At 54.4% G+C, this 57671-nt stretch carries 52 protein-coding genes, 2 tRNA genes and 1 other RNA gene (2 of these 55 cut by a window edge); 26 read left to right on the top strand and 29 right to left on the bottom strand.

What is annotated here, in order from left to right:
• Positions 1-423, bottom strand: partial view of a CopD family protein gene (locus tag RW65_RS18480; RefSeq protein WP_039058273.1) — the 5' portion only. It extends 3 nt beyond the left edge of the window; 423 of the gene's 426 nt are visible here — the first part of the coding sequence; its start codon is at positions 421-423; its stop codon lies beyond the left edge, outside the window.
• A 743-nt stretch (positions 424-1166) separates the two neighbouring features.
• On the opposite strand from RW65_RS18480, the gene dtpA reads away from it, so the two are divergent.
• Together dtpA and gstA are read left to right on the top strand one after the other, a co-directional pair.
• Entirely contained in the window at positions 1167-2669 is a 1503-nt protein-coding gene (gene dtpA / locus RW65_RS18475; protein ID WP_039058272.1) for a dipeptide/tripeptide permease DtpA, read from the top strand.
• Between the two features lie 107 nt (positions 2670-2776).
• A complete protein-coding gene (gene gstA, locus RW65_RS18470) occupies positions 2777-3382 on the top strand; it encodes a glutathione transferase GstA (RefSeq protein WP_039058271.1) in 606 nt (201 codons plus the stop codon).
• 63 nt (positions 3383-3445) lie between these two features.
• On the opposite strand, the gene pdxY is transcribed toward gstA, so the two are convergent.
• From pdxY to anmK, 5 genes are all read right to left on the bottom strand, one after another.
• Entirely contained in the window at positions 3446-4306 is an 861-nt protein-coding gene (gene pdxY / locus RW65_RS18465; RefSeq protein ID WP_039058270.1) for a pyridoxal kinase PdxY, read from the bottom strand.
• A 72-nt stretch (positions 4307-4378) separates the two neighbouring features.
• Complete coding sequence (tyrS, locus tag RW65_RS18460; RefSeq protein WP_039058269.1) at positions 4379-5653, bottom strand: tyrosine--tRNA ligase; 1275 nt, start codon at positions 5651-5653, stop codon at positions 4379-4381.
• A gap of 143 nt (positions 5654-5796) precedes the next feature.
• Positions 5797-6453: a pyridoxamine 5'-phosphate oxidase gene (gene pdxH, locus RW65_RS18455; protein ID WP_039058268.1), complete on the bottom strand. Its 657-nt coding sequence runs from the start codon at positions 6451-6453 to the stop codon at positions 5797-5799.
• Between the two features lie 56 nt (positions 6454-6509).
• Positions 6510-6830: a C-type lysozyme inhibitor gene (gene mliC, locus RW65_RS18450; protein WP_039058267.1), complete on the bottom strand. Its 321-nt coding sequence runs from the start codon at positions 6828-6830 to the stop codon at positions 6510-6512.
• A gap of 92 nt (positions 6831-6922) precedes the next feature.
• Positions 6923-8047, bottom strand: coding sequence for an anhydro-N-acetylmuramic acid kinase (gene anmK / locus RW65_RS18445; RefSeq protein ID WP_039058266.1), 1125 nt, complete (start codon positions 8045-8047; stop codon positions 6923-6925).
• A 283-nt stretch (positions 8048-8330) separates the two neighbouring features.
• Between anmK and slyB the strand changes: the two genes are divergently transcribed.
• Positions 8331-8798: an outer membrane lipoprotein SlyB gene (slyB, locus tag RW65_RS18440; protein ID WP_039058264.1), complete on the top strand. Its 468-nt coding sequence runs from the start codon at positions 8331-8333 to the stop codon at positions 8796-8798.
• Between the two features lie 95 nt (positions 8799-8893).
• Here the strand turns inward: slyB and slyA are convergent, their stop codons facing one another.
• Complete coding sequence (gene slyA, locus RW65_RS18435; protein WP_039058263.1) at positions 8894-9334, bottom strand: transcriptional regulator SlyA; 441 nt, start codon at positions 9332-9334, stop codon at positions 8894-8896.
• A 191-nt stretch (positions 9335-9525) separates the two neighbouring features.
• Between slyA and RW65_RS18430 the strand changes: the two genes are divergently transcribed.
• The 3 genes from RW65_RS18430 to RW65_RS18420 are packed head-to-tail and all read left to right on the top strand — an operon-like array spanning position 9526 to position 12628.
• Positions 9526-9762, top strand: a complete 237-nt coding sequence (locus RW65_RS18430; RefSeq protein ID WP_039058262.1) for a DUF1656 domain-containing protein — start codon at positions 9526-9528, stop codon at positions 9760-9762.
• A 2-nt stretch (positions 9763-9764) separates the two neighbouring features.
• Entirely contained in the window at positions 9765-10625 is an 861-nt protein-coding gene (locus tag RW65_RS18425; RefSeq protein ID WP_039058261.1) for an efflux RND transporter periplasmic adaptor subunit, read from the top strand.
• Positions 10625-12628, top strand: a complete 2004-nt coding sequence (locus tag RW65_RS18420; RefSeq protein ID WP_039058260.1) for an FUSC family protein — start codon at positions 10625-10627, stop codon at positions 12626-12628. The genes RW65_RS18425 and RW65_RS18420 overlap by 1 nt, the downstream gene beginning before the upstream one ends.
• Here RW65_RS18420 and sodC read toward each other — a convergent pair.
• From sodC to RW65_RS18405, 3 genes are all read right to left on the bottom strand, one after another.
• Positions 12621-13142, bottom strand: coding sequence for a superoxide dismutase [Cu-Zn] SodC (sodC, locus tag RW65_RS18415; RefSeq protein WP_039058259.1), 522 nt, complete (start codon positions 13140-13142; stop codon positions 12621-12623). The genes RW65_RS18420 and sodC overlap by 8 nt on opposite strands.
• Positions 13143-13218: 76 nt before the next feature.
• Positions 13219-14115: an aldo/keto reductase gene (locus tag RW65_RS18410; protein ID WP_039058258.1), complete on the bottom strand. Its 897-nt coding sequence runs from the start codon at positions 14113-14115 to the stop codon at positions 13219-13221.
• A gap of 49 nt (positions 14116-14164) precedes the next feature.
• Complete coding sequence (locus RW65_RS18405) at positions 14165-14404, bottom strand: DUF1289 domain-containing protein (RefSeq protein ID WP_039058257.1); 240 nt, start codon at positions 14402-14404, stop codon at positions 14165-14167.
• A gap of 120 nt (positions 14405-14524) precedes the next feature.
• On the opposite strand from RW65_RS18405, the gene RW65_RS18400 reads away from it, so the two are divergent.
• From RW65_RS18400 to rnt, 4 genes are all read left to right on the top strand, one after another.
• Positions 14525-15121: a TetR/AcrR family transcriptional regulator gene (locus RW65_RS18400; RefSeq protein WP_039058256.1), complete on the top strand. Its 597-nt coding sequence runs from the start codon at positions 14525-14527 to the stop codon at positions 15119-15121.
• 56 nt (positions 15122-15177) lie between these two features.
• Positions 15178-16272, top strand: coding sequence for an alkene reductase (locus RW65_RS18395; protein ID WP_039058255.1), 1095 nt, complete (start codon positions 15178-15180; stop codon positions 16270-16272).
• A 93-nt stretch (positions 16273-16365) separates the two neighbouring features.
• Positions 16366-16773 carry a lactoylglutathione lyase gene (gene gloA / locus RW65_RS18390; RefSeq protein WP_039058254.1) on the top strand — a complete coding sequence of 136 codons (408 nt, stop codon included), beginning with the start codon at positions 16366-16368 and terminating at the stop codon, positions 16771-16773.
• Positions 16774-16864: 91 nt separating this feature from the next.
• On the top strand, positions 16865-17518 hold the full coding sequence (gene rnt / locus RW65_RS18385) for a ribonuclease T (protein ID WP_039058253.1): 654 nt from the start codon (positions 16865-16867) through the stop codon (positions 17516-17518).
• 38 nt (positions 17519-17556) lie between these two features.
• On the opposite strand, the gene RW65_RS18380 is transcribed toward rnt, so the two are convergent.
• Positions 17557-17901, bottom strand: a complete 345-nt coding sequence (locus RW65_RS18380) for a Grx4 family monothiol glutaredoxin (protein WP_039058252.1) — start codon at positions 17899-17901, stop codon at positions 17557-17559.
• Positions 17902-18240: 339 nt separating this feature from the next.
• Here RW65_RS18380 and RW65_RS18375 point away from each other — a divergent pair, with 339 nt between their 5' ends.
• The gene (locus tag RW65_RS18375; RefSeq protein WP_039058251.1) at positions 18241-19071 is read left to right on the top strand and encodes a C40 family peptidase; all 831 of its coding nucleotides are present in this window, start codon (positions 18241-18243) and stop codon (positions 19069-19071) included.
• A gap of 125 nt (positions 19072-19196) precedes the next feature.
• Positions 19197-19778 carry a superoxide dismutase [Fe] gene (gene sodB / locus RW65_RS18370; RefSeq protein ID WP_039058250.1) on the top strand — a complete coding sequence of 194 codons (582 nt, stop codon included), beginning with the start codon at positions 19197-19199 and terminating at the stop codon, positions 19776-19778.
• Between the two features lie 57 nt (positions 19779-19835).
• Here the strand turns inward: sodB and RW65_RS18365 are convergent, their stop codons facing one another.
• Positions 19836-21005 (bottom strand): MFS transporter, encoded by a 1170-nt coding sequence (locus RW65_RS18365; protein ID WP_039058249.1) that lies wholly within the window; start codon positions 21003-21005, stop codon positions 19836-19838.
• 168 nt (positions 21006-21173) lie between these two features.
• Positions 21174-21263 (bottom strand): cytochrome bd-I oxidase subunit CydH, encoded by a 90-nt coding sequence (cydH, locus tag RW65_RS22780; RefSeq protein WP_156124031.1) that lies wholly within the window; start codon positions 21261-21263, stop codon positions 21174-21176.
• A 298-nt stretch (positions 21264-21561) separates the two neighbouring features.
• Between cydH and purR the strand changes: the two genes are divergently transcribed.
• The gene (gene purR / locus RW65_RS18360; RefSeq protein ID WP_039058248.1) at positions 21562-22587 is read left to right on the top strand and encodes an HTH-type transcriptional repressor PurR; all 1026 of its coding nucleotides are present in this window, start codon (positions 21562-21564) and stop codon (positions 22585-22587) included.
• 18 nt (positions 22588-22605) lie between these two features.
• Here the strand turns inward: purR and punR are convergent, their stop codons facing one another.
• The gene (gene punR / locus RW65_RS18355; RefSeq protein ID WP_039058247.1) at positions 22606-23517 is read right to left on the bottom strand and encodes a DNA-binding transcriptional activator PunR; all 912 of its coding nucleotides are present in this window, start codon (positions 23515-23517) and stop codon (positions 22606-22608) included.
• Positions 23518-23628: 111 nt separating this feature from the next.
• Between punR and punC the strand changes: the two genes are divergently transcribed.
• Together punC and cfa are read left to right on the top strand one after the other, a co-directional pair.
• Positions 23629-24828: a purine nucleoside transporter PunC gene (gene punC, locus RW65_RS18350; protein WP_039058246.1), complete on the top strand. Its 1200-nt coding sequence runs from the start codon at positions 23629-23631 to the stop codon at positions 24826-24828.
• Positions 24829-25124: 296 nt separating this feature from the next.
• On the top strand, positions 25125-26273 hold the full coding sequence (cfa, locus tag RW65_RS18345; RefSeq protein ID WP_039058245.1) for a cyclopropane fatty acyl phospholipid synthase: 1149 nt from the start codon (positions 25125-25127) through the stop codon (positions 26271-26273).
• A gap of 33 nt (positions 26274-26306) precedes the next feature.
• Here the strand turns inward: cfa and RW65_RS18340 are convergent, their stop codons facing one another.
• Entirely contained in the window at positions 26307-26945 is a 639-nt protein-coding gene (locus RW65_RS18340) for a riboflavin synthase (protein ID WP_039058244.1), read from the bottom strand.
• A gap of 310 nt (positions 26946-27255) precedes the next feature.
• Here RW65_RS18340 and mdtK point away from each other — a divergent pair, with 310 nt between their 5' ends.
• The 3 genes from mdtK (at position 27256) to RW65_RS18325 (ending at position 29144) form a co-directional block, all read left to right on the top strand.
• The gene (mdtK, locus tag RW65_RS18335; protein ID WP_039058243.1) at positions 27256-28629 is read left to right on the top strand and encodes an MdtK family multidrug efflux MATE transporter; all 1374 of its coding nucleotides are present in this window, start codon (positions 27256-27258) and stop codon (positions 28627-28629) included.
• A 349-nt stretch (positions 28630-28978) separates the two neighbouring features.
• Positions 28979-29055, top strand: a tRNA-Val gene (locus RW65_RS18330).
• Positions 29056-29067: 12 nt separating this feature from the next.
• Positions 29068-29144: transfer RNA gene (locus RW65_RS18325), tRNA-Val, on the top strand.
• A 164-nt stretch (positions 29145-29308) separates the two neighbouring features.
• Here the strand turns inward: RW65_RS18325 and RW65_RS18320 are convergent.
• Both RW65_RS18320 and RW65_RS18315 read right to left on the bottom strand, forming a co-directional pair.
• The gene (locus RW65_RS18320) at positions 29309-35839 is read right to left on the bottom strand and encodes an AIDA repeat-containing protein (protein ID WP_039058242.1); all 6531 of its coding nucleotides are present in this window, start codon (positions 35837-35839) and stop codon (positions 29309-29311) included.
• A 31-nt stretch (positions 35840-35870) separates the two neighbouring features.
• The gene (locus RW65_RS18315; protein WP_039058241.1) at positions 35871-37127 is read right to left on the bottom strand and encodes an autotransporter strand-loop-strand O-heptosyltransferase; all 1257 of its coding nucleotides are present in this window, start codon (positions 37125-37127) and stop codon (positions 35871-35873) included.
• 787 nt (positions 37128-37914) lie between these two features.
• Between RW65_RS18315 and ynhH the strand changes: the two genes are divergently transcribed.
• From ynhH to RW65_RS18305, 3 genes are all read left to right on the top strand, one after another.
• Positions 37915-38109, top strand: coding sequence for a protein YnhH (ynhH, locus tag RW65_RS23405; protein WP_502685566.1), 195 nt, complete (start codon positions 37915-37917; stop codon positions 38107-38109).
• A 14-nt stretch (positions 38110-38123) separates the two neighbouring features.
• Positions 38124-39536 carry a pyruvate kinase PykF gene (pykF, locus tag RW65_RS18310; protein ID WP_039058240.1) on the top strand — a complete coding sequence of 471 codons (1413 nt, stop codon included), beginning with the start codon at positions 38124-38126 and terminating at the stop codon, positions 39534-39536.
• A gap of 312 nt (positions 39537-39848) precedes the next feature.
• Positions 39849-40085: a major outer membrane lipoprotein gene (locus RW65_RS18305; RefSeq protein ID WP_007374746.1), complete on the top strand. Its 237-nt coding sequence runs from the start codon at positions 39849-39851 to the stop codon at positions 40083-40085.
• Positions 40086-40155: 70 nt separating this feature from the next.
• On the opposite strand, the gene ldtE is transcribed toward RW65_RS18305, so the two are convergent.
• The 7 genes from ldtE to sufA form a co-directional block, all read right to left on the bottom strand.
• Positions 40156-41172: a L,D-transpeptidase LdtE gene (gene ldtE / locus RW65_RS18300; protein ID WP_039058239.1), complete on the bottom strand. Its 1017-nt coding sequence runs from the start codon at positions 41170-41172 to the stop codon at positions 40156-40158.
• A 101-nt stretch (positions 41173-41273) separates the two neighbouring features.
• Entirely contained in the window at positions 41274-41690 is a 417-nt protein-coding gene (gene sufE / locus RW65_RS18295; protein WP_039058238.1) for a cysteine desulfuration protein SufE, read from the bottom strand.
• Positions 41691-41704: 14 nt separating this feature from the next.
• Entirely contained in the window at positions 41705-42925 is a 1221-nt protein-coding gene (gene sufS / locus RW65_RS18290; protein WP_039058237.1) for a cysteine desulfurase SufS, read from the bottom strand.
• Entirely contained in the window at positions 42922-44193 is a 1272-nt protein-coding gene (gene sufD / locus RW65_RS18285) for a Fe-S cluster assembly protein SufD (protein ID WP_039058236.1), read from the bottom strand. Before sufD ends, sufS begins: the two co-directional genes overlap by 4 nt.
• Positions 44168-44914: a Fe-S cluster assembly ATPase SufC gene (gene sufC, locus RW65_RS18280; RefSeq protein ID WP_039058235.1), complete on the bottom strand. Its 747-nt coding sequence runs from the start codon at positions 44912-44914 to the stop codon at positions 44168-44170. Before sufC ends, sufD begins: the two co-directional genes overlap by 26 nt.
• Before the next feature lie 17 nt (positions 44915-44931).
• Entirely contained in the window at positions 44932-46419 is a 1488-nt protein-coding gene (sufB, locus tag RW65_RS18275; protein ID WP_039058234.1) for a Fe-S cluster assembly protein SufB, read from the bottom strand.
• Positions 46420-46427: 8 nt separating this feature from the next.
• Positions 46428-46784: a Fe-S cluster assembly scaffold SufA gene (gene sufA, locus RW65_RS18270; RefSeq protein ID WP_039058233.1), complete on the bottom strand. Its 357-nt coding sequence runs from the start codon at positions 46782-46784 to the stop codon at positions 46428-46430.
• A gap of 494 nt (positions 46785-47278) precedes the next feature.
• Between sufA and RW65_RS23185 the strand changes: the two genes are divergently transcribed.
• The 3 genes from RW65_RS23185 (at position 47279) to RW65_RS18255 (ending at position 49738) form a co-directional block, all read left to right on the top strand.
• On the top strand, positions 47279-47422 hold the full coding sequence (locus RW65_RS23185; RefSeq protein WP_156124030.1) for an Ecr family regulatory small membrane protein: 144 nt from the start codon (positions 47279-47281) through the stop codon (positions 47420-47422).
• 162 nt (positions 47423-47584) lie between these two features.
• Positions 47585-48376, top strand: coding sequence for an alpha/beta fold hydrolase (locus RW65_RS18260; protein WP_039058231.1), 792 nt, complete (start codon positions 47585-47587; stop codon positions 48374-48376).
• 663 nt (positions 48377-49039) lie between these two features.
• The gene (locus tag RW65_RS18255; protein WP_052250343.1) at positions 49040-49738 is read left to right on the top strand and encodes an EAL domain-containing protein; all 699 of its coding nucleotides are present in this window, start codon (positions 49040-49042) and stop codon (positions 49736-49738) included.
• A gap of 52 nt (positions 49739-49790) precedes the next feature.
• Here the strand turns inward: RW65_RS18255 and RW65_RS18250 are convergent, their stop codons facing one another.
• The 4 genes from RW65_RS18250 to ydiJ form a co-directional block, all read right to left on the bottom strand.
• A complete protein-coding gene (locus RW65_RS18250) occupies positions 49791-50141 on the bottom strand; it encodes a hypothetical protein (RefSeq protein ID WP_231564410.1) in 351 nt (116 codons plus the stop codon).
• Positions 50142-50205: 64 nt separating this feature from the next.
• Positions 50206-51123 carry a kdo(2)-lipid IV(A) palmitoleoyltransferase gene (gene lpxP / locus RW65_RS18245; protein WP_039058228.1) on the bottom strand — a complete coding sequence of 306 codons (918 nt, stop codon included), beginning with the start codon at positions 51121-51123 and terminating at the stop codon, positions 50206-50208.
• Positions 51124-51330: 207 nt separating this feature from the next.
• Positions 51331-51741, bottom strand: coding sequence for a 1,4-dihydroxy-2-naphthoyl-CoA hydrolase (gene menI / locus RW65_RS18240; RefSeq protein ID WP_039058227.1), 411 nt, complete (start codon positions 51739-51741; stop codon positions 51331-51333).
• On the bottom strand, positions 51738-54794 hold the full coding sequence (gene ydiJ, locus RW65_RS18235) for a D-2-hydroxyglutarate dehydrogenase YdiJ (RefSeq protein ID WP_039058226.1): 3057 nt from the start codon (positions 54792-54794) through the stop codon (positions 51738-51740). Before ydiJ ends, menI begins: the two co-directional genes overlap by 4 nt.
• Before the next feature lie 206 nt (positions 54795-55000).
• Between ydiJ and ydiK the strand changes: the two genes are divergently transcribed.
• Positions 55001-56107 (top strand): AI-2E family transporter YdiK, encoded by a 1107-nt coding sequence (gene ydiK / locus RW65_RS18230; protein ID WP_039058225.1) that lies wholly within the window; start codon positions 55001-55003, stop codon positions 56105-56107.
• Positions 56108-56296: 189 nt separating this feature from the next.
• An RNA gene (gene rprA / locus RW65_RS22240) (antisense sRNA RprA) lies at positions 56297-56404 on the top strand.
• Positions 56405-56567: 163 nt separating this feature from the next.
• Here rprA and RW65_RS18225 read toward each other — a convergent pair.
• Positions 56568-57671: the end of a glycoside hydrolase family 3 N-terminal domain-containing protein gene (locus tag RW65_RS18225; protein WP_039058224.1), read on the bottom strand. The gene runs 1269 nt beyond the window's last position; the window shows 1104 of its 2373 coding nt (coding positions 1270-2373); its start codon lies beyond the right edge, outside the window; it ends in the stop codon at positions 56568-56570.

Here is a 57671-nt window from a genome sequence, read left to right as displayed (position 1 = left end):
GAACGGGCGCATTACCGCCAGCAAAATAATCAGTAACACGGCGATAATCGTGATAACGACCGCGTTGCCAATCGCACCGCTGCCTTTGATCGCTTCACCCGCGGCGATGCGCCGTAAGGTGGCAGAGAGAAAACCGTGCAGACCGGAAAGCAGCAGCACGACGACAATTTTCAATATCAGCCACAGGTGCGGCATTTGACCGTGAGCAATGACCATCACCGCGCCGGCGATCCACAGCAGCAGCATTGCCGGGGTAGTAAATTTGCGGCTCCAGCCACGAACATCGCCCGCCAGTCGGTTGCTAACGCTCTTATCTGTCTGTACCGCACACCAGCCCGCCACCACTGCCATAACCAACATACCGCCTATCCAGACAATGGCCGCCGCGATATGTAACGCATTGAGCCAGGGATGAAAGTTCATATTACGACTCCAGATAAAAAAACACAGCGGCAAGTCTGACAGCGGATCGGCCGCCTGTCATGAACAATGCGCGGCATATATCTTAACCGGCGCTTTTTACGGCGTATCGTTGCCGCTGTGGTGATGAAAAATGATAAGAACACGCTGATTTCCAAGGTTAACAGTAAGTGATAACGCTCACATCTCTGCAAATTGCCTGAATCGTCGAAGGATCGCGCGCCACAGGTAAAAATGAGCAAATAATCGTCGGCTTATGCGTATTTATTAAGAGCATTCCTTTTTTTAGAAGAAAAAAATCCAACCAAATGTTAAAAGGTCCTGGAATGCTAACGCAATGTTAAAATTATGATTTCTACGCGCCCTAAAGAACTCACTGGACAAAGTTTAGCCGCCGCGAGCAATAGATATCACCATGTTTATCTCGCAAAGCAGCCCGATCAACTGCTTTATAGACAAAACAGTAGAACATATTTCTTAATGGCCAATTCCACCCCTGCCAGGCAGTGGAAAAATCCACTTTTATTTTAATAGTGAAATTTAACTCTGAATAACAATTACAATGACCGAGCATTGTAATGCGCCGGATCTATGTAACAGAATATGTCAAAGCACTTGCCTGTAAACGCCGGATAGTGAACATTAACCGCCGTTTTCCCCTCCCAATATAACTATAAGCGCGATGAACTCTGGTTATTGCGCGCTGAACACCCCCGTTAATATGGGATGTAAAAAAAGAGGTATATGTGTCGACTGCAAACAAACCAACCGAAAGCGTCAGCCTGAACGCTTTTAAACAACCGAAAGCGTTTTATCTGATCTTCTCCATCGAGTTATGGGAACGTTTTGGTTATTACGGCCTGCAAGGGATTATGGCTGTCTACCTGGTGAAACAGCTGGGTATGTCGGAATCGGATTCTATCACCCTGTTCTCCTCTTTCAGCGCTCTGGTTTATGGTCTGGTCGCCATCGGTGGCTGGCTGGGCGATAAAGTCCTGGGCACCAAACGCGTGATTATGCTGGGGGCGATTGTGCTGGCGATCGGCTATGCGCTGGTGGCCTGTTCCGGGCATGATGCTGGGGTGGTTTACATGGGAATGGCGGCGATTGCCGTCGGTAATGGCCTGTTTAAAGCCAACCCGTCCTCGCTGCTCTCGACCTGCTATGCAAAAGATGACCCGCGTCTGGATGGTGCATTTACCATGTACTACATGTCCGTCAACGTCGGTTCGTTCTTCTCGATGCTGGCGACGCCCTGGCTGGCGGCGAAGTTCGGCTGGAGCACCGCCTTTGGTCTGAGCGTGGTCGGTTTGCTTATCACTATCGTGAACTTTGCATTCTGCAAACGCTGGGTGAAAAACCACGGTTCCAAACCCGATTTCGCCCCTGTGCGCATGAACTATCTGCTGGCGACTATCGTCGGTATCGTTGCGCTGGTCGCTATCGCTACCTGGCTGCTGCACAACCAGGGCATTGCCCGTATGGTACTGGGTGTGGTGGCAATTTGTATTATCGTTATCTTCGCTAAAGAGACCTTCGCCATGAAAGGCGCGGCGCGGCGTAAAATGATCGTTGCCTTCATTTTGATGGTGCAGGCGATTGTCTTCTTCGTGCTGTATAGCCAGATGCCGACCTCGCTGAACTTCTTCGCCATTCGTAACGTTGAGCACACCCTGTTCGGTATCGCCTTTGAGCCTGAACAGTATCAGGCGCTGAACCCGTTCTGGATTATTATTGGTAGCCCGATTCTGGCGGCCATCTATAACAAAATGGGCGATACGCTGCCGATGCCGCATAAATTTGCTATCGGTATGGTGCTGTGCTCCGGTGCGTTCCTGGTGCTGCCGCTGGGGACGAAATTCGCCTCCGACGCGGGTATCGTTTCCGTAAGCTGGCTTATCGCGAGCTACGGCCTGCAAAGTATCGGTGAGCTGATGATCTCCGGCCTTGGCCTGGCGATGGTTGCACAGCTGGTTCCGCAGCGTCTGATGGGCTTTATTATGGGTAGCTGGTTCCTGACCACGGCGGGCGCGAATATTATCGCTGGCTATGTCGCAAACCGGATGGCTATTCCAGAAAATGTCACCGATCCGCTGATGTCCCTTAATATCTACGGCAGCGTCTTCCTGCAAATTGGTATCACTACGGCGGTGATCGCTGTGCTGATGATCCTTGCCGCACCGAAGCTGAACCGTATGACCCAGGGTGACGAATCCGCAGACGAAGCATCCAAAACCGCTACGGCATAATGGCCGAGGGGAATACGAAACAGAGAGCCGCTAACCGACGTTAGCGGCTTTTTTTTTATGCCAACGCGTACTAACCTAGACTGGAAATCAGCTAAAAGGACACAACAATGAAACTGTTTTACAAACCTTCCGCTTGCTCACTCGCCTCCCATATCGCTCTACGAGAAACGGGCAACGATGTGGATCTGGTCAGCGTTGATCTGATGCATAAACGCCTGGAAAACGGCGAGGACTTTTTCGCCATTAACCCAAAAGGGCAAGTTCCGGCGCTGCAGCTGGATGACAACACGCTGCTCACCGAAGGCGTGGCGATTATGCAGTACGTCGCTGACAGCGCGCCACAGAGCCAGTTGTTAGCGCCTGTGGGCACCTTGCCGCGTTATAAGACGCTGGAGTGGCTAAATTTTATCGCTACCGAACTGCATAAAGGTTTCACGCCGCTGTTCCGCCCGGATACGCCGGAAGACTTTAAACCGACCGCTCGTGCGCTGCTGGAGAAAAAACTGCAGTACGTCAATGAATCGCTGGGTAAATCCGAGTGGATCAGCGGCGCGAACTTTACCATTGCTGATGGCTATCTCTTTACCGTGCTGCGCTGGGCGCGCGCGGTGAAATTGAATCTGGAAGGCCTGACAAATATCGATGCTTATATGGCGCGCGTAGCAGCACGTCCTGCGGTCGCAGCGGCGATGGCAGCTGAAGGTATTCAGTAATAGCAAATGGCCCGTTAGCGGTGCGTTAACGGGCGCAGACAGAGGCGGGTTTTCCCGCCTTTTTTATAACAGCGTTGCGCTAAAGAGGTGTTCGGGATGGGCAATTTTGTCCTGCGCCGCAACCACCTGTAGCTCATACTCCTGCCTGCTCTGCGTCGCCAGCATAATTTCATACACCGCCGCCGTTACGTGCTCCAGCGCATTGCACACGCTCGCGCCCTGCAACAGTTTCACCAGCAGCAGCCCGCTGGTGACATCGCCAACGCCGACGGGCTGACGTGCGCCAAAATCCACCAGCGGACGGCTGATATGCCAGGCTTCATCCGGCGTCACCAGTAACATTTCAAAGCGTTCAGCGCTAAGCCCCGCGCGCGCCAGATGTTTGACCAGCACGATTTGCGGTCCCAGGTCGATCAGTTCGCGTGCCGCCGCAACCGCTTCCTGCACATTATTGACTGCGTGTTCGCACAACATCTCCAGCTCAAGCAGATTGGGGGCAATCATATCGCTGGCGGGCAAGGCGTGGCGCAGATGAAATTCGGCTACGCCCGGCGCGACAATACAGCCTTTCTCAGGATGGCCCATCACCGGATCGCAAAAGTATTTTGCCTGCGGATTAGCGCTTTTAACCTGGCGGACGATATCCAGAATATGCTCGCCCTGCTCCGCCGAACCCAGATAACCGCTCAGTACCGCGTCACACTGTTGCAGTTTGCCGATAGCGGCAATGCCCTGCACAATCTCCGTCAGATGCGACGGCGGCATCACGCTCCCGGTCCACTGACCATACTGCGTATGGTTAGAAAACTGCACCGTATTCAGCGGCCAGACGTTGGCACCCAGGCGGCGCATCGGAAATTCGGCGGCACTGTTCCCCGCATGGCCAAAAACCACATGCGATTGAATGGCGAGGATATTCTTCATTATTGAAAGCCTTGCAAGAATGGGCAATAAAGCGAAGGGAGCGATTTCTCGCTCCCTTCGGCAGGTCGGTGATTACTTCCAGCAGATCAGGCAGTAATTTTTCTTACCGCGACGCAGCAGCGTATAGCGACCAAACAGGCGATCGCCGTCGGTGAAGAAATATTCCGCGTCGGACTGTTTTTCGCCATTGATGGTGACGGCGTTAGAGGCGATAGTTTTGCGTGCCTGGCCGCGAGACGGCTGGAGCTCAGAGTCCACCAGCGCCTGCATCAGATCGGCACCTTTTTCCATCTCGACCATCGGCACGCCATCCTGTGCTAGCTGTTCGAAATCCGCTTCGCTCAGGCTGCTCAGCGTTCCGTTGAACAGGCTTTCGGTAATACGTTTCGCGGCGGTGAGCCCCTCTTCGCCATGCACAAGGCGCGTTACCTGCTCAGCCAGCACATATTGTGCGCGCGGCGCTTTACCGCTGTTCTTATCTTCTTCTTCCAGCGCGTTTATTTCCGCGATGTCCATAAAGGTGAAGAATTTCAGGAAGCGATAAACATCCGCGTCCGCGGTATTGATCCAGAATTGATAGAATTTATACGGACTGGTTTTCTTCGGATCCAGCCACACCGCGCCGCCTTCGGTTTTGCCGAATTTGGTGCCGTCAGCTTTGGTGATCAGCGGCACCGTCAGGCCAAAGACCTGATTCTGATGCAGACGGCGGGTCAGATCGATGCCGGAGGTGATGTTGCCCCACTGGTCAGAACCGCCGATTTGCAGCGCCACGCCGTGCAGTTTATTCAGACAGGCGAAGTCATAACCCTGCAGCAGGTTGTAGGAAAACTCGGTGAACGAGATCCCGACATCGTCACGGTTCAAACGCTGTTTGACCGCTTCTTTGTTAATCATCTGGTTAACGGAGAAGTGTTTACCGATATCGCGCAGGAAGGTCAGCACATTCATATTGCCAAACCAGTCGTAGTTGTTGGCGGCGATAGCGGAATTATCGCCACAGTCGAAATCGAGGAACGGCGCTACCTGTTTGCGGATTTTATCCACCCACTCCTGCACGGTATCTTCGGTATTCAGTTTACGCTCGACGGCTTTAAAGCTCGGGTCACCAATCAGCCCGGTTGCACCGCCGACCAGCGCCACGGGCTTATGGCCAGCCTGCTGGAAGCGTTTCAGGCATAACAAAGGAACCAGATGCCCCAAATGCAAGCTGTCAGCGGTGGGATCGAAGCCGCAATAGAGCGCGATCGGGCCTTGCGCCAGTCGCTCTGCTAACGCTTCCTCATCCGTCACCTGGGCCACCAGGCCCCGCTCTTGCAATTGTTTAATCAAGTTACTGCTAGCCATCAAAATCTCCATGTATAAAACAAACTGCACCTTTGCCGGTACACGACTTTTCGCCAGATGCGAAAGGATACTTCATGGGGGGCAGATAGAATAAAGCGCCGGCACACGGAGTGCCAGCGCTTAAGGTAACATTTTTTAAGGGATTAGGGCGCGAGGCGGTCAATTTTCCACGCGGCGTTCTCACGCTGGTATAAAAAACGATCGTGCAGACGGTTTGCGCCGCCCTGCCAGAACTCCATCTGTTCAATCGTGACGCGAAAACCGCCCCAAAAACTGGGCAGCGGGATCTCGCCCTGCTGGAACTTCTGTTTTAGTTCGAGGAATTTGCTTTCCAGCACGCCGCGCGCGGAGATGCGGCTGGATTGCTTCGATACCCAGGCACCGATTTGGCTGTCCCGCGGACGGCTGTGAAAATATTTCATTACTTCCAGCGTCGACAACCGTTCCGCCTTACCGGTGACCATCACCTGGCGCTCGATCATATGCCAGGGGAACAACAGGCTCACGGCGGGATTGTGTTCGATATGGTGCGCTTTACGGCTGCCGAGGTTGGTATAAAACACCATCCCTTTCTCGTCGTAATGTTTTAGCAGCACGATGCGCTGATAAGGCTGACCGCTCTCATCCACCGTCGCCACTACCATTGCGGTCGGATCGATAAGTTGGGCTTCACAGGCCTGACCGAGCCAGCGTTCAAACAGGGCCAGCGGTTCGGCGGGGAGATCGCCGCGACGCAGGCCGCCTTTGGTGTATTCACGGCGCAGATGCGCGATTTGCTGCAGTTGATCGTTATCAGACATGGCGTTAGCGAAAGTAAGAATCAGGTAGGGCTATTATGCGCGCCCCAATGAAAATCTCAACGCTGCGGGATTAACTGACAGTTATTCAGCACGATGCGATCGCGTTTGTAGACCGTGGCGCTATCGCCTTTCGACCAGAAAACATACACGCCATCGGTATAACGCGTACCGGATGCAGAAAGCCCCTGCTGGAGGGTGATCAGCTTGTCATCCCAGACAAAACTCGCCTGCGAACGGCTGTGGTTAATTTTAACGCTAAGGGGTTTTTCATCACACTGATAGACCAGCGTATCGGTGTGCATGCGCTCGACAAACTGGTTGTAGTAGCTGCATCCGGCGAGCAGCGCAGGCAGACAAGCGATGAGGATTTTTTTCATAACGTATTCCCAAAACGGTGCTGGTCACGGAGGGCGAAACGCCCTCCCTAATCCTCGCCAGTCTAACCTGGGACCACGAAAGTAAAATGCGGTTAACTCTGATTCTGCCGTGGGTTAGCGGGATAAATCGCCCCCAGTACCGATGGCGCAGAAGCCCCGGTCACCGACGGCATATTACCCGGTAATCCGGCCAGAGTGCGCCAGGCCAGCCAGGCAAACGCCAGCGCTTCCATATCATCGCCGCTGATACCCGCCTCATCGGTAGTCGTTACCTCCGTGCCCGGCAGCAGCCCCGCCAGACGCGCCATCACCAGCGGATTGCGGCTTCCGCCGCCGCACACCAACAGACGCTCGCAGCCGCCGCTGAGCAGTACCTGCTCGGAGATAGTCACCGCCGTCAATTCCGCAAGGGTAGCCTGCACATCGCAGGCCGCTATGCCCGGGAAATGGGCAAGATGGCGTTCCAGCCAGCCGTAATTAAAATATTCCCGACCGGTGCTTTTCGGCGCAGGCGTGGAAAAGTAGCTGTCGTTCAACATGTTTTGCAGCAACGGCAGCAGCACTTTGCCTTCGCTCGCCCACTGGGCGTCTTTATCGTAAGGCTTGCCTTTTTGTCGCCAAATCCACGCATCCATCAGCATATTGCCCGGGCCGGTATCATAGCCTCTGACGGGCTGGCCGGGGATGAGCAATGAGAGATTGGCAATCCCGCCGATATTCAGCACCATGCGGCGCTCTACCGGGTGCGCCAGTAGCGCGTGGTGAAACGCTGGCACCAACGGTGCGCCCTGGCCGCCAAGGGCGATATCGCGGCGGCGGAAATCGCCGACCACCGTCACGCCGGTGCGCGCGGCGATTTGGTTGTTATCGCCAATCTGCAGGGTATGCGGCGCAATCCCGGTCGGTTCATGCCAGACGGTTTGTCCGTGGCAGCCAATCGCGACGATATCCTGTGGATGCAGGTGCTCTTTATCCATCAACGCCAGCACCGCATCGGCAAACAGCTTGCCCAGCTGCGTATCCAGCCGCCCCAGTTGCGAAAGTGTAAGCTGCTGCCCCTGGCAGATGCCCAGGATCGCCTCTTTTAACGGCAGCGGGATGGGAAACGTCAGGCTCGCTTGCTGTGCGACCATGGTTTCATCAATTGCCGCCAGCACCACATCGACACCATCCAGACTCGTTCCTGACATTACTCCAATGTAGCGACCCGATTTCATATGCCTCCCTTTCGTGCGTGACAGAAGTGCACCACTCCACCACAAAGCGCCGGTTTACGCCATCGACAGCAAACACTTTTTAACAATCCACTCAATTTACGTTAAGTGAAATTGTGATGACCAACGTTTATAATCGCTTCGTTTAAAATCAGTTAAACCTGCTTTTATTAGTATTTTCACCCATATTTAGCAGAAGACATGACCTGGCGTGATTAAAATGCCATATAATTTGACCATGACGGATGTCCGCAAGGGCGTTTCATGGTGAACAGGAGATTCATAAATGATGTTACGTGCACTGGCAGTTTCGCTGATTGGTTTGTCGTTGGTGGGCTGCGTAAATAATGACTCGCTTTCCGGTGATGTCTATTCTGCTTCCGAAGCTAAACAGGTGCAGAATGTCACTTACGGCACCGTGGTTAACGTACGTCCGGTACAGATCCAGGGCGGCGATGAGAGCAATGTCATTGGGGCTCTTGGCGGTGCCGTACTGGGTGGTTTCCTCGGCAATACCGTTGGCGGCGGTACCGGGCGCTCTCTGGCGACGGCCGCAGGCGCGGTTGCCGGTGGCGTAGCGGGGCAATCCGTACAGGGTTCAATGAACAAGTCGCAGGGTGTTGAGCTGGAAATTCGTAAAGACGACGGCAATACCATTATGGTGGTGCAGAAACAGGGCGCTACCCGTTTCGCCGCTGGCCAGCGCGTCGTAATGGCCAGCAACGGCCGTCAGATTACCGTTTCCCCGCGCTAATCGCTGATGCAGGTGGCCGCTATGCTGGCCGCCCTCTTTCTTCGCTCACGTAGCGTGCAGAGATAAAAAAGCCTTGCAGATGCAAGGCTTTTTTTTCAGTCTCGCGACTGTAGCTCATTGATATTGTGTTCCAGTCGGGCAATCATTTTAATCAACTGATCGAGTTCTTCCGCAGAGATACCGGCAAGGATTTCCCCCCGGGTTTTACGAATCACCGTCTCCATCTCTTCAATGATTGGGTCCGCTTTTTCTGTCAATTTGATCCGCTTCGCCCGGCGGTCGCTGGCACAGGTCTGGCGAGAAATAAGGCCCTTCTCTTCCAGCTGATCCAGCGTACGCACCAACGAGGGCTGCTCTATGCCGATCGCTTTTGCCAGTTGAATTTGCGACTGATCGGGCGGCAGCTGATGAATATTATGCAGCGTTACCCAGTGAGTCTGCGTTAATTCCAGAGGTTTCAGGCGATGGTCAATTAAAGCGCGCCACACGCGCACTAAGCGTGCCAGATCAGAACCTAATGGCGATTCCAATTTCATCTCCTTATTATTAGCTTGCTAAGTTGTTATACTCATTTTAAAATAGTTTGCAGTATTTGTAATAGTAAAACAAATGTAATACGGTTTACGCCGGGCCTTATACTGAGATTCCACCTGCCTTAGCACCGTTGGCTGTTGTCTAATAATAAGCACCAATTTGGCGATCCGTTAGGCTGCAAAGGATGCAAAGTGTGACATTGAACCCAAGTTTTTCTCACTTACCCCTGCAAGATCTGATTTTCGGTGCATCGGTGTACTTCCCTCCGGTATTCAAAGTGGTCTTGCTGGGCTTTCTTTTTTGGCTTATTGCCCATCGCCTGCTGCGCGAATGGATCTACGCGGGCGATATCTGGCATCCCATCCTTTTAGATCTATCCTTGTTCGTTATTGCATTAAGTTTTGCCCTTGGCTTGTTAATTGTGTGGTAATTATGCGTTTGAAATCCCTGAAATACTTTTCCACTCTCCTCGTTCTGGCGGTGGCGATTGTCGCCGGCTGGTGGATGTGGAATTTTTATATGCAGTCGCCCTGGACGCGCGACGGCAAAATCCGCGCTGAACAAGTGAATATCACACCGCAGGTTTCCGGCAGCATTACGCAACTGCACGTCAACGATAACCAGTTTGTTAAAGCAGGCGATGTGCTGTTTCAGATTGACGAGACGCCCTACCGTATTGCCGTGCTGAACGCCGAAGCGCAGTTGGCCCGCACGCAAACGGAGCTGGCGAAAGCCAATAACGAAGCCAACCGCCGTCGTCATCTGGCGAAAAATTACATCTCCGCTGAAGATCTCGATACCGCCAATATCAGTGTCAAAGCCGCACAGGCGAGCGTCGCGGCGGCGCAGGCGCAGCTGGCTCAGGCACAATGGCAACTGACGCAAACGCGCGTAGTCGCCCCGGTGGATGGCTGGATAACAAATCTCTCAACGCGCAGCGGCAACTACGCAACGGCCGGGCAGCCCGTCTTTGCGCTGGTCGACAGCCATTCGTTTTATGTCGTGGGCTATTTTGAAGAGACCAAACTGCGTCATATTCATGAAGGTGCAGCGGCGCAAATTGTGCTCTACAGCAGCAACGTGACGTTACAGGGTCACGTTTCCAGTATCGGCCGCGCTATTTACGATCAGAGCGTAGAGACCGATAGCGGTCTGGTTGCGGACATTAAACCAAATGTGCCGTGGGTGCGCCTGGCGCAGCGGGTGCCGGTGCGTATTCAATTTGATAATCTGCCGCAGGGGCTCACGCTAGTCTCCGGCACTACATGCACCGTAGCGATTGGCGGCCAGTAATGAAGCCGTACTGGCAATATCTGCCGTGGGTGAAAGCCACGCCGGGGCAATGGCGCTATGCGCTGCGCAACGGTATTGCGATGTGCCTCGCCCTGACGGTTGCCTATTACCTGCAGCTTGATGCGCCTTACTGGGCGATGACCTCCGCCGCAGTGGTGAGTTTTCCCACCGTGGGCGGGGTTATCAGTAAAAGCCTTGGCCGCATTGCCGGGAGTTTGTTAGGTGCCAGCGCGGCGCTGATCATTGCCGGACAAACACTCAACGATCCGTGGCTGTTTCTGTTTGCTATGGCGGGCTGGATAGGTTTTTGTACCTGGGCCAGCGCGCAGTTTATGAATAATGTTGCCTACGCGTTTCAACTGGCCGGTTATACCGCGGCTATTATCGCTTTCGCGATGGTTGATATCACCAACATCACCGAACTGTGGGACATCGCTCAGGCACGCGTATGTGAAGTGATACTCGGGATTTTATGCAGCGGGATGATGATGATGATCCTGCCCGGCACCGCCGATGGCCCGACGCTGTTATCGGCATTAAAGAAGATGCATGCGCGCCTGCTGGAACATGCGAATCTGCTGTGGCAGCCAGAGAATACCGATGCCATTCGTACCGCCCATGAGAGCGTTATCGGCCAGATCCTCACCACCAATTTATTGCGTATTCAGGCCTTCTGGAGCCACTACCGCTTCCGTCGGCAAAACAACCTGCTGACCTGGCTGCTGCACCAGCAGTTGCGTATCACCAGCGTCATCTCCAGCCTGCGCAGAATGCTGCTTAACTGGCCCGACGCGCCGCAAAATTTACGCCCGATACTGGAGCAGTTGCTCGCTACATTGGCGCATCCACGCGCGGATGCGCTGACGATAGCGCGTATCATTGCTCCGCTGGTACCCACGGAGAGTGATGATTACCGCCATCACGCCTTTTGGCAACGGTTACGCTACTTTTGCCGCGTATATCTGACCAGTAGCCGCTGGCTGGCCCGCGTCGAAAATGCCTCGCCCCTAAACCATTTCACCCCGCCGCGAAGCCCCGGATTAATGCGCTATAGCGATCACGCCGAAGCGCTATGGAGCGGTATTCGTACCTTTTGTGCCATCAGCCTGGTCGGCGCGTGGAGTATTAATACGCAGTGGGAATCGGGTTCGGCGGCGCTGACGCTTTCGGCGATCAGCTGCGTGCTCTATTCCGTTTCGCCCGCACCGTTTAACTCGCTGGCGCTGCTGCTTAAGACCTTAATATTGCTGTCGCTGTTCAGCTTTGGGGTGAAATTTGGCCTGATGGTGCAAATCAGCGAGCTGACGCTGTTTCTGCTGTTCCTGTTCCCGCTGTTAACCACCCTGCAGTTACTGAAGTTGCAGATGCCAAAACTGGCCGGGCTGTGGGGGCAGTTGATTGTCTTTATGGGTTCATTTATCGCCGTGACTAATCCGCCGGTTTATAACTTTGCCGATTTCTTAAACGGTAACCTCGCAAAAATCCTCGGTGTCGCGCTGGCGTGGCTCTCTTTCGCCGTGCTGCGTCCGGGCTCGGATGCGCGTAAAAGCCGCCGGCATATTCGCACCCTGCGACGCAGTTTTATCGATCAGCTCAGCCGTGTACCGCAGCTAAGCGAACATGAATTTGAATCGCTGGTGTATCACCTGGTAAGCCTGCTCAGTAATAGTCAGGATGCGCAGGCAAGGCGCTGGCTGCTGCGCTGGGGCGTGGTGCTTCTGAATTGCTCACATGTTGTCTGGCAGCTGCGCGAATGGGAAATCCGCGCCGATCCCCTCGTTAAAGTGCGCGAGATCTGCCTGGGTTTACTGCGGGATGTAATGAGTGAACGGGGTGTTTCGCAAGCACGGCTTTCCGCGACCCTTGCCGAGCTTGAACACATTAGCGCGGCGCTGGGTAAACATCATCAGCCCGCCGCCCGTGAGCTGGCATCGATTATCTGGCGCCTGTACTGCGCGCTATCGCAGCTGGAACACGCGCCAGCAACCGAAACCGTTACTTAATCACTCCGCAGGCATAACGTGCACCGCCGCCGCCCAGCGGTTTGGGCTGATCGGACATATTATCGCCGCCGACATGCACCATCAGCGCTTTGTCTTTCACCTCGGTAAGTTTTTTCAGACGCGGAGCGACGACCGGATCCGTGGCTTTACCGTCATTATTCACCACCAGCACCGGCAGATCGCCTAAATGCCCGGCCCCTTCAGGCCCTTCATGCTTACCAGCGTGGTGCGGATCGAGATGGCCGCCTGCCGCTTCAGCCGCAGAAGGTTTACCCTCTTTCATCGCCGGTTCGCAGCTGCCTTTTGCATGAACATGAAAGCCGTGCTCACCGGGAGGCAGGGCTTTCAGATCCGGCGCAAATTCGAGCCCTTTGTCGGTTTCGCTAATTTTAACGCTACCAATAGACTGACCCACGCCCTGCGCAGTCACCAGATTCATCTCAACTTCTTCACTCGCGGCCTGCGCTCCAGCGCTCACCAACAGCGCCAGCATTGCCAGACTAAAACGCTTCATATGACCTCCTTGATGAGTTTCACCGCTTAAGTGTAAACCAGGGCGACAGATTTCACCGGGAGGTCATGCCAGCGGGTTAGGGTACGTCGTAACCGAGCGCCGCTTTGCGGATGCGGAACCACTGCTGGCGCGTCATCGCGAGCTGCTCCGCGCCCAGTGCTGAACGTACGCGTTCAATTTTACCCGATCCGATAATCGGTAACGGCGCAGACGGCAGACGCATTACCCAGGCGTACACCACTTGCTCAATATTTTGCGCATTAAGTTCCTGCGCAACCAGCGCCAGTTCATCACGTAACGGCTGGAATGCGGCATCGTTAAACAGACGCCCGCCGCCGAGACACGACCACGCCATTGGGCGAATGCGCAGTTGCTGGAGCTGATCCAATGTCCCATCCAGCAGTAGTGGTTGATGCACAGGGGAGATCTCCACCTGATTCGTCGCCAGCGTAAACGGCAGACGCGATTGCAGCAGGGCGAACTGCGCCGGGGTAAAATTGGAGACGCCGAAGTGGCGCACTTTGCCGCTCTGGTGCAGATGCAGGAAAGCTTCCGCGACCTCATCGGCATCCATCAGCGGATCCGGACGGTGGATCAGCAACAGATCGAGGTTGTCGGTGGCCAGGTTCAGCAGCGACTGTTCGGCGCTGCGAATAATATGATCGCTATCGGTGATGTAATGACCAAGGGCATGTTCTGGTTTTGCGGTGGTGGCAATCCCACATTTGCTCACGATTTCCATGCGGTCACGCAGATGAGGCGCGAGTTTCAGCGCCTCGCCAAACGCCGCTTCGCACTGGTAGCCGCCATAAATATCCGCATGATCAACGGTGGTCACACCGAGATCGAGATGGGATTCAATAAAGCTGACCAGCTGTTGCGCGGACATATTCCAGTCCATTAACCGCCAGTAACCCATCACAAAACGGGAGAACTCCGGGCCCTGCGGGGCGAGAGCAATACGCTGAACCATAATGATTTCCTCGAAAGAATTTGGCCTTCGAGTATACGCATTTTCGCGTTCAAAACAGTGAGGGTTGCTGAGGTTCTTCCGGCGGGGAGACTTTATTTGCGCGTATTTTACGCAGGAAACGCTGCCGACAAAGGCGCAGGACTTCCTGCTTTTGCCCATCGCTCATGGTTTGCCAGTTAAACCGCTCATCGCGGCTGCGCATACAGCCCCGGCAAAAGCCCCGTTCATCGGACTGACAAATACCGCGGCACGGGCTCTGGACGGGAAAAAACTCCAGTTGTTCTGGCACAGTCGACTCCGTAAATACAGGCAGGTTCTTTAATTGAAGACTGCCTGCCCTAAACCCGCAAGGCGATTAGCGCATTATTAGCCACTTGCATGCGACCGATCGGTCTAGTAGAGTGGCGCAATGAACAGAAACACCGAACACGACACGCGCGAACACTTACTCGCCACCGGCGAGCAGCTGTGCATGCACAGAGGCTTTACCGGGATGGGCCTGAGCGAACTACTGAAAACGGCGGAAGTGCCAAAAGGCTCTTTTTACCACTATTTTCGCTCAAAAGAGGCGTTCGGCGTGGCGTTACTTGAGCGTCACTATGCGGCTTATCACCAGCGGCTCGCCAGCCATTTCACCGGCGGGCCGGGAAATTACCGTGATAAGCTGCTGGCCTATTATCAGCAGACGCTTAACCAGTTTTGCCAGCTGGGGATCATTAGCGGTTGCCTGACGGTAAAGCTGTCGGCTGAAGTGTGCGATCTGTCAGAAGATATGCGCGCGGCGATGGACAAAGGCGCGCGCGGCGTTATCGCCCTGCTCGCCGATGCCCTTGAAAAGGGGCGCAACGATAGCAGCCTGACCTTTCAGGGCGAAGCCCTGACGCAGGCGCAAGTGCTCTACTCTCTGTGGTTAGGGGCTAATTTGCAGGCCAAGATTTCCCGCAGTGCCCTACCGCTGGAAAGCGCGCTGGCGCATGCTAAAAATATCATTATCACGCCTGTCTGATATCAGGCGATTTTATTTCACTTATTACTAGTCGACCGGTCTATTCAGGAGTTGTTATGTCCAGTAAATTATTTACCCCGCTGAAAGTGGGCGCAATTACCGTGCCGAACCGCGTTTTTATGGCGCCACTGACGCGCCTGCGCAGCATTGAACCCGGTGATATTCCGACGCCGTTAATGGCGGAATATTATCGTCAGCGTGCCAGCTCCGGCCTGATTATCAGCGAAGCGACGCAAATTTCCGCACAGGCGAAAGGCTATGCTGGCGCACCGGGCCTGCACAGCGCGGAACAAATTGCCGCATGGCAGAAAATCACCGCTGCCGTACATGCCGATGATGGCCGTATCGCCGTCCAGCTGTGGCACACTGGCCGTATCTCTCACAGCAGCCTGCAGCCAGGCGGCGCGGCACCCGTTGCGCCTTCGGCCATCAATGCCGGTACGCGGACTTCTTTGCGTGATGCTAATGGCAACGCCACCCGTGAAGATACCAGCACGCCGCGCGCGCTGGAGCTGGAAGAAATACCGGGTATCGTGAATGATTTCCGCCAGGCGGTTGCTAACGCGCGCGAAGCGGGTTTTGACATGGTTGAACTGCACTCTGCCCACGGTTATCTCCTGCATCAGTTCCTTTCACCGTCCGCAAACCAGCGTACGGATCGGTACGGCGGCAGTGTGGAAAACCGCGCGCGCCTGGTGCTGGAAGTTATTGATGCTGTCAGCAAAGAGTGGGCTGCCGATCGTATTGGTATTCGCGTCTCGCCGATCGGTTCTTTCCAGAACACCGACAATGGCCCGAACGAAGAAGCCGATGCGCTCTATCTGATTGAAGAACTCGGTAAACGTGGTATTGCCTATCTGCATATGTCCGAGCCGGACTGGGCGGGCGGTGAGCCGTACACCGAGGCGTTCCGTGAAAAAGTGCGCGCACGCTTCCCCGGCGCGATTATCGGCGCGGGTGCCTATACGCCGGAAAAAGCAGACGATCTTATCGAAAAAGGGTTGATTGATGCGGTGGCCTTTGGTCGTGCCTACATCGCTAACCCTGATCTGGTGAAGCGCCTGCAGTTAAAAGCAGAACTGAATCCGCAGCGCCCGGAAAGCTTTTATGGCGGCGGCGCGGAAGGCTATACCGACTATCCTGCGCTCTAATCCTCTGATTGTTCATTGATAGCGGCGCGTCTGCGCCGCTATACTCAAACCGTGTTTCTATCGGAATGTTAAACATTTATAAACGAGGACTTTATGCGCTTACTTCACACTATGCTGCGCGTCGGCAACCTGCAACGCTCCATCGAATTTTACACTAACGTGCTGGGCATGAAGCTGCTGCGTACCAGCGAAAACCCGGAATACAAATATTCACTGGCTTTCGTCGGTTACGGCGCGGAAAGCGATGAAGCGGTGATCGAGCTGACTTACAACTGGGGTGTGGAAAGCTACGATCTGGGTAACGCCTACGGCCATATCGCCCTGAGCGTGGAAAACGCCGCAGAAGCTTGCGAGGCTATTCGCAACAACGGCGGCAACGTCACCCGTGAAGCGGGTCCGGTTAAAGGCGGCACCACGGTTATCGCCTTCGTAGAAGATCCGGACGGTTACAAAATCGAACTGATTGAAGAGAAAGACGCCGGCAACGGCCTGGGTAATTAATCCCGCTCCGGGCGCTTTGCGCCCGCTGTTTTACATCCCTTCGCAAAATTTGCCATAATGCGCTGCCATTTCCCCCTACCAAGAGATCCTGATGTCCGATAATGCTCAACAGACTGGTCTGTGCGCCCGTTTTCGTGGTTTTTATCCTGTGGTTATTGATGTTGAAACCGCGGGGTTTAATGCTAAAACCGATGCACTGCTGGAGGTCGCCGCCATTACCCTGAAAATGGACGAGCAAGGCTGGCTGATGCCCGATAGCACCCTCCATTTTCACGTTGAGCCTTTCGAAGGCGCGAATCTGCAACCTGAAGCGCTGGCCTTTAACGGTATCGATCCGAGTAATCCGCTGCGCGGCGCGGTGAGCGAATACGATGCGCTGCACGCTATTTTTAAAATGGTGCGCAAAGGCATTAAAGATCAGGGCTGCAACCGCGCCATTATGGTGGCGCATAACGCTACCTTCGATCACAGCTTTATGATGGCTGCCGCAGAACGCGCCTCGCTCAAACGCAACCCTTTCCACCCGTTTGTTACCTTCGACACCGCTTCCTTGAGCGGGCTGGCGCTTGGACAGACGGTGCTGTCAAAAGCCTGTGCCGCAGCGGGCATCGACTTTGATGCGTCGCAGGCGCACTCTGCGCTGTACGATACGGAACAAACCGCCCTGCTGTTTTGTGAAATCGTAAACCGCTGGAAACGCCTTGGCGGATGGCCGCTGCCCATCGCTGACGAAGATCAGGCATAAAAAAAGCGACCGTCAGGTCGCTTTTTTACTGGCGCAGATTATTCCGCGCTCGGCTCATCTTTATGCTTAGCCGCAGACTCTTTAATCAGCGTCTGCAGTTCGCCGCGCTGATACATCTCGATAATGATGTCGCAGCCACCAACCAGCTCACCCTCAACCCACAGCTGCGGGAAGGTTGGCCAGTTGGCGTATTTCGGCAGTTCTGCGCGGATATCTGGGTTTTGCAGGATATCGACATAGGCAAAACGCTCGCCGCACGCAGAGAGCGCCTGTACCGCCTGGGCGGAGAAACCGCAGCTTGGCAGCTTCGGGGAACCTTTCATATACAGCAGAATCGGGTTTTCAGCGATCTGGCGCTGGATTTTTTCAATTGTTGTGCTCATTGTCTTGCTTCCTTCAACTTCTTCTACGGCAGATAACCATTATTGTAACGGTTTGCAGGGGCATCGGAAAATAACATTTTATTCACCGTTCATGATTTTATCGTCTGACGGCAAAAGTTGCCTTAGGAATATGACTTATCTCAACTCGCCGCCCCGCTTGCCGCTTAACTCTTGAGCATATAGAAACGTTTTGCTGATTTTTTTTGCGCTTGTTAACGAAACGCAGCATTAGATGCAAAAACAGTATTAACTTTTAGGCTTTTTCTGGATTAGAATCGACAAGTTTTGAAAAACCATTCGCATGCATTTTTAATGCCTGCTCTAACAGGGGATTGCTCAGTGGCGCGGATACCTAAAGCTTCAATCACGCTCTGTGCTTTGTTGTTCACCACGATTTCTTTCACGCCATTAGCGAGTGCCTCCGAGCAGGCGCGAACGTCGGCCGTGCATAAAGCGCATCTGGTGAAAGCATCCGAACGTAAGAAAAAAACCACCACCGAAAAAACATCAAAGAAAAGCAGTCGCAGTACGGCAGAAAAAACCACTCATAACAAAACGCCCGAGAGTAAAAAAACTCCGGCAACAAAAAAAGTTTCCACCAGCAAAAAAGCCAGCAAAATCACCTCGCGTCGTAAAGAACCCACTCCGGTAAAAACCACCGCCGTCACCTGGACGGAAAAATGTACGCCGCGCAAAGGCCATAAACCCCATTGTGTGAAGGTCAAAAGCAACTCTACCCTCGCCGATATTCATAAAGTGCGGATCCAAAAGGCACAGAAAACTGCCATGTCCAAGCTGATGAATCAGTTGGGCAAGCCCTATCACTGGGGCGGCACTTCGCCGACTACCGGTTTCGATTGCAGCGGTCTGGTCTATTACGCCTATAAAGACCTGGTGAAATTCCGTATTCCACGCACCGCTAACGAGATGTATCACCTGCGCGATGCATCGCCGGTGAACGTGGCGGAACTGGAGAGCGGCGATCTGGTGTTCTTCCGCACCCAGGGCCGCGGTACCGCCGATCACGTTGGCGTGTATGTCGGTAATGGCAAATTCATTCAGTCTCCACGCAGCGGCCAGGATATTCAGGTCACCTCCCTCAGTGAAGATTACTGGCAGCGCCATTATGTCGGTGCCCGCCGCGTCGTGACGCCGAAAACCATTCGTTAACCGGTTACCTGCCGCCTCGGCGGCAGGTAACATCCTCTTTTATCAGCCCTTTCTATTTGCTACCCTTAACCCGCACGCTCAATAGGGCTATTGGGCGCAATTAAAATAAAAGAAGGGGAATAGCAATGTCGTTCGAACTACCTGCATTACCGTATGCGTTAGACGCCCTGGCACCGCATATCTCAGTTGAAACGCTGGAATACCATTATGGCAAGCACCACCAAACCTATGTCACTAACCTGAATAACCTGATCAAAGGCAGCGCCTTTGAAGGGAAAACGCTGGAAGAGATTGTTAAAACCAGCGAAGGCGGCATCTTTAATAATGCTGCGCAGGTGTGGAATCATACTTTTTACTGGAACTGCCTGGCACCGAATGCCGGCGGTGAACCGACCGGCGAACTGGCGGCGGCGATCGCTAAATCGTTTGGCAGCTTTGCCGAATTCAAAGCACAGTTCACCGACGCCGCTGTTAAAAACTTCGGCGCGGGTTGGACATGGCTGGTGAAAAAAACCGATGGCACGCTGGCGATTGTTTCTACCTCCAACGCAGGTACACCGTTGACCAGCGATGCAACACCGCTATTGACCGTTGATGTGTGGGAACATGCCTACTATATCGACTACCGCAACGCCCGTGCGAACTACCTGGATCACTTCTGGGCGCTGGTGAACTGGTCGTTTGTGAGCAACAACCTGGCGGTTTAACGCAGGATAAAATAAAGGAGGGGCAAGCCCCTCCTTATCTATTTATGCCGAATCTTATTATTCCACCGCCGCACAGACCCGCTGCGGCTGTGAGCGCCCTGACCAGAACACCACCAGCAAACCTGCCGCGGCGATAATCGCCCCCATCACCGGCACAAACCCATAGCCTAAGCCGCCAGAGATGACCGCCCCACCGGCTGCCGCGCCCAGCGCGTTACCAAGGTTAAAGGCCCCGATATTAACGGAAGAAGAGAGCCCCGGCGCTTCATGGGCAACGCGCATTACCCGCATTTGCAGCGGAGGCACAACGGCGAAGGTCGCCGCGCCCCATACCACCATACTGATAGCTGCGCCAACTTCGCTGCGTGCGAGGAAAGGGATCGCCAGCATAATGGCAATCAGTAACAGCAAAAAGCCTTTCAGGGTGCCGGTAACAGAACGATCCGCCAGCTTGCCACCAAGATAGTTGCCCAGCGAGAAACCAACGCCGATCAACACCAGCATCGCGGTGACAAAGCCCGGCGTGGCGGCTGTAATGGTGCGCAGTACCGGCGAGATATAGGTATAGAGGGTAAACATCGCCCCTGCGCCGAGTACGGTCGTCAGTAGCGCCGACAGGACCTGCGGACGCACCAGCACCGACAACTCTTTGCGCACGTCAGGGCGCTCACCCGCGCCGCCTTTCGGTAAGGAGAAGAACAGGCTTGCCATCGCAATTACCCCCAGACCGGCGGTCGCCATAAATGACATGCGCCAGCCAATGGTTTCGCCAAGCCAGGTTGCAGCCGGCACGCCGCCGATATTGGCAATTGTCAGCCCCATAAACATAGTTGCCACTGCGCTGGCCTGTTTCTCTTTGGCGACAACGCTTGCCGCTACCACCGAACCGAGGCCAAAGAACGCGCCATGATTCAGGCTGGTGACAATGCGTGCCAGCAGCAAAGTGGTGTAATCCGGCGCAATCGCTGAGAGAACATTGCCGAGGGTAAAGATAGCCATTAAAAAGATCAGCGCATTGCGTCTGCCACGGTGCGACAACAGCAGCGTCATTAATGGCGCGCCGACCATTACGCCGATAGCGTAAGCGCTAATCAGCATTCCCGCCGCCGGGATAGAGACATTTACGCCATGGGCAATAACCGGCAATAACCCCATTGGGGAAAACTCTGTGGTACCAATGCCGAAAGCGCCAATCGCCAGGGCAAGCAAAGGAAAATTTATCTTCATCTCATGACTCCAGAAAGACATGCCGAAACGCGGCGATGTCGCAGAAGGCAAAAGTATGACAGCAATCACAAAAAACAGAAGTTAGCAGAATGACAAAAGAGTATTGCGTAAGTGATAACAATGGCGGGAGGGAGTAAACCGAGGGAGAAGGCTCTCCCTCGCGATAAATCAATGCAGTGCGGCAGTCAGCCCGCCAAAAACGATCAGGCTCAGAACGATGACGGTGGTGTACAACGAATATTTCAAATCGGTATTCATCAATTTTCCCCTTTTTTGATTTCCCCACAAAAAGTGAGCTAACGCATTTTTGCATAAATAATCCTAAAAATCTTGCAGGAATTAGCCAGAGAATCGTTTTATTACTTCCCCTTTTGCTCAAGATCAGACAAAATTCGACGCTAAATTTATTAGCGTACCGGCCATTGTCTCCCCTCCTGACGTCCCGTGTCGTTTTCCCGGCGTACCGCATCCCATTTATCGGGCCAAGGGTGATTAAAGGCAAACGTTTACCTATAGTTTTATCAGGAGCTTAAGATATGGTCTGGAGTGTTATCTGATGGCAACCATTAAAGACGTAGCGAAACGAGCAAACGTTTCCACTACAACCGTATCACATGTAATTAACAAAACCCGTTTCGTCGCCGAAGAGACGCGTAATGCGGTGTGGGCGGCAATTAAAGAGTTGCACTATTCACCAAGCGCCGTCGCCCGCAGCCTGAAGGTTAATCACACCAAATCCATTGGCCTGCTGGCTACCAGTAGCGAAGCGGCCTACTTTGCGGAAATCATCGAAGCCGTGGAGAAAAAGTGTTTCCAGAAGGGCTACACCCTGATCCTCGGTAATGCCTGGAATGACCTGGAAAAACAGGGTGCCTATTTGTCGATGATGGCGCAAAAGCGCGTCGATGGTCTGTTAGTGATGTGCTCCGAGTACCCTGCATCCCTGCTGAACATGCTGGAAGAGTATCGCCATATTCCGATGGTGGTGATGGACTGGGGCGAGGCGAAAGCCGATTTTACCGATTCAGTGATTGATAACGCCTTCGAAGGCGGCTATATGGCCGGGCGCTATCTGATTGAGCGCGGGCATCGCGATATTGGCGTTATCCCCGGCGCCCTCGAGCGCAACACCGGCGCGGGTCGTCTGGCAGGTTTTATGAAAGCGATGGAAGAAGCGCTGATCACGGTACCGGAAAACTGGATTGTGCAGGGCGACTTCGAGCCAGAATCTGGCTATCGCGCCATGCAGCAGATCCTCGGCCAAAGCCATCGCCCAACGGCGGTCTTTTGCGGAGGTGACATTATGGCGATGGGCGCATTGTGCGCCGCCGACGAAATGGGCTTGCGCGTGCCACAGGATATCTCACTGATTGGCTATGACAACGTGCGCAACGCCCGCTTCTTTACCCCGGCGCTAACCACTATTCACCAGCCGAAAGATTCGCTGGGCGAAACCGCGTTTACGATGCTGCTGGATCGCATTGTGAATAAACGCGAACAGTCGCAGTCCATTGAAGTCCATCCGCGACTCGTTGAGCGCCGCTCCGTGGCCGATGGCCCGTTCCGCGATTATCGCCGCTAACCGTGCCGGCGGGAGCCCTTAATTCGGCTCCCGCAACCATTCGTCATTCAGCGTTTCGCTATCCCCCAGATATTCCAGCAGCCAGTTTATCGCCGGCGAGGCGTCATTTTGTTGCCAGGTCAGGCAACAGGCGGCATCGGGGAATGGATTTTCCAGCGTCAGCGCAACCCAGTCACCACTGTCCAGACGCGGACGGGCGAAATGGGCCGGAACCATACCGACGCACAACCCTGCGGATAAACACGCCTCCGAAGAAGCCCAGTCCGGCACCACTACCCGTTTTTGGTTATCCAGCAGCCAGGTGATGCGTTTTGGCAATGAGCGCGACGTATCTTCTTGCACCAGCGAAGGCCAGTTGCGCAACGTCTCATCGCTTAGCGGCCCGGGGAGTGACGCCAGCGGATGGCGACTGGAAACCACACATTTCCAGCTCAGCATACCCATGTCACGAAAGGCGTAGCGACCACCGACCGGAATAGCCTGCGTCGCGCCAATCGCCAGCTCAACGCGCCCGTCGGAAAGCGCATCCCAGACGCCATTAAACACTTCCTGGTATACCTGCAGTTCGACATCGCTGAAGTGGCGATAGAAATCGACGATCAGTTGCCGGGTGCGTTCAGGTTTTACGATATTATCGACGGCAATCGCCAGCTGGCCGCGCCAGCCGTTGGCTATCTGCTGGCACTGCTGACGGGTGACCTGCATTTTTTTGATAACAGATCGCCCCTCTTTCAAAAACCAGACCCCGGCGGGCGTCAATTCGACATCGCGATGGCGACGCTCAAACAACGGCACCGCCAGCCACTCTTCCAGCTGTCGCACGGTATAGCTCACCGCAGAAGGTACACGATGGAGCTCCTGCGCGGCACCGCTAAAACTGCCGTTGCGCGCGACAGCATCAACCACTTCCAGCGAATATTCTGACCACATAATCTGCCTGCAAAAATTTTGAAACCACTGCGCAAATATTAGCGTTTCACAACCTTAAATGCACTCCTTACACTCGACAGCCCTGATCACCTGCAATAAAGAGAAACCATAATGCAACCTGGCAACGGATTTTTAGTCTGGCTCGCGGGATTAAGCGTGCTGGGCTTTTTAGCCACCGATATGTACCTCCCCGCCTTCAGCGCCATCCAGCAAGATTTAGGGACTTCCTCTGCGGTGGTTAGCGCCACACTGAGCCTGTTTCTGGCGGGCTTTGCCATCGCCCAGTTGGTGTGGGGCCCGTTATCGGATCGCTACGGTCGTAAGCCGATTCTGCTAAGCGGGCTGGCAATATTCGCGCTGGGCTGTATCGGCACATTATGGGTCCGGGATGCGACATGGCTGCTGGTGCTGCGTTTTGTCCAGGCGGTTGGCGTCTGCGCCGCCACGGTAAGCTGGCAAGCGCTGGTCACCGACAATTACCCTGCTCATCGCGTGAACCGCATTTTCGCCACTATTATGCCGCTGGTTGGCTTAACGCCCGCGCTGGCACCGTTACTGGGGGCGTGGATCCTTGCCCATTTCAGCTGGCAGGCGATTTTCGCTACCCTGCTGGCCATTACGCTGCTGTTGATGATCCCGGCCTTCAGGCTTAAAGCGCCGGTAGCGAAAAACGCGGCCCATGAACAGCCGCTGACCTTTATGGATTTGCTTCGCGTGCCTGCCTATCGCGGCAACGTGATTATTTATGCTGCCTGCTCCGCCAGCTTTTTCGCCTGGCTGACCGGCTCGCCGTTTATTCTGCACGAAATGGGCTATGGCCCGTCAGTGATTGGCCTTAGTTACGTGCCGCAGACGATCGCTTTCCTGGTGGGCGGCTATGGCTGCCGCGCCGCGTTGCAGAAGTATCAAGGCGCTCGCCTGCTGCCGTTGCTGCTTGGCGCGTTTGCGTTAAGTGTTATCGCTACCTGGGCGGTCGGTTTTATGCCGCAGGTCTCGCTAACCGCGCTGCTGATCCCTTTCTGCTTTATGGCGATGGCCAACGGCGCGATTTACCCTATCGTGGTCGCTCAGGCGCTGCGTCCTTTCCCGCAGGCGACCGGCCGCGCGGCGGCGCTGCAAAACACGCTGCAGCTGGGATTATGTTTCCTCGCAAGCCTGGTGGTGTCATGGCTAATTGCCACCCCGCTGCTGACCACGACCAGCGTTATGGTGTCGATGGCGCTGCTGGCGGCAGTGGGCTATCGTCTGCAACGTCATGCTGACGCACAACCGTCAGCGAAAGAGGCTCCCGCGTCTTCTGTACAGGGCTAATTGCGCAAATAACGCGCAAGCATAAAAAGTTAGCTTGCTAAGTATTTTTTATTGAATCAGCCGATTTTGAAGCCTATACTCATTTCGGCTGTCGATAAATACGATAAATATTATGCATTAACGGGTGCCGGATCGCGCCCGTTTTACCAGGGATGGCCTTTCGGCAAGGGACCTCTCCCTTCCTCTGTTCTACGTCGGATATCAGCCTCACGGCGAAAACCGTGAGTTTTCTCACAAACCTTCATAAGCGGCTACGCTGATGAAAGGTTCTGATCACTGTCTGTGATGGAGAAGTTATGAGTTCATCGTGTATAGAAGAAGTTAGCGTACGGGATGATAATTGGTTCCGTATAGCAAACGAGCTGCTAAGTCGCGCAGGTGTCCGTGTTAACGGTTCCGCTGCGTCAGATATCCAGGTGAAAAATCCTAATTTTTTTAAACGTGTTTTACAGGAAGGATCGCTCGGACTCGGCGAAAGTTATATGGACGGCTGGTGGGAGTGCGACCGCCTGGACATATTCTTTACTAAGGTTCTGCGCGCCGGCCTGGAAAATCAGCTTCCTCACCATCTCAAAGATACACTCCGCATTGCCGGGGCAAGATTATTTAATCTGCAAAGTAAAAAACGGGCATGGATTGTCGGCAAAGAGCATTACGATCTCGGTAACGATCTGTTTAGCCGCATGCTGGACCCGCAGATGCAATACTCTTGCGCCTACTGGAAAGACGCCGAAACGCTGGACGATGCGCAACGGGCGAAACTACGGCTTATTTGTGAAAAGCTGCAGTTGAAACCCGGAATGCGCGTGCTGGATATTGGCTGCGGATGGGGCGGACTGGCGCAGTTTATGGCGCAGCATTATGGCGTGAGCGTTACCGGCGTGACTATCTCGGCTGAGCAACAGAAAATGGCGCAGCAGCGCTGTGAAGGCCTTGATGTCGATATTCTGCTGCAGGATTATCGCGATCTGAACGATCAGTTTGACCGTATTGTTTCCGTCGGCATGTTTGAGCATGTCGGGCCGAAAAACTACGCCACCTATTTCCGCGTCGTCGATCATAACCTGAAACCCGATGGCCTTTTTTTACTGCATACCATCGGCTCCAGACGCACTGATAACAATGTCGACCCGTGGATTAACCGCTACATCTTCCCCAACGGCTGTCTGCCTTCCGTGCGCCAGATTGCGGATGCCAGCGAATCGCACTTTGTGATGGAAGACTGGCATAACTTTGGTGCCGACTATGACCGCACGTTAATGGCGTGGTACGGGCGTTTTCTCAACGCCTGGCCCGAAATTGCTGATAACTACTCAGAACGGTTTAAACGGATGTTCAGCTATTACCTCAACGCCTGTGCGGGCGCGTTTCGCGCACGGGATATTCAGCTGTGGCAGGTCGTTTTCAGCCGGGGCGTTGAACACGGCTTACGCGTCGCGCGTTAAACAGCAGAAACCCCGGCTCGCCGGGGTTTCTTTTTACTCTTCGCTGGTCGCCACTATCGCCGCTTCTTTCGCCGCCAGCACGCGCTCCACCGTATCGACAACCGCCTGGGTTTGCGGGTCAATTTCGATATTTACCCGATGGCCCAGCTTTTTCGCCCCAAGGGTAGTGCGCTGCAGGGTTTCCGGGATGAGATGCACGCAGAAGCGGCTGCTGGTCACTTCGCCCACCGTCAGGCTGATGCCGTCAATGCCGATAAAGCCTTTATAAAGGATGTACTTCATCAGCGTCGGATCCTGCACTTTGAACCAGATCTGACGGTTATTTTCCGAAGTCAGGATTTTGACGATTTCCGCGGTGCTCATAATATGACCGGACATTAGATGACCGCCAATTTCGTCACTGAATTTCGCGGCACGCTCAACGTTAACCGTATCGCCCACCTGCAGGTCGCCGAGATTGGTGATGCGCAGCGTCTCTTTCATCAAATCAAAGGAGATGTGGTTACCGTTAATTGCCGTTACCGTCAGGCAGCAACCATTGTTAGCGATGGACGCGCCGGTCTCAATTCCTTCCAGCATCGTCTCGGGCAGCTCAATAACCTGGGTGCGGAAATTTGGTTTATCATCAATCGACACCAGTTTGGCTGTCCCCTGTACAATACCCGTAAACATACTTACCACTCCTTTACCATCTATTCGGCTTACCGTGTTTTTTACGCACAATAACAGCTGAAATTTTTGCTTGCCAGTTTCTCGCGCCCCGGCCGCCCTTTTCCCGCCATTGTTGCGAAAAATACAGCGCAACGCCGAAGAGTTAATGATAAGTAAGCTGCAGGGCTAACGTGGAAAAAACGCATTATAGCAGGTAATATTTGTACATCTGCCGCACTCATCGCTGTGCGGCATCCTTTAAGCGCAAGGAAAAACGCCTTTCTAATTAGTCGTTCCATTCATTCTTATAACAACAAGCTATAGGTGTTTCGTGCAGAAGTATATAAAAGAGGCGGGTCAGTTACTGGCGCTCGCCGTGCCGGTTATTTTCGCGCAGGTCGCACAGACCGCCATGGGTTTCGTCGATACGGTGATGGCAGGCGGCTACAGCGCCACGGATATGGCGGCGGTGGCTATCGGGACCTCCATCTGGTTTCCCGCCATTCTATTTGGCCACGGCCTGCTGCTGGCGATGACGCCGGTGATAGCCCAGCTAAACGGTTCCGGACGTCGTGAACGTATCGCCCACCAGGTCGGACAAGGTTTCTGGCTGGCAGGGATCGTCTCCGTGCTGATAATGATTGTGCTGTGGAATGCCGGCCACATTATTTACGCCATGCATAATATCGATCCGTTACTTGCGGATAAAGCCGTGCGCTTTTTGCGGGCGCTAATGTGGGGGGCGCCGGGTTATCTCTTTTTCCAGGTGATGCGTAACCAGTGCGAAGGCGTCGCCCGCACGGTACCGGGCATGATGATGGGCTTTGTCGGCCTGCTGGTGAATATCCCGGTGAACTACATCTTTATCTACGGCCATTTCGGCATGCCGGAAATGGGCGGCGTCGGCTGTGGTATCGCCACCGCATCCGTCTACTGGGTAATGTTTATCTGTATGCGTTTGTACGTCAAACGCGCCCATGCGATGCGTGATATCCAGGATCGGCAACGGTTTGCCAAACCGGATTTCGAAGTTCTAAAGCGCCTCACGCAGCTCGGTTTGCCGATTGCGCTGGCGCTCTTTTTTGAAGTAACGCTGTTTGCCGTGGTGGCGCTGCTGGTTTCGCCGCTGGGGATTGTTGATGTAGCGGGTCACCAGATTGCCCTTAACTTCAGCTCGTTGATGTTTGTATTGCCGATGTCGCTGTCGGCAGCGGTGACCATTCGCGTCGGCTTTCGCCTCGGGCAAGGCTCGACGCTGGAGGCGAAAACATCGGCGCATACCGGCTTGATTGTCGGCGTCTGTATGGCGGCGATGACGGCGATCTTTACCGTGCTGATGCGTGAAAAAATCGCCCTGCTCTACAACGACAATCCGCAGGTCGTGGCCCTGGCGTCACACTTAATGCTGCTGGCGGCAATTTACCAGATCTCCGACTCAATTCAGGTGATTGGTAGCGGCATCCTGCGCGGCTATAAAGATACACGCTCGATCTTCTTTATTACCTTTATCGCCTATTGGGTGCTGGGTTTACCGGTGGGCTATACGCTGGCGCTGACGGATCTGCTCGTCGAGAGAATGGGCCCGGCCGGTTTCTGGATGGGCTTTATTATTGGCCTGACCTCGGCGGCGTTAATGATGATGCTGCGGATGCGTTTCCTGCAACGCCAGCCCTCGGAGGTCATTTTGCAACGCGCCGCGCACTAAGTACGCGCAATATATCAACCGGGGCCGTGTGGCCCCGTGTTGTTTGTGCAGCAATAGCGTTGCCCTTGCGCCTGCAGCTGAAAAGATGCACGTCCAGCCACTTCCTTGCTGCCAGCGCCTTTTTAGGCACCACACAGGTGAAAAATGTGCATGCCCAAAGGGGATTAAGCAGGATAAACGCGCGGTAAATAAATGAATGATTAAGATTTATTCGCCTTACATCGCAAAACTGCCGCACCTTGTGTAAAAGTTCCCCAATCGAGCGTATTGCGGCAGAAATTTGCGATTTTCTCCTTGCCACATCTGCGGCCTGCCGCTAATATTCGTCCCCGTTGTCAACCACAACACTGCGTTCATAGCTCAGTTGGTTAGAGCACCACCTTGACATGGTGGGGGTCGTTGGTTCGAGTCCAATTGAACGCACCATTCCTTTTCAGTGCGTCCGTAGCTCAGTTGGTTAGAGCACCACCTTGACATGGTGGGGGTCGGTGGTTCGAGTCCACTCGGACGCACCATTCGTAAAAACACTCTGTTTTATCCCTCTTTTTATCCCAGCATAAACGTCACTGCCAGGCTGACCGCGCGCGACAGCGATAAAGTGACCTTCCCCCTATACACCGAAATAACAGGCAAAAAAAAAGCCGAACCTTGCGGCACGGCTTTCGTATTTCAGTCAGGCTTAGAAACCGACTTTCAGGGTGATTTGACCGCCGTAGCCGCCAGCGCCTGCGTCGTCGATGCTACGGGTATAGCCCGCACGCACCCCAAGGGTAACGTTATCGCGGATTTGGCCGTCAATGCCAACATCCAGCGACGCGGCGGTGCCGTCCTGATCCGGATTAAACGCGACCTCGCTGCCTGCTACGCCTGGCGCGCTGACGTTCAGCGTGCCCTTCGAGCCGAAGGTCTGAATAAAGGACGGACGCACCCACCAGCTTACCGGTACCGGTTTACCTGTCTCTTTAAGCGTTGCGCTGTTGCCCAGACGAAGACCGGCACGCACCTGTTGGCTATGACCGTCGCCGAACTGCACGTTTGCCACGTCATCATTACCGTCTTTCAGGTTCACGCCGCGATACTGGTACTGCACCTGCGGTTCCAGCACCAGGCCGCTACCGATATCAAACGGCAGACCGGTTTCGAAGGAGCCAACGTAGCCCCAGCCGTGGGTTTTCAGGCCGTTTCCGTCGCGCGGATTGGTATCGAAGTTGTGGCGTGTACCCTGGGCCACCACATCCATCCACCAGCCGCTCTGATGCACGCCGTTGAGGTAGAGACCGGCACTGTAGGCATCGTCCCGTACCGTACCGGCTCTCGACTTGTTGTTGCGCTGCACGTCGACGGCAGAGAGCCCCGCCGCACCGTACACACCTGCGGTCCATTCCATCGTAGAGGCCGAGCCCTGCCACAGATCGCTACCGATCTGCAGGAAGGTATAGCCGCCTTTACTTTCCGGCGTGTTGCCGTTGCGCAGATCGTTGCTGCCGTGATCGTGGCTGATCTGACCGGCCTGGAAACGGGCCCACATGTTGCTACCGCTTTCGGCTGCGGTACGCGCCGCATAGCGACGGGCATCCAGCGAGCCAAGCAGCGCACTGTCGTAGTCCATTGCCTGCGCATAGACGGAGCTGTAGAGATAGGTCGCCGAACGGTAGTTCTGCGGGCCGTTCTCATTGCTGCCGGCATCAGCGGTCGTCAAATACCAACTCTCGTCGGCGCTGCCCTGTTGCAGGGTGTAGTTATACGCACCTGCCTGCAGGCTGCCGTTGAGACTAAAGGCATCGTCGGTAGTGGTCGCGCCGTTGATGGCATTAACCACCTGAATACCGTTGCCGGTGGTACGTACACCCAAACCGCCCTGGCTGCGAATGGCGATCTGCGTGTTACCGGTGGCTGTGCCGCCGTCCAGCACAAGGCTGTCACTCACTGCAGTATTACCGTTAAACAGCGTGTTCAGGGTAATGGTACCGCCGTTACCCACCAGGTTGGTGACGGTCAGGGTTTTCGGCACGAATGCCCCGGTCTGTGCCTGGTAATCGATCGAACCGCCCAGCGTCAGGTTATTGAGCAGAGAGTCCCCGGTCATCAGCCAGTTTGAACCGGCATCAACGGTCAGGTCCGTCGGATCGATCATCCCGGTAAGGGAGGAGCCGTTGGTCAGCTGCAGCGAGGTACCGCGCTGGGCGATAATATCGGTCACTGCATCCAGCCCGCTAAATACCAGCGTACCGCTCTGCAGATAGGTGCCGCCCGCCTGATTTAGCGCCCCGCTCAGGGTCAGCGTGTTATTCCCCTCTTTATACAGCGCACCGTCGCCGTTGATGGCTGCGTTAACGGTGTTGGCACTGGTATCAGTGTTGATACGCAGTTCGCCGCTATTGTTAACGTTACCGGCAAGCGTCGCGCCATCCTTAATCTGGGTTATCCCGGTCACCATACCGCCCTCGGCGACGCTCAGCACACCGTTCTCGCTTACCACGGTGTTGTTGGCGCTGCCGTCTGCGGTCACCGACAGCAGACCGCCGCCTTCCAGCAGCACGTTGTCCGCAACCTTATTGGCAATGGAGAAGCTGCCAAGGGAGTTGGTGCCGTTGATAGTAGTGTCGGTACCGGCCATTAACGCTGCGCCGCTTTTGAGTTTGATATCGGTGCCCTTAGCGCCATCTTCCAGCGCCAGCATGCCGCCGCGCTCAATGGCCGTCTGATCCGCCACGCCCCCGGCGCGAACGAACTGGGCACCGCCTTTACTGACGGTAGTGGCGATAGCCGTACCACCGAAAGTGATGCTCTGGGTACCCTTTTCGCTGACGGTGGACGAGGCGACGGTGCCGCCCTGATTGACCACCTGCTCGCCAACCACCTTGTTGTCGATAACGATCGCACCGTCATTAACGTTCTGGATCCCGCCCTCACGGATGATGGTGGAGATTACCGTCCCGCCGCTGTTGACGTTCTGGGTACCGCCACCGTTGATGGTGGTGTTAATGGCGGTACCGCCGGTCAGCACGTTCTGGATGCCACCGGCCTGGATGGCTGCCAGTACCGATGTCCCCCCGCCGTAGATATTCTGGATGCCGCGCTCATAAATCGAGGTGTTCGTCGCATTCCCGCCCCGGTAGATATTCTGCACGCCGTTTGCCGCAAGCTCTGTATTCACCGCATTGCCGCGCACGTTCTGCTGGCTGGAGTTAATCAACGTAGTGTTTACCGCCGCGCCACCCGCAGCGATGTTCTGCACCGCAAAATCATCCATTATGGTGTTTTCGGCACGTCCACCACTGTAAATATCCTGGATGCTGTTACGGTTACGGGTATCGGTCACCACTGCGCCGTCGTAAATACCCTGTACCGCACCGTCGCTCAGCACGGTAGAAGTAGCTGAACCGCCGCTATAGATGCGCTGTTCACCACGGGTGATTTCTGACCCGGTGGTCGTACCGAACACCTCCTGCAGGCCACCCTCATCCACAAGAGAGACTTCTGCATTGGCGCCTTTGTTGACCACCTGACGTCCGCCGTTTTTCACGATGCTGACAATCGAGGTACCGTCAACCACCTGCAGACCGCCATCGACAAAGGTAAAGTCGGTGACGCCGCCGCTCGCAACGTTTTGTCTGCCGCCAGTTAAGATAGTGCCCCCGGAAGTGAAACCACCCGAGTTAACATTCTGCACGCCGCCCTTCTCAAGACGTGTTTCGAAGGCTTGCCCGCCGCTGCCGATATTCTGCGTACCGCCCAACAGACGCGCTGCGAAGGATTTCGCGCCATTATTGACGTGCTGCTCCCCGCCGTTCATCACGGTAGAGATAGCCACCGCGGAGTTGCTGAGGATCTGCGTCCCGCCGGCGTTAATCACCGTCTGGCGCGACCAGCCGTACGGGTCAACGATCTGCTGACCGCCGTTATTGATCACCGCGTCGAACGATTGACCGTGTACGCGCTGTACGCCACCGCTATTAATCAGCGTGCCGCTGGCCTGACCGCTCTTGTTCACCAGCTGTACCCCACCGTCGCTGACGCTGGTGCCGGAAGCGGAGCCTTCTACCAGTTGAGTACCGCCGCCGAACACCGTGCCGTCAGACGCCGCACCGCCGGCAGAGACGTGCTGCACCCCGCCGTTATTGACGATCGAGCCGGCAGCAAGGCCGCCGTTGGTAACGATTTGCTGACCACCGTCTCTGATAATGGAGGAGATAGCCGTACCGTCTACGCTCTGTACGCCACCGCTGTTGATATGGGTATCGGTGGTTTTACCGGTCGCCTGCACGATCTGCTGGCCGCCATCGCTGACGCTGGTGCCGGATGCGGTCCCCGCCACCAGCTGTTTGCCGCCGCCGAAAATGGTGCCATCGGACGCTGCGCCACCAAGGCTGATATGCTGCAGGCCGCCACTGTGAACGGTGGTGCCTGCCGCCAGGCCACCTTTATTCACCAGTTGGGTGCCGCCGTTGCGTACCACGGATGAAGTCGCGTTGCCGTCTACGCTCTGCACACCACCGCTGTTGATTTGAGTATCGGTAGTTTTACCGGTAGCCTGCACGATCTGCTGACCACCATCGCTGACGCTGGTGCCGGACGCGGTACCGGCCACCAGCTGTTTGCCGCCACCGAAGATGGTGCCGTCAGACGCCGCGCCGCCAAGACTGATGTGCTGCAGGCCACCGCTGTTAACGATAGAGCCTGCGGCCAGTCCACCGCGGTTTACCAACTGCACGCCGCCATTGTTCACCACCGCTGACGTCGCTGAACCGTCAACACGCTGCAGACCGCCGCTGTTGATCAGCGATCCACTGGCGCTGCCGCCTACCTGGACATGCTGAATACCGCCGTCGCCGATGACCGTATCGCCCGCCACGCCCGCTACCAGTTGCGTTCCGCCCAGCAGCGTGGTTTTTGACGCCGTACCGTTGGCACGCACAATCTGCACGCCATCTTTATCGACGCGCGTGTCGTTCGCATGAGCACCACTGCGGATCAGCTGTTTACCGCCGCTGTAGACGATGGTGCCGTTAGCCGTGCCGTCAACATCCTGGAAACCGCCGTCATAGATTTTGCTGTCAGTGGTTTTCCCGGTGACGTGTACCTGCTGCACACCGCCTGAGTCCACGCGGGTATTGGACGCCGTACCTTCGACAATCTGAGTACCGCCATACAGCAAGGCATCCGAAGCCGCACCGCCTTCGTTGATGTGCTGCAGACCACCAGAATTCACCAGTGAGCCAGCAGCAAGTGCGCCAGAATAGATCAGCTGCACCCCGCCCTCGTTGACCACGGCGGAGATCGCCGTGCCGTCTACCGCCTGAGTACCGGCGCTGTTGATGATGGTGCCGATGGCTTTACCGGTTGCCTGGACAATCTGGTTACCGCCGTCGTTGATGCTGGTGCCGGAGGCCGTACCGGCAACGACTTGATTACCGCCACCAAACACCGTGGTGTCGGACGCGGCGCCACCTTCATTAATGTGCTGCAGGCCGCCGCTATTAACGGTCGCGCTGGCCGCCAGCCCGCCACGGTTCACCAACTGGGTGCCGCCGTCATAAATAACCGAGGAGGTGGCTGTGCCGTCCACGCGCTGGAGGCCGCCATCGTTAATCAGCGATCCGTTGGCGCTGCCGCCCACCTGAACGTGCTGTACGCCGCCGTCACCGATAATGGTATCTGCCGCCACGCCCGCCAGCTGCTGAGTACCGCCCATCAGCGTAGTAGAAGCCGTGGAACCACCGGAGAGCACATCCTGAATCCCACCGCGGTTGATAACAGCGCTGGTTGCCGCACCGCCGCTGCGTATTTTCTGCACACCGCCGTCGTTCACTTCTGCTGAGACCGAAACACCGTCCACATCCTGTTTACCACCGGCGTTAACCACCGCGTCACTGCTCTTGCCGCTGGCGTGAATCTTCTCCAGACCGCCGTTATTGATGATGGTGCCGGAAGTGGAGCCTTCCACCAGTTGGGTACCGCCGAGCAAAACGATGTCGGATGCCGCACCGCCTTCGCTAATATGCTGCAAACCGCTGGTATTCACCACGCCGCCTACTGCCAACCCGCCGCGATTAACCTGCTGCGTACCGCCAGCGTTGACGATAGAGGAGTTGGCCTCGCCGTCTACGTTCTGCGTGCCGCGATTGTTGATGATGGTGCCGGTAGTTTTGCCGGATTTCTGCACCACCTGCGCACCGCCGTCGCTAACGCTGGTGCCTGATGCTGTCCCGGCGACAACCTGGGAACCGCCGCCAAACACCACGCTATCAGAGGCTGCCCCACCCTGATTGATATGCTGAACCCCGCCGCTGTTCACGGTGGTGCCCGCCGCCAGTGCGCCGTTATACACCAGCTGTGTACCGCCGCCGTTGACGACGGAGGAGATCGCGGTGCCATCAACGGTCTGCGTACCACGGTTGTTGATGATGGTGCCGATAGATTTACCGGTTTGCTGAACCAGCTGTGCGCCACCGTCGTTGAGATGCGCGCCGGATACGGTACCGGCCACGACTTGATTGCCGCCGCCAAAGATGGCGGTGTTGTCAGCGGAACCACCGACCCTAACGTGCTGGCTGCCGCCGCTATTTACCGTCGCATCCTGAGAGAAACCACCGCTGTTGATAAGCTGAATGCCGCCTGCGTTAATCACGCCCTGCACTGAACTGCCGTCGACGGCCTGCACGCCGCCGCTGTTAATCTGCGTCTGGCTTGCCAGCCCGCTTTGCAGCACCGTCTGTACACCGCCAGCACCGACGATGGTGCCCGCAGCCTTGCCGGCGACTGCCTGCTTGCCGCCGCTGTTAAGCTGCGTGCCTGTTGTCGCCCCGTCCACTTCAACAATCTGGGTGCCGTCAGTGACAACGGTACCGGTCGTCTGGCCGTTCTGACGCACGATCTGCGAGCCGCCATCCTGAACGCGGGTATCTACGGTCTGACCGCCCGCCACAATCTGGGTACCGCGGTTGCCGATAGTATGGTTGGTGGTTAATCCGCCGGTGCGCACGTTCTGAACACCCTCCTGCACCACCTCATCCCGCGTCGAACCCGTGACATTCTCGGTGAACGCCATCGCCCCGCTGCTGGCGAACAGGCCGCCCACTGCCGCCGAGATCAACACCGCGCCGCCTGCGCGCTTGCCTTTAGCCCGGGTCAGCTCTGAAACCACCACAAACGCCCGCTGTACGTCATTCCACACCAGCCGGTAACTGCAGTTAAGACTTTTCTTCATATCATTATCCTCGAAACTCGTCTCTCATCCGTCATGCGGCATGTTGATCGGAGTCTGCCAACGCTGTTGTTTTGATGCCAAAGGGATTGCTTCGCAGGGCGATCAGTCGACGAAGATGACCGATGACCTGCTTGCCAGTGATAAAACGTGTGCATTCGTACTGCCGGTCCGTGCCTTTGTGGCGCGGACACCAGAAATAGTCCTGATGATCAAAATTAAACCGCGCGTCATCCCAGCAGCCGTTGCAAACATGGGTGTTGATGACGCGCCAGGGGGTATAAAATTCGCTGTTCGGCAGGCTGAATCCACTGATCAGCACCACCGGAATACGGCAGCCCCAGGCAAGCCAGGAGAGACCGCTGCCGAGACCAATAAAAAACTCGGCATGCTCCAGCAGCGCTACGCGTTCAGCGAGGGGCAGATTGCCGGTAAAATCTTCCGCGCCGTGGGGGATTTTGTTCCAGATGTAACCGCGACCCACCACACGCTCTTTGTCGATACACAGCACGCGGTAGCCTTGCTCTTTCAGATAGTCGATGACTTCATGCCAGCCGTGGCCGTTGTTCCAGAATTTGGCCTGGCTGGTCGACTGGGTAGCGATGCAGACATAGGGTTCAGCGATACGACGCTCGCTGTGCTGGCGCAGATCCGGCACGATTTCCGTGGGGTCGACGCCGAGAATATGCCCGGCGGTGCGATGCAGACCAACGGCGCGAAAATCAAAGGGCTGCTTGTCGAGATCGCCGTGAAAAAACAGCCCGACGCGCCAACTGGCGTAGGGCGGCTCGCTCAGGCCCGGCCCCGCCAGCCAGCCTTCAGGGGTAACGCAATTAAGCTCTGGATAGACCGGCTTGAAGAGATCGACGATAGGCTGTGCCATAGTGCAATTGACGTTGCACTGATAGGTCTGCCGAAAGCGTTCAGCGTAAGGTACCCAGCCGATAAGGTCGCCCAGCGTACCGCTGGGAAATGAAACCAGTACCGTTTTGCCGCGCATATCCAGAACGTGATCCAGCACGGGATCCATTTGAACGCCGTCCCAGACCCGCAGACGAAACGGCACGTAATATTTTTTTGTGCTGATTACCCAGCCCTGCGCGACATCGTCGGCAAAGAGAATATTTCCCGTTTCGTCATCGCTTATTTCCACCCGCCAGTTACCGGCAGGCAATAATAACCGGGCACCGTCATTAAAATCATACAGGATACCCATCGGTCCCTGCTGGGTAGGAATTTCTGGCGGTGGAATAAAAGCATATCCCTGTCCAGCAATTGCGGAAGTCGTCATTGCCCAACCTTCATCATGAGTAAACGCTTTCAATAAGCCGGCGGCAATTAATAAACAGGCACCGGCCCACCTCCGGAGGTAATCATCCGGAATGAATATTTATAGATTTATGGAGTCTTATTAAGCGCCGCTTAATAGTAGTAACAAGCCGTTTGATTGCAAATTCTTACAAAACGTTAAGATCTATATAAATCAATAGGTTAGATTTATTATATTTTAACACCTCATTTACATATCTCTTAATAAACAAACACTTAAGCCTCTAAAAAAAACAAATTTTAGGATAATCCTTAAAGCAAATTATCTGCAGGGAGCAAATGTTGATTGCAAAATATAAAATATATTCCCAGCGTTTTGAGGGGTTTATAACGATATATCCTCTGCATTGAGAGGATAGAGCGGGATTAATAACAGGCTGTCTCATCAATTAGTTAAATGGCACGCCAACCTCCTTTTTTCGACTTAATTCATACCAACACCAGGTTAAGCTGAATATTTAATAGAAAAATCTTATTGTATATTCCACTCCATTCTGAGAAGTGCGGGTAAATAAACCTGGCCGTAGCAGCATAATAACGGTGCTGCAGAGGTGGTCATACTGATGCCAGCGCGAGGACCAGACAGGAGGCTGCACCCGGCTGAACAACGGTTGCGCAATTATGTGATAACGGTTGCATAACAAAACGATAATGAGGATGAATTCGTATTTTGAAACAGCGTTTTTAATTCCTTTCTGTCAACCTGGACGCTATAATGCCGCCATCCTAATTTGAATGGATTCAGCTGATTGAACTGTAGAACAAACAACACGCATCAATTTTTCCTCTTTCTGGCTGAACCTCAGGCACACATTACTCTGCACGCTTTTTTGATGTCACCTATCCTTAGGCTGTGGCATCGCACTTTTCGCAACACAGGTTTGTCTCCGGCGCCGTGCGCTAACCGGGGCGTAAGTATTCAATCCTCCTTAACTCAAACTTAAAGACCAAAACCGTCATGAAAAAGACCAAAATTGTTTGCACCATCGGTCCGAAAACCGAATCTGAAGAGATGCTGGGAAAACTGCTCGACGCAGGCATGAATGTTATGCGCCTGAATTTCTCCCACGGTGACTATGCTGAACACGGCCAGCGCATCAAAAACCTGCGCAACGTGATGAGCAAAACCGGTAAGAAAGCAGCCATCCTGCTGGATACCAAAGGCCCGGAAATCCGCACCATCAAACTGGAAGGCGGCAATGACGTCTCCCTGAAAGCAGGCCAGACCTTCACCTTTACCACTGACAAATCCGTTATCGGCAACACCGATACCGTTGCTGTGACCTATGAAGGCTTCCCGAACGATCTGAGCGTGGGTAATACCGTGCTGGTTGACGATGGCTTGATCGGCATGGAAGTGACCGAAATCGTCGGCAATAAAGTCGTGTGTAAAGTGCTGAACAACGGCGACCTCGGCGAAAATAAAGGCGTGAACCTGCCAGGCGTTTCCATCGCCCTGCCGGCGCTGGCGGAAAAAGATAAACAGGACCTGATCTTCGGTTGCGAGCAGGGTGTTGATTTTGTCGCGGCCTCTTTTATCCGTAAACGTTCTGACGTGGTTGAAATCCGTGAGCACCTGAAAGCCCACGGCGGTGAGAATATCCAGATCATCTCCAAAATCGAAAACCAGGAAGGCCTGAATAATTTCGACGAAATTCTCGAAGCCTCCGACGGGATCATGGTTGCCCGTGGCGACCTGGGCGTTGAGATTCCGGTTGAAGAAGTGATCTTCGCGCAGAAGATGATGATCGAAAAATGTATCCGCGCGCGCAAAGTGGTTATCACTGCTACGCAGATGCTTGACTCCATGATCAAAAACCCGCGTCCGACCCGCGCAGAAGCAGGCGACGTGGCGAACGCCATCCTCGACGGCACCGATGCTGTAATGCTCTCTGGCGAATCTGCCAAAGGCAAATACCCGCTGGAAGCGGTATCGATTATGGCCACTATCTGCGAACGTACCGATCGCGTGATGACCAGCCGCCTGGACTTCAACAACGACAGCCGTAAGCTGCGCATCACCGAAGCCGTTTGCCGTGGCGCGGTTGAAACTGCTGAAAAACTGGAAGCGCCGCTGATCGTCGTGGCCACCCAGGGCGGTAAATCGGCGCGCGCAGTGCGTAAATATTTCCCGGATGCCACTATTCTGGCGCTGACCACTAACGAAGTCACCGCGCGTCAGCTGGTGCTGAGCAAAGGCGTTATACCGCAGCTGGTGAAAGAGATCTCTTCTACTGATGATTTCTACCGTCTGGGTAAAGAAGTGGCGCTGGAAAGCGGCCTGGCAAGCAAAGGCGACGTTGTGGTTATGGTTTCTGGCGCACTGGTTCCGAGCGGAACCACAAACACTGCATCCGTACACGTGCTGTAATAATAACCCGATCGTTCGGACTGATTAACTACAAAGCGCCCATGTGGCGCTTTTTTTATATTCCCGTCACCTGAACAAATAAAAAATCCAATTGGATTTCACTATTTAAAATGGTCATTATCTAAGAAGAATCCGATGGAAGCGTGCTGTTTTAACAAGCGTTTTTAGATATTTTATTGAAAGTCGGTGTTTCTTTGAGCGAACGATCAAATTTAAGTGCATTCCCATCAAAAAAATATTCTCAACCTAAAAAACTTTGTGTAATACTTGTAACGCTACATGGAGATTAACTCAATCTAGAGGGTATTAATAATGAATCGTACTAAACTGGTACTGGGCGCGGTAATCCTGGGTTCTACTCTGCTGGCTGGTTGCTCCAGCAATGCTAAAATCGATCAGCTGTCTTCTGACGTTCAGACTCTGAACGCTAAAGTTGACCAGCTGAGCAACGACGTGAACGCAATCCGTTCCGACGTTCAGGCTGCTAAAGATGACGCAGCTCGCGCTAACCAGCGTCTGGACAACCAGGCTCACTCTTACCGTAAGTAAGAGTACCTGTAATGAAATGGCGCACACAGTGCGCCATTTTTTTTGCCTGCTGATTACCGTCTCTTTCTCTCTACTGCGTGACGCTCTCCCCTGTACTTTCCGCTATGATCCGCTTTCCATGCGCGCTGTTGTTCACTGATAAAACGTTTTTTGGCGTAGCCGTTGGCACATTTTTGACCGGGATCGCCACCGGATAGCCCGCGCGACGCTGCAGCGCCCGGGTAATAAATCCTTTATCATCTCCCGCCTGATTGACCTGCGCCTCTATTGCGGGCGTGAGCACGATCGGCAAGCGTTGCGTATCTTCTTCAACGGCTTGTGCCAGCGGGCGATGCACTTCGATATAGTGTCGTCCATCCGGTTCAACCGCGTATTTCACCGGTTCGTTTATGATGGTTACCCGCGTTCCGGCACTAACCTGATCAAACAGCGCCTCGATATCGGGCGCCCCCATGCGAATACAGCCGGAACTGACGCGCAGGCCGACGCTGTTGGGCGCATTGGTACCGTGTATCAGGTATTCGCCATTGCCAATGCCCAGCCGCAGCGCAAACTGCCCTAACGGGTTATGCGGCCCTGCGGGAACCACCGGCGGCAATTCAATACCTTTAGCTAATGACCGTGCACGAATGCCAGCGGTCGGCGTCCAGGTTGGGTTAGCAATCTTTTGACTGACGCGTGTGACGGAGACGGGCGTCTCCAGCCCTTGCTGACCAATCCCTATCGGATAAACCTGCACGCTGTTTTTGTCGGGAGGAAAATAGTAGAGCCGCAGCTCCGCCAGGTTAATCACAATCCCTTCGCGCGGCGTATCGGGCAAAATCAACTGCATGGGAATAGTCACCACCGTGCCTGGCCGTGGTACGGGGGCAATGGTATCGTTGGCTTCGAGGATCAACATCGCCGAAGAGTCGAAACGGCGGGCGATGGTCTGTAAGTTTTTATCCCCGGCCTGCACGGTGTAGGTTTGGTTTTGTCCAATTATCCGCCCACCATCGGCAGGAAGCGCATATTCTGCCGCCTGGGCTAGTTGCATCGCGCTAAGAGCGCCGAAAAGCCATAAGGAGTGTAGACACGCGCGTTTCATTCGGGAACTCCTGTATCCACTGACACAGTGCCAGCATGCTGAAGATCCGGCGAGGCGTAAATACCTCGCGTTATAACAGGATGAAAAATAGTCTTTTAAGTTTAGCTAATGGTGAGGGCTTTGGCACGAATGGCGCGGATCATCGCCTCGAGCCCCTGCGAGCGCGAAGGCGTCAGATGCTGCGCAAGGGAGAGTTTTTCAAACCACGGGCGCACATCAAACGCCACAATATCCTGCGCGGTCATCTGTTGGTAGAGCACAAAGACAATGGCGATAAGCCCTTTGACAATCGCGGCGTCGCTGTCGCCAGCAAGCTCAATGATGCCCGTCTCATTGCGCTCCATCACAATCCACACCTGGCTTTGGCAACCCTGAATAAGATTTTCAGGTTGATGAGCAGCAGGGGTTAATGCCGGCAAGCGCTGCCCCAGTTCAATAATATAAAGATACTTCTCTTCCCAGTTGGCACAGCGACTAAAGTTGCGCAGCAGCTTCTCTTTATCGGGTAATGCAGCCATTTTTGCCTCTTAAATTAGCCCAGCAGCTGATGAATACGTTTCAGACCAGCGACCAGACGATCCACCTCTTCCTCGGTATTGTACATAACCAGTGACGCACGGCACATAGCGGGAACACCATAAAACGCCATCAGCGGCATCGCGCAGTGATGGCCGGTGCGCACCGCAATACCGTAGTTATCCAAAAAACTGCCAACATCATAGGCGTGATGTTTACCCAGGTTAAACGCGATCGCCCCCTTGCGCTGGGCCGGGCCATACAGTGTCAAATCGGGTACCTCCGCCAGCGCATTCAGAGCGTAATGCATCAGCGTTTGTTCATACTCTCCTATCGCCTCCAGCCCCAGCTTACTCACATAGTCAATCGCCGCGCCAAGGCCGATAATGCCGCCGGTATTCGGCGTACCGGCTTCAAAACGCCACGGCGCTTTCGCATAGGTGGTTCCCTGCGTCAGGCTGACGGTGGCGATCATCGACCCGCCCCCTTGCCACGGCGGCATATCCTGCAATATCTCCTCTTTGACATACAGCACGCCGATTCCCGTAGGCCCATACAGTTTGTGCCCGGAGAAAACATAAAAATCGCAATCCAGCGCCTGTACATCTATCGCATGGTGCATTACCGCCTGCGCGCCATCCAACAGCACTTTCGCGCCATATTGATGGGCCAGCCTGGTCATCTCCGCCACCGGGTTTTCGGTGCCCAGCACGTTCGAAACATGGGTGATGGCCAGTAAACGGGTGCGCTCATCCAATAGCGTCGGCAGCGTCTCAAGCTGCAGCGTGCCGTCCTGATTAAGGGGGATCACGCGCAGCTCAGCGCCAACGCGCTCGCACAACATCTGCCACGGCACAATATTGGCATGATGCTCCATGGCGGTGATGATAACGTTGTCGCCCGCGTGAACCTGCGTGTTACCCCAGCTGTTTGCCACCAGGTTAATACCCTCGGTGGTGCCGCGCACAAACACCAGCTCCTCCGGCGAACGGGCGTTAAGGAATGTTGCCGCCAGCAGTCGCACATTCTCCATCCGCTGGGTCGCTTCCGCGCTGAGGGTATGAATACCGCGATGCACTGCCGCATAGCCATGACGGAAAAAGTCGGCCTCAGCGTCAATCACCTGATTCGGTTTTTGCGCGCTGGCGGCGCTGTCGAGATAGGCTAACGGTAATCCGTTGACTTCACGCTGGAGCACCGGAAAATCGGCGCGTACAGCATTAACGGGAAAACTCATGCTTTGCCCCCTGCCAGGCGCTGGCTGATACGGGCCAGAACCTGTTGTTTTAACGCCTCATCGCTGATGGCTTCCGTTAACTCAGCGGCGAAGGCATGGATAATCATCTGCTGGGCCGCCTGTTGATCGATCCCGCGCGAGCGCAGATAGAACATCTGCTCGTCATCAATGCGCCCGACCGTCGCACCGTGGCTACATTTCACATCATCAGCATAAATTTCCAGCTGCGGTTTGGTATCCACTTCCGCCAGCCGACCCAGCAGCAGATTATTATTGGTCATCTGCCCGTCGGTTTTGATGGCGTGTTTCGCTACCTTGATGACGCCATTAAATACCGCGCGCCCTTTATCGCTGACGATGGTTTTATGTAATTGACGACTGTTGCAATAGCCCTGGTTGTGCTCAAGCCAGGTGCGGGTATCGCACACTTCCGTTTTTACCGGCATTGCCAGGCTGTTGATACGCAACGGGGTATTTTCGCCAGTGAGTTGCGTACTGGTGTTATGGCGCAATACCGCGCCGCCCAGCAGGAAACTGTGGCTGTCCGCCGCCGCGTCTGCCGCCAGCACGATGTCATTATGGGCAAAGTGGTAGCTCTGGGGGTTTTCAAAGGCCAGTTTGACGTGGTGCAGATGGGCATTGGCCGCGATATTCATCGTCAAACGCGAACCGGTAAAGTGCCGCGCCTCGTTCAGGCTAACGTAGTGTTCATAAACGGTCGCTTCCGCACCCTGCGCCAGATCCAGATGATGACGGTAATGGGCGGTATTCATCTCTTCACCTGCGACACCCTGGGTGATATGCATCAGCAGCAACGGCTTTGCCGGTCGCTGGTTGCGCGCCACCTGAATCCAGGTCACGTTTTGCGCCAGGCTTTCCGTCAGATGCAGAAACACTTCCGGCTGCACCGGCGCAGGTAAATTCTCCCGCACTTCAGCCAGCGTTACCTCAAATCCTGAACCCGCCGTGTCATCACTTAGCTGTGCGTTAAATTCACCGTCGACAAAGACCAGCCGTAGCGCGTCGACGGGCAGCGCCAGCGCATCACGCTGCGCTGCGCTTATCGTCGCGCGGGTAGCAACAAACTGGCTGTTGAGCAGGCCATCGAGGGGCGTGTACTTCCAGTTCTCCTGTTTGCGCGTGGGCAATCCTAAGCGCAGCATATGCTGCAGATGCTGCTGCGCCGTGGCAGAACGCGCACCTGCCCGGGTTTCAAACAGGCGGTGCCACTGTTGCAGTGCGTTACTGCTGTTCGGTAAGCCAGCCATAGCCCTGCTCCTCCAGTTGCTTAACCAGCGTGAAATCACCGGACTTCACGATGCGCCCCTGATACAACACATGCACATAATCCGGCTTGATATAGTCGAGGATGCGCTGGTAATGCGTGACAATAATAAAGGCCCGCTTCTCATCGCGCAGGGCATTCACCCCCTCGGCGACGATTTTTAGTGCGTCAATATCCAGCCCGGAGTCGGTTTCATCCAGAATGCACAAATCGGGTTCCAGCACCGCCATCTGCAGAATGTCGTTCCGCTTTTTCTCACCGCCGGAGAAGCCGACGTTGACCGAGCGGGTCAGCAAATCTTCCGGCATTTTCAGCAGCTTGATTTTTTCTTCCATCAAATCCTGGAAGTCAAAACGATCCAGCGCCTCTTCGCCACGGTAAGCGCGTACCGCATTCAGGGCGGTTTGCAGGAAAAATTGGTTACTGACGCCGGGGATTTCGACCGGATATTGAAAAGCCATGAATACGCCTTCGCCCGCACGGTCTTCCGGCGACAGCTCCAGCAAATCTTTGCCTTTAAAGGCGACGCTGCCGCCCACCACTTGATAATCTTCACGTCCGGCGAGCGTCGCGGAAAGCGTACTTTTTCCCGAGCCGTTCGGCCCCATAATGGCGTGCACTTCACCCGGACGTACGTCGAGGCTCAGACCGCGCAGGATCTCTTTATCTTCAACGCTGACCTGCAAATCTTTAATACTTAACATTTAGTGTCCTTTAGGGCTTAACCGACGCTGTGTTCAAGGCTAATCGCCAGCAGTTTTTGTGCTTCAACGGCGAACTCCAGCGGCAGTTCAGAGAAGACGTCTTTACAGAAGCCATTGACGATCATCGAAATGGCGTCATCTTCGCTGATGCCGCGTTGCAGGCAGTAGAACAGCTGATCTTCACCAATACGCGAGGTGGTAGCTTCATGTTCAAGTTGAGCGCTGTTATTACGGCACTCGACATACGGGAAGGTGTGCGCGCCGCAATCAGGGCCGATAAGCATCGAGTCGCACTGGGTAAAGTTACGGGCGTTAGTCGCGGTGGGCATAATTTTCACCAGCCCGCGATAGCTGTTCTGGCTATGTCCGGCGGAGATCCCTTTCGAGATAATCGTCGATTTGGTGTTCTTACCAATGTGGATCATCTTGGTGCCGGTATCGGCCTGCTGATGGCCGCTGGTCAGGGCCACGGAGAAGAATTCACCAATCGAGTTATCACCGCGCAGGATGCAGCTTGGGTATTTCCAGGTGATGGCGGAGCCCGTTTCCGATTGCGTCCAAGACATCTTGCTGTTTTCGCCTTCGCACAGCGCGCGCTTGGTCACAAAGTTGAGGATCCCGCCGGTATTGTTATCGCCGGGGAACCAGTTTTGTACCGTGGAATATTTCACTTCTGCATCTTTGTGAATGATCACTTCCACCACCGCCGCATGGAGCTGATAGCTGTCACGGACTGGTGCGGAACACCCTTCGATATAGCTGACGTAGCTGCCTTCATCGGCTATCAGAATGGTGCGTTCGAACTGGCCGGTTTTTTCCGCATTGATGCGGAAATAGGTCGACAGCTCCATCGGACAGCGCACCCCTTTCGGGATGTAGATAAAGGTGCCATCGGAAGCGACGGCGGCATTAAGCGCCGCGAAGAAGTTATCGTTTGAGGGCACCACCGTACCGAGATACTGCTTTACCAGATCCGGATGGTCATGAATCGCCTCGCCGAACGAGCAGAAAATAATCCCCTGCTCAGAGAGCTTCTCGCGATAAGTGGTCGCCACGGAGACGGAGTCAAAAATGGCGTCCACCGCCACCTCTTTCCCTTCGCGCACCGGCACACCCAGCTGGTTAAAGGCGGCTTCAACCTCTTCCGTTAACCACGCGTTTGCTCCGGTTTGCTGAACGGCACCGGGCTGCGATGCGCAGGTATCATCGCAGTTGCCGCAGGAGGGCGCGGAGTAATAGCTGTAGTCCTGATAATCAAGCTTGTCATAATGGGCTTTCAGCCAGTGTGGCTCGTCCATCTCCAGCCACGCACGAAAGGCATTCAGACGAAACTCCAGCATCCATTCGGGTTCGTTACGCTTAGCCGAAATGGCACGCACGACATCTTCATTAATGCCTTTTGCCAACTCGTCAGTGCTTAAGCGGGTAAAAAAGCCCTCTTTATAATTAAGATTGCCGCCGGCCCAGATTTTGACATCGTCAGTTGCTTCACTATTACGAGACATAATACCGCCTATACCCCGAAACTTTCGCCACAGCCGCATTCGTGCTGAGCTTTCGGATTATGAAATTTGAAGATCTGATTTAACCCTTCACGTACATAGTCCACCTCGGTGCCGTCGATAAAGGGCATCGCTTGCAGCGGAACGTAAAGGCGCGCACCGTCAGATTCATACATTAAATCGTCATCGTTCGGTTCAGTCACCGTGTCCAGTACGTAACCAAAGCCTGCGCAGCCGGTCTGCTTAATACCAAGCCGGACGCCCAGTACACCGGCCTGTTTATTGGCAAGCGTACGAATATGCTCTGCGGCAGCAGGTGTCAGGGTCAGCCCTCGCCAGCTAAAATCTTGCGGATTAAAAGATTCCATCGTCTACCTCATATCATCAGATCAAAGGCTCATAATGCTATGTTAGTGATAATGATTATCACTTCAACCCGTTTTCTACAGGGTTATTCGCCATAAGCCCGACTTTTTCGGTACTTGTTATAAGCATAGACTCTGTGCAAAGCCTTTACAGGCGGGTGATTATTTGTTTAATAACCTGATAAATAATGATTTTAGAAGCGTTAGCGGGCGCATAAAGGTAAAAAACAAAAGATGTATAGGTAATACCTATTATTGAGATAGGATCGAAAAAAGGGTCACCGGACAAAAGGAGGCTTCTTTTCAATACCTTACATTTGCCGTTATCGCCCCTGTGTTGCTGCATGCTCTCGCCCCAGGCCCGACATTGCAAAAATTAATCTTTTGCAATATCAATAGCACGCGGACACGGTGTAAAAAAGTCATAGTAAAAAGTTGAACAGGATGCTGGAATGAGTGTCCGAAAACAGTGATTTTTAACCACATTTGAGTAAGTTATGGATAAAACGGCGTGGCTTTTGCTGGCGCTCGCAGTGGTCGTTTTGGTCGTGGGTATGTGGTCAATTTTCAGCGAAACGCTGTGGGTGCTAGTGAGTTGCCTTGAAACAATGCTCTACCCGACAATTTCCACACCGGAATAATGTTACTGCTGTTCTGCAGCATTGAGCGAAATTATTTAAAGCGTCAACGATAACCTGTAAAAAAATAGTCAGCATAATTTACACGCTCATTGATGAGCGGTGCCGCAGACGAAGGTTTTTAAAGTGCTCACATAGCTGGGCGATCAAACAAGGAGAGTATTGATGAATGCCAAACCAACCATGTCGTTTTTAGACAGCGGAACGGGTTTCCCCGTACTGTTGGGCCACAGTTATCTGTTTGATAAATCTATGTGGTCGCCGCAAATCGCCACGCTCAGTGAGCACTTTCGGGTGATAGTGCCGGATTTATGGGGACATGGTGACTCATCCGCCTTGCCTGGCGAGCCCGAATCATTGGCTGATATAGCCGACGATCATCTGGCGCTAATGGATTCTCTTAATATCGAACAGTTCGCCGTGGTCGGCTTGTCCGTCGGCGGGATGTGGGGAGCAGAGCTTGCCGTCGCCGCGCCAGACCGGGTAAGAGCGTTAATGCTGCTGGATACCTTTGTCGGCAGTGAAACCGATGAGGCTCGCGAGCGCTACTTTGGTATGCTTAATGCGATTGATGCAGCCGGATCGATTTCGCCTGCGTTAGTCGACTATATCGTTGGACAGTTTTATTCCGAATTTGCCGAGCCGGCGGATATTGAACAGCTTAACGGTTACCTTTCATCCCTGTCGGCCGATACGTTACGCCACTCTATTTTGCCACTCGGGAAACTAATATTTGGTCGAACCGATCGCATGAGCATTCTTGATTCTGTGGTCTGTCCGGCCCATGTCGCCACCGGTAAGCTGGATCTTCCGCGCCCGCCGGCGGAGGGGCGCTTGATGGCACAGGCGTTAGGCTGTGAATTCACGTTGATATCTAATGCAGCACATATCAGTAACCGAGAAAACCCGGCATTCGTTACCCGACTGATTGTCGATTTCCTGTCGCAGCATCTTTAACGTTATCCCTGATTAAAAGATGAGGATAAACACGATTATCGCCGCGATGCCGAGACGACAATATTAATTGAACGCGGGAGGGGAATAATAACCCCTCCTCACGCGTTATTTTATCCGAATTTTCCGCCCCGCCAGTTCATAATAATTTTCTTCGCACCACGGTGATTATTGTTATGGGCACTAAGGCAGTACCTTTCACGCTTATTACATTTTTCCTAAGAATAAAGAGACGCTCGCCACAATCTCTCTTAATTATTCATTGGTGATAAATAAATTAGCACGCGTATATAACGGTAAGTTTGTTACATTATTATTACTACTGCGTAGAAAATGAACCACCCGGCAAGACCACAAGTTTATCATGATAAAACAATACCCTATTGCAAATGGGGCGAAGGTGCGCAGATCATCACGTTGCCAGAATGAAAATTACAAGAATAAATAACCACTTCCACCTATAGATTTAAGCGATCATTTTTGTCATAGCAATAGATGCAAGCTATCAAAATAAGATAATCGATCATTCAAAACAATTTTCAATTGGCAATGATGCCTGTGTAGAATCAATAAATTGTCAATCGCAAACAACCTGTTCTTTAAAGTGAGGGATTAATTACGGAAATACAAATAAAAGCGCTGGAAATCGCAGGTAAAAAGCTCCTGATGACGGCAGAATTTCATCCAGCGATGCATATTTCCACTCAAACTATTCTTCGCTATCACGCCACGGCGCAATTTTTTAATACCCATGGTTTCCTAATTCCCCCGTCACAGAAAAATGAATTTCTTGAGGATCCGGTCGCCTTAAGGAACGTTTCAACGTATATTTGTGACGCTGTTTTTCATGCGCTAAAAATGAAGGAAGATATTACCGTTGCACTGCCGCTGGCACCGGCAATGATTAACGATGCGGACTATTTCACCGAGCTCTATCAACGATGTCGGGTAAATAGTGTTGCGCCGTCACGCATTGATATCGAGGTAAGTGACCGCCTCTCATCTGCGCAATTTTTTCGCTGTTTACCCTTTTTGAAAAGAGCCAAAGAGTACGGGTTTACCCTTTCGCTGGGAGAATATGGCAGCGGAACGGTACATACTGAAAGCCGACATCTGTTCCCTTTCGACAGCGTCACCCTCGCTCGCTCTGTCACCGACGGTATTTCCCTTGCAGGGGCAAAACGGTCCCTTCTGCATCGTTTTCTCGACACGCTGACTCCTGTCGGGACCCCAATTCTTTGTGCAGGCGTGGATCGCGCGAGCGACCTTGCACTGCTAAGCCAGTATCGCCATCGCGGCATTCAGGGACATACCCTTTCCCGTTCGCTAACCTGGACGCAGCTGCAGCTGCTGGAAGGGATGTAGAACGCCGACCCGATAACGGCGGCCAGCGCTGAATGAAGGCGTTCTGCGGGCGCTACGGCGCGTCTTGTTCGCGCGTACAGATAATGGCTTTGTCGTTGGTGTGTTTGCTATCCGCGTAAAAGAAGACTTTTTTACCCGTTTCTAGCTGGGTAATGATATGGATCGCTGCCCAGTTGGTATCGCTGTTTTGATCCTGGCCGTCGGTGTAAATCAGCGCCCGTCCGGTATATTGCGCGGAGATGTCATACGGCTTCTCCTGCGGATTGGCGAAGAGCCGACCATTAACGGTTAGCCCTTGCGGTTCAACGAGGGCGACATATTCATCGCACTGCAGCTTAATACCCGCTGCGCTCGACCCGGCCGAGAGTAAAGCAACGCAGCATCCGACCATAAATCTGACCATAAGCATCCCGTGTCAATGTGAAACAACAAATAGTACAACGCCCCTTTAAGGGGCGCGTTAAAAACTAACTGTAAAGGGAAGGTTCGCCGATCGGTCGCGTTTTGAAACGCCGATGGATCCACAGATATTGCTCCGGCGCGCGCAGGATCTCACGCTCAATAACTTTGTTCATATAGGCGGCTGCGGCGAACTCATCCTCTACGGGATAGTCATCAAGCGCCCGACCGATATGCAGTGCGTAACCGGAGCCATCCTCTTTGCGCACCATCGTGACGGTTAACATTTTCGCCCCGGAAAGACGGGACAACACATAGGTACCGTTGGTGGTGGCGGCGTTTTGCACCGAGAAGAACGGTGCGAAGCTGCTGCCTTTGCGCCCGTAATCCTGATCCGGGGCGAACCAGACGGCTTCCCCTTGCTTCAGCGCATTCACCAGGCCTTTCAGATTGCGGCGATCGATCATCGATTTATTGGAGCGCATACGTCCGCGCGTCTGTACCCATTCCATCAACACGTTATTATGCGGCCGATAGGTTGCCATCATCGGCTGGCACAGACCCATTACGCGACCGCCCAGCTCCAGCGACATAAAATGCACACCGACCACCATCACGCCCTGACGGCTCGCCTGTGCGGCCTGCAGATGCTGATAGCCTTCGACATCAAACCAGCGGCGCACGCGTTTATCCGACCAGAACCAGGCCATGCCGGTTTCAATCAGTCCCATGCCCAGCGACATAAAGTTTCTGGCAATCAGCCGCTCGCGCAGCTCTTCGCTCATACGGGGGAAACAGAGTTCAAGATTACGGCGGGCAATGCGTTCGCGGCGTTGCAAAAAGCGCCGCGACTGACGTCCCAGCCCCGCGCCAAGGCGGGCAAGAACAGGATAAGGAAGTTGCACCAGCAGCCAGAGTAGACCGAGCCCGGCCCATGTCACCCAGTGCCGTGGGTGTAAAAAAGCTAACTTGAACGATGTCATCATTATTACCTAAAAGCCTCATTTCAGTAGCGCTTAAAGAGACAATGAATCACTTCATCAAGTCATTACGCGTTACAACTATCCGTTCCGGTAGCATAAAAGCGGAACGTTACATCCAGTACTGCGCAATATAGCACGGAGAGCTAAAAATATATGCTTGAATAGTGAATTAAAAATGAAGATTTCGGCGGCGAACCGCCGAAAAAGTAATCAGCCGACTGCGGTAGTCAGGCGCGATGAACAGCACAGGCGGGAGTGTTGGTCATAAATATCGATTTGCCAGACCTGATGTCGTCCGCCCGTATGCAACGCGCGACAGACGCCAAGCACGCGCCCGCTGTACACCGAACGCAAGTGGTTAGCGTTAACCTCCAGGCCCACCACTTTCTGTTCGCCTTCGGTACACAGGTAGCCAGCGACGGAGCCGAGCGTTTCCGCCAGCACCACCGATGCGCCACCGTGCAGCAGGCCAAACGGTTGGTGAGTTCGCTCGTCTACCGGCATACTCGCGGCAATTTCATCATCACTGATGTGCTCAAAACGAATATCCAGTAGACCGACCATATTGCCCTCGCCCATCGCGTTGAGGGCTTCCAGGGTGACCGCACGTTTCCAGATCATTGCATCATCTCCAGTAAAGCCTGTAACGGGTGACGCACGCCATTGCCTTCGATACGTTTAACCTGACTGCGGCAGGAGTAGCCGGTCGCCAGGCAGCGATTTCGCGGCAAACGCTGCATCGCCTGATGCCAGGAGAGTTCATAAATGCCCAGCGAACTGGCATGATTTTTCACTTCATGGCCGTAGGTTCCGGCCATACCGCAGCAGCCAACGCTGACGCTTTCCAGCGTTGCGCCGAAATGGGCGAAAATCGACGCCCATTGCGCCGGTGCGCCCGGTAACGCGGTGACTTCGGTACAGTGACCAAACAGATACCAGGATTCACCGCTGACCGTTCGCCCGACATGATGTTCCAGCGCCGCAGGCAGCCACTCCTGTACCATCTGTACATGGAAATCGCCGCGCTTATCGCCTAACGCCTGCTTATACTCATCGCGATAACAGAGCACAAGCGCCGGATCGACACCGACCATCGGCATCCCCAGCTGCGCGACGCGGTTGAGGAAATCAGCGGTTTTCTGCGCCGTCTTCGCAAAGCGGTGAAGAAAGCCTTTGATATGCTGTGCCTTGCCGTTTGGCGAGAAGGGAAGCACCACCGGCTCAAAGCCGAGTTTTTCCACCAGATGGACAAAATCAGCCACCACCTGCGCATCGTAGTAGCTGGTAAACGGGTCCTGCACCACCAGCACCGTTTTCGCTTTCTGCGCCGCATCCAGCTGTTCAAGCTGCTCCAGCGTCATATTCGCCGTACGGTGGCCGACCATTTGACGCTGCAATGACGGCACCGATAACAACGGCAGATCGACCATACCAATGTGCTTCTCAGAGAGCGATCGCATCCACGGCTGGCTCATAAAGAAGTTAAAGGTTTTAGGCGCACGTGCCATTAACGGCGCATAGCTTTCGACGGTGGCAACCAGATGATCGCGCATCGGCCGCAGATAGCGGCTGTGATAGAGCTGCAGAAAGCGCGAGCGGAACTCCGGCACGTCGATTTTGATCGGGCACTGCGTAGAGCATGCCTTACAGGCCAGACAGCCGGACATTGCCTCTTTCACTTCGTGGGAAAAATCATACTCCCCGCGACGCGCATGCCAGCTGTTGCGGGTACGCTCAATCAAGGTGCGTAAACTGGCGCCTTTTTCCGGCAGCTCTTTCTCAAGCTTAATTGGATCGACGCCGCGATCCGCCAGCAGACGCAGCCATTCGCGCACCAGCGTTGACCGCCCTTTAGGCGAATGAATACGGTTCGCCGAAATTTTCATTGACGGGCACATCGGGCTTTTCACATCGAAGTTAAAGCACAGCCCGTTGCCGTTACACTCCATCGCGCCGCGCCATGACGACCGAACGGCGATGGGAATTTGCCGATCGAGGGTTCCGCGTTTGGCATCATCGACGCGCTTCATCGGCGCATCAACGCCTGCCGGAGGGCAGATTTTGCCAGGATTGAGGCGGTTTAACGGATCGAAGGCGGCTTTAATTTTGCGTAACTCACCGTACAGCTGCTCGCCAAAAAAGGCCGGGCTGTACTCGGCACGAAAACCTTTCCCGTGCTCGCCCCACAGTAAACCGCCATATTTTGCCGTCAGCGCCACCACATCGTCGGAGATCGACTTCATCAGCACTTCCTGCTGCGGGTCGCACATATCCAGCGCCGGGCGCACATGCAGCACCCCGGCATCGACATGACCAAACATGCCGTAGCTTAAGCCATGCCCGTCGAGCAGCGCGCGGAACTCAACGATGTAGTCCGCCAGGTGCTCCGGCGGCACGCAGGTATCTTCCGCAAAGGGAATGGGCTTGGCTGCCCCTTTGGCGTTACCGAGCAAACCCACGGCTTTTTTACGCATTGCGTAAATGCGCTCGATACCCGTTAGATCTTCGCACAATTGCCAGCCAATAATGCCGCCTTCCCCGTTCGCCATCAGCGTATCGAGCCGCTCACACAGCGACTGAACCTGCACCTCTATCAAGGGCCGATCGTCACCGGCGAACTCCACAATATTCAGACCCAGCAGGTTTTTGTCGGGGACATCGGTGATGAGCTCTTTCACCGAGTGCCAGACAATATCTTCCCGCGCGAGATTGAGCACTTTCGAATCGACGGTTTCCACAGATAACGCGCGCGCCTCGACCATAAAGGGCGCATTGCGCAGCGCAGAATCAAAAGAGTCATATTTGACATTCACCAGCCGACGCACTTTCGGCAGCGGCGTGATATCAAGGCGCGCTTCGGTAATCAGCGCCAGCGTCCCTTCCGAACCGGTCAGAATCCGGGTTAAATCAAACTCCGTCATCTGGTCATTAAAGACGTGCCGCAGATCGTAGCCGGTAAGAAAGCGGTTGAGCTTAGGGAATTTATCGAGAATAAGCTGGCGGTTCTCGCGACAGCTCTCCAGCACCGTTTTGTAAATGCGGCCAATGGCGGTACTGGTACTGCCCAGGGTTTCCGCCAGGGTGACCGGCATGGCCTGGGTATCAAGGATATCGCCACCCAGCAGCACGGCGCGCACGCCCAGCACGTGATCGGAGGTTTTGCCATACACTAAAGAACCCTGCCCGGAAGCGTCGGTGTTGATCATGCCGCCGAGGGTCGCCCGGTTGCTGGTCGACAGCTCCGGTGCGAAGAAAAAGCCATAGGGTTTAAGGTATTGGTTAAGCTGATCTTTGATAACGCCCGCCTCAACGCGCACCCACCCCTCTTCGGGGTTAATTTCCATGATGCGGTTCATATAGCGGGACATATCGACAATGATGCCCTGGTTTAACGCCTGGCCATTGGTACCGGTGCCGCCGCCGCGCGGCGTGAAGACCAGCGTGCGAAAGCGTTCCTCGGCGGCGAGGCGGGTAATCAAAACAACGTCGGACGTTGAACGGGGGAAGACGACAGCGTCGGGTAATAACTGGTAAATACTGTTATCCGTTGCCATCGTTAGCCTGTCGGCGTAACTCGTGGCGGTATCACCGGTAAAACCTTGTTGCTCTAAAGCCTGCAAAAAATTCAGCACCAGCTGAACAACGCCCGGTGCCTGGGAAATCTGTGGGATCATTATGCTTGACCCTGCCTGACTGTTGATGTTGTGAAGAGTTTATCGTTTGCTTACAGCGATCCGTTGTATCACATTTTTTTCGTATGCGCCCATGAGAATTACCAGCACAATCGGGCTGGGCAAAATGCCTGAAATCATTAATTATTAACTAAGGTGTTTTTCTTAACACACGGAATTTTGGTCACTCAAGAAGGTGAGTAAATCATATGGTTGATCTACGTCAGTCCAGGGATGTACCGCAAATCATGCTGTCGGTACTGTTTTTAGCGCTTATGATTATCGCCTGCTTGTGGGTGGTGCAGCCTTTTATTCTCGGCTTTGCCTGGGCAGGAACGGTCGTCATTGCCACCTGGCCGTTGTTGCTGCGCCTGCAGTATACGCTGTTTGGCCGCCGATCGCTGGCGGTGCTGGTGATGATGCTGCTGTTAATTCTGCTGTTTATCATTCCTGTCGCCCTGCTGGTGAATAGCCTCGTCGATTCCGGCGGCCCGGTGGTCCATGCGATTAGCACCGGCGCGATAACGCCGCCGGATTTAGCCTGGCTTAATAGCATTCCCTATGTTGGCGGTAAACTTTACGCCGGCTGGCACAACCTGCTGGATATGGGCGGGAGCGCATTTATGTCCCGTCTGCGGCCGTACGCTGGAGCGACAACCACCTGGTTTGTCGGCCAGGCGGCACATATAGGGCGTTTTATGCTGCACTGCGGTTTGATGTTATTGTTCAGCGCCCTGCTGTACTGGCGCGGTGAGCACGTTGCCCGCGGGATCCGCCATTTCGCCGTACGGCTGGCGGGCAACCGCGGTGACGCCGCCGTGGTGCTGGCAGGCCAGGCCATTCGCGCCGTGGCGCTCGGCGTGGTGGTGACGGCGCTGGTGCAGGCCGTGCTTGGCGGCATTGGTCTGGCAGTGTCCGGCGTGCCCTATGCCACATTATTAACCGTGCTTATGCTGATGACCTGCTTAGTTCAGCTCGGGCCGTTACCGGTGTTAATTCCGGCTATTATCTGGCTTTACTGGAGCGGCGATTCCACCTGGGGAACGGTATTACTGGTGTGGAGCGGCATCGTCGCCCTGCTTGATAACGTTATCCGCCCGGTGCTGATTCGTCTGGGCGCGGACTTACCGCTGATCCTCATTCTTTCCGGGGTGATTGGCGGGCTGGTAGCGTTTGGTATGATTGGGCTGTTTATCGGTCCGGTCTTACTGGCGGTGTCCTGGCGCCTGTTCTCCGCGTGGGTCAATGAGGTGCCGGAACCGACGACTAACGTCGAGCCGCTAAACGAAGCCGAAGAGACCACCTCTCAGCTGTGAAAATAATCAAGGCGGGGTAGCCCGCCTTAATTAATCGTAAGCATTACTTATCATTTTAATCACTGAATCCCTGCCAACTCGCGGTTTAATCCTCTGCTCCACGCAAATTTCCAATATATTCTTCACGTCTGTTTAACTAATGAGACGAATCTGATCGACGCAAAAAATCAGCATGCCTACTATAAGGTCACGGTTATAAATCAACATCTTGATTTATAAGCATGGAAATCCCCTGAGTGAAACAACGAATTGCTGTGTGTAGTCTTTGCCCATCTCCCACGATGGGCTTTTTTTTAGCGCCTTAACGCTGACCGCTATTATTTCCCGCCACCCTGCTAAGAAAGCCCTATTCGTTATAACGAAGCGACGTATTTATACCGTCACAAGTGAAACGGTTATTTAAAACAATCCCGGTGGCAAGCAGGTATAAAAAGCCCACCCTACGATGGGCTCGCCAGAATTATTGACTGATTTCGCACTGACTCATCATTTTCCATGCCGCGGGCAGCGCGCGTGGCTCGCCCTGTACCTGCGCCGTGAGGGTCGCACGGATATCTGCCGACGAAGCGCCGAGCTGAATTTCAAACTCACCCGGCTCAACAATTCGCTGCCCGTCACGGCGGGTAAAGTTGAGCATATCCACCGGCACGGTGAAGGTCAGGGTTGCCGTTTCACCCGGCGCCAGCATAACGCGCTGGAAGCCTTTTAGCTCCTGTATCGGGCGGACCATTGAGGCGACCTTATCACGGACATACAGCTGAACCACTTCACTGCCGCTGCGCTCCCCGCTATTGGTGATTTGCACCTGCAGCTGAATATCGCCGTCGATAGCCACCTCAGGGGTGAATAACCGCGCATTGGCGTAGGTGAACTGCGTCCAGCCCAGCCCGTAACCAAAGGGATAGCGCGAACCAAAATGGAAAGCAAACGGCGTGCCGCCACTTTTCAGTTTGTGATTGTAGTAGTACGGCATCGCACCGGCGCTCTTCGGCACGCTAACCACCAGTCGGCCCTGTGGCTCAGCCCGTCCGGTGAGCACATCGGCAATGGCCCAGCCCCCTTCCTGGCCCGGCGCCCACGCCATCAGTAATGCGGCAACACGCGACTCCAGCCCCTGCAGGTGATAAGGTCGCCCGCCGGTCATCACCACGATAATCGGCTTCCCGGTCTCCACCAGCGCCTCCAGCAACTGTTGCTGCACGCCCGGCAGCGCCAGGCTATCCGTATCGGATCCCTCACCCACCGTACCGCTCTGGAACAGACCGGCAAGATCGCCCACGCAGGCAACAATCACATCGCTATCCTGCGCGATGCTCACGGCATCCGGGATCAGGCTGATATCTTGCGACACCGGCGAATGCTGCATCGGTTTGCCCGACGCATCGCCGGGGAAAACCGGTGCGCCGGCCATGCGTTTTTCAATAATATGGCAACCTTTGGCATAGCGGATATTCCCCTCTCCCAGCGTCTGGCGCAGCGCCGCCAGCGGCGTCGTCACCTGAGTGGTCTCTTCGAGCATATCGCTAATGATTAAATGTACCGGGAAACTATAACCGCTCAGCAA

It is taken from the genome of Enterobacter sp. Bisph1 (assembly GCF_000814905.1).
Classification (GTDB): domain Bacteria; phylum Pseudomonadota; class Gammaproteobacteria; order Enterobacterales; family Enterobacteriaceae; genus Kosakonia.
Note: the sequence above shows the minus strand (reverse complement) of the source record. Positions and strands in the feature narration are given on the sequence as shown.

Bases quoted from the DNA above. Each gene is read 5' to 3' on its own strand.
- gstA (WP_039058271.1), top strand. From the start codon at position 2,777: ATGAAACTGTTTTACAAACCTTCCGCTTGCTCACTCGCCTCCCATATC.
- pdxY (WP_039058270.1), bottom strand. From the start codon at position 4,306: ATGAAGAATATCCTCGCCATTCAATCGCATGTGGTTTTTGGCCATGCG.
- tyrS (WP_039058269.1), bottom strand. From the start codon at position 5,653: ATGGCTAGCAGTAACTTGATTAAACAATTGCAAGAGCGGGGCCTGGTG.
- pdxH (WP_039058268.1), bottom strand. From the start codon at position 6,453: ATGTCTGATAACGATCAACTGCAGCAAATCGCGCATCTGCGCCGTGAA.
- mliC (WP_039058267.1), bottom strand. From the start codon at position 6,830: ATGAAAAAAATCCTCATCGCTTGTCTGCCTGCGCTGCTCGCCGGATGC.
- anmK (WP_039058266.1), bottom strand. From the start codon at position 8,047: ATGAAATCGGGTCGCTACATTGGAGTAATGTCAGGAACGAGTCTGGAT.
- slyB (WP_039058264.1), top strand. From the start codon at position 8,331: ATGATGTTACGTGCACTGGCAGTTTCGCTGATTGGTTTGTCGTTGGTG.
- slyA (WP_039058263.1), bottom strand. From the start codon at position 9,334: ATGAAATTGGAATCGCCATTAGGTTCTGATCTGGCACGCTTAGTGCGC.
- RW65_RS18425 (WP_039058261.1), top strand. From the start codon at position 9,765: ATGCGTTTGAAATCCCTGAAATACTTTTCCACTCTCCTCGTTCTGGCG.
- RW65_RS18420 (WP_039058260.1), top strand. From the start codon at position 10,625: ATGAAGCCGTACTGGCAATATCTGCCGTGGGTGAAAGCCACGCCGGGG.
- sodC (WP_039058259.1), bottom strand. From the start codon at position 13,142: ATGAAGCGTTTTAGTCTGGCAATGCTGGCGCTGTTGGTGAGCGCTGGA.
- RW65_RS18410 (WP_039058258.1), bottom strand. From the start codon at position 14,115: ATGGTTCAGCGTATTGCTCTCGCCCCGCAGGGCCCGGAGTTCTCCCGT.
- RW65_RS18400 (WP_039058256.1), top strand. From the start codon at position 14,525: ATGAACAGAAACACCGAACACGACACGCGCGAACACTTACTCGCCACC.
- RW65_RS18395 (WP_039058255.1), top strand. From the start codon at position 15,178: ATGTCCAGTAAATTATTTACCCCGCTGAAAGTGGGCGCAATTACCGTG.
- gloA (WP_039058254.1), top strand. From the start codon at position 16,366: ATGCGCTTACTTCACACTATGCTGCGCGTCGGCAACCTGCAACGCTCC.
- rnt (WP_039058253.1), top strand. From the start codon at position 16,865: ATGTCCGATAATGCTCAACAGACTGGTCTGTGCGCCCGTTTTCGTGGT.
- RW65_RS18380 (WP_039058252.1), bottom strand. From the start codon at position 17,901: ATGAGCACAACAATTGAAAAAATCCAGCGCCAGATCGCTGAAAACCCG.
- sodB (WP_039058250.1), top strand. From the start codon at position 19,197: ATGTCGTTCGAACTACCTGCATTACCGTATGCGTTAGACGCCCTGGCA.
- RW65_RS18365 (WP_039058249.1), bottom strand. From the start codon at position 21,005: ATGAAGATAAATTTTCCTTTGCTTGCCCTGGCGATTGGCGCTTTCGGC.
- cydH (WP_156124031.1), bottom strand. From the start codon at position 21,263: ATGAATACCGATTTGAAATATTCGTTGTACACCACCGTCATCGTTCTG.
- purR (WP_039058248.1), top strand. From the start codon at position 21,562: ATGGCAACCATTAAAGACGTAGCGAAACGAGCAAACGTTTCCACTACA.
- punR (WP_039058247.1), bottom strand. From the start codon at position 23,517: ATGTGGTCAGAATATTCGCTGGAAGTGGTTGATGCTGTCGCGCGCAAC.
- punC (WP_039058246.1), top strand. From the start codon at position 23,629: ATGCAACCTGGCAACGGATTTTTAGTCTGGCTCGCGGGATTAAGCGTG.
- cfa (WP_039058245.1), top strand. From the start codon at position 25,125: ATGAGTTCATCGTGTATAGAAGAAGTTAGCGTACGGGATGATAATTGG.
- RW65_RS18340 (WP_039058244.1), bottom strand. From the start codon at position 26,945: ATGTTTACGGGTATTGTACAGGGGACAGCCAAACTGGTGTCGATTGAT.
- RW65_RS18320 (WP_039058242.1), bottom strand. From the start codon at position 35,839: ATGAAGAAAAGTCTTAACTGCAGTTACCGGCTGGTGTGGAATGACGTA.
- RW65_RS18315 (WP_039058241.1), bottom strand. From the start codon at position 37,127: ATGACGACTTCCGCAATTGCTGGACAGGGATATGCTTTTATTCCACCG.
- pykF (WP_039058240.1), top strand. From the start codon at position 38,124: ATGAAAAAGACCAAAATTGTTTGCACCATCGGTCCGAAAACCGAATCT.
- RW65_RS18305 (WP_007374746.1), top strand. From the start codon at position 39,849: ATGAATCGTACTAAACTGGTACTGGGCGCGGTAATCCTGGGTTCTACT.
- ldtE (WP_039058239.1), bottom strand. From the start codon at position 41,172: ATGAAACGCGCGTGTCTACACTCCTTATGGCTTTTCGGCGCTCTTAGC.
- sufE (WP_039058238.1), bottom strand. From the start codon at position 41,690: ATGGCTGCATTACCCGATAAAGAGAAGCTGCTGCGCAACTTTAGTCGC.
- sufS (WP_039058237.1), bottom strand. From the start codon at position 42,925: ATGAGTTTTCCCGTTAATGCTGTACGCGCCGATTTTCCGGTGCTCCAG.
- sufD (WP_039058236.1), bottom strand. From the start codon at position 44,193: ATGGCTGGCTTACCGAACAGCAGTAACGCACTGCAACAGTGGCACCGC.
- sufC (WP_039058235.1), bottom strand. From the start codon at position 44,914: ATGTTAAGTATTAAAGATTTGCAGGTCAGCGTTGAAGATAAAGAGATC.
- sufB (WP_039058234.1), bottom strand. From the start codon at position 46,419: ATGTCTCGTAATAGTGAAGCAACTGACGATGTCAAAATCTGGGCCGGC.
- sufA (WP_039058233.1), bottom strand. From the start codon at position 46,784: ATGGAATCTTTTAATCCGCAAGATTTTAGCTGGCGAGGGCTGACCCTG.
- RW65_RS23185 (WP_156124030.1), top strand. From the start codon at position 47,279: ATGGATAAAACGGCGTGGCTTTTGCTGGCGCTCGCAGTGGTCGTTTTG.
- RW65_RS18260 (WP_039058231.1), top strand. From the start codon at position 47,585: ATGAATGCCAAACCAACCATGTCGTTTTTAGACAGCGGAACGGGTTTC.
- RW65_RS18255 (WP_052250343.1), top strand. From the start codon at position 49,040: ATGACGGCAGAATTTCATCCAGCGATGCATATTTCCACTCAAACTATT.
- RW65_RS18250 (WP_231564410.1), bottom strand. From the start codon at position 50,141: ATGGTCAGATTTATGGTCGGATGCTGCGTTGCTTTACTCTCGGCCGGG.
- lpxP (WP_039058228.1), bottom strand. From the start codon at position 51,123: ATGATGACATCGTTCAAGTTAGCTTTTTTACACCCACGGCACTGGGTG.
- menI (WP_039058227.1), bottom strand. From the start codon at position 51,741: ATGATCTGGAAACGTGCGGTCACCCTGGAAGCCCTCAACGCGATGGGC.
- ydiJ (WP_039058226.1), bottom strand. From the start codon at position 54,794: ATGATCCCACAGATTTCCCAGGCACCGGGCGTTGTTCAGCTGGTGCTG.
- ydiK (WP_039058225.1), top strand. From the start codon at position 55,001: ATGGTTGATCTACGTCAGTCCAGGGATGTACCGCAAATCATGCTGTCG.